The organism is Arthrobacter sp. MA-N2, from assembly GCF_000517125.1.
GTDB classification, from domain to species: Bacteria; Actinomycetota; Actinomycetes; order Actinomycetales; family Micrococcaceae; genus Arthrobacter; species Arthrobacter methylotrophus.
In genome coordinates this window covers 173,142-229,763 of sequence record NZ_KI912155.1, presented here as the reverse complement: position 1 = coordinate 229,763, position 56,622 = coordinate 173,142, and the positions used below count along the sequence as shown (strand labels likewise).

The 56,622-nt window shown below is 62.0% G+C and carries 54 protein-coding genes, 1 other RNA gene and 1 riboswitch (2 of these 56 running past the window's edge); of the genes, 28 read left to right on the top strand and 27 right to left on the bottom strand.

The window, feature by feature from the left end; translation table 11 throughout:
* Together rfbB and A3M3_RS0101415 are read left to right on the top strand one after the other, a co-directional pair.
* On the top strand, positions 1–343 hold the final stretch of the coding sequence (gene rfbB / locus A3M3_RS0101420) for a dTDP-glucose 4,6-dehydratase (RefSeq protein WP_028264824.1). Its footprint begins 656 nt before the window's first position; 343 of the gene's 999 nt are visible here — the last part of the coding sequence; its start codon lies beyond the left edge, outside the window; its stop codon occupies positions 341–343.
* Between the two features lie 3 nt (positions 344–346).
* The gene (locus A3M3_RS0101415; RefSeq protein ID WP_028264823.1) at positions 347–1,756 is read left to right on the top strand and encodes a sugar nucleotide-binding protein; all 1,410 of its coding nucleotides are present in this window, start codon (positions 347–349) and stop codon (positions 1,754–1,756) included.
* Positions 1,757–1,854: 98 nt separating this feature from the next.
* On the opposite strand, the gene A3M3_RS0101410 is transcribed toward A3M3_RS0101415, so the two are convergent.
* From A3M3_RS0101410 to A3M3_RS26800, 5 genes are all read right to left on the bottom strand, one after another.
* Complete coding sequence (locus A3M3_RS0101410; protein ID WP_028264822.1) at positions 1,855–3,531, bottom strand: DUF2142 domain-containing protein; 1,677 nt, start codon at positions 3,529–3,531, stop codon at positions 1,855–1,857.
* Positions 3,528–4,592, bottom strand: a complete 1,065-nt coding sequence (locus A3M3_RS0101405; RefSeq protein WP_028264821.1) for a substrate-binding domain-containing protein — start codon at positions 4,590–4,592, stop codon at positions 3,528–3,530. The genes A3M3_RS0101410 and A3M3_RS0101405 overlap by 4 nt, the downstream gene beginning before the upstream one ends.
* A gap of 88 nt (positions 4,593–4,680) precedes the next feature.
* Positions 4,681–6,747 (bottom strand): lysozyme, encoded by a 2,067-nt coding sequence (locus tag A3M3_RS0101400; RefSeq protein ID WP_051423275.1) that lies wholly within the window; start codon positions 6,745–6,747, stop codon positions 4,681–4,683.
* Between the two features lie 52 nt (positions 6,748–6,799).
* Positions 6,800–7,033 (bottom strand): hypothetical protein, encoded by a 234-nt coding sequence (locus tag A3M3_RS28665; protein ID WP_035741196.1) that lies wholly within the window; start codon positions 7,031–7,033, stop codon positions 6,800–6,802.
* 356 nt (positions 7,034–7,389) lie between these two features.
* Positions 7,390–9,759, bottom strand: a complete 2,370-nt coding sequence (locus A3M3_RS26800) for a polysaccharide deacetylase family protein (protein WP_197023094.1) — start codon at positions 9,757–9,759, stop codon at positions 7,390–7,392.
* 531 nt (positions 9,760–10,290) lie between these two features.
* On the opposite strand from A3M3_RS26800, the gene A3M3_RS23435 reads away from it, so the two are divergent.
* The 15 genes from A3M3_RS23435 to ssrA all read left to right on the top strand — a co-directional run bounded on the left by A3M3_RS23435 (position 10,291) and on the right by ssrA (position 22,783).
* The gene (locus tag A3M3_RS23435; RefSeq protein WP_231497156.1) at positions 10,291–10,800 is read left to right on the top strand and encodes a GtrA family protein; all 510 of its coding nucleotides are present in this window, start codon (positions 10,291–10,293) and stop codon (positions 10,798–10,800) included.
* Positions 10,793–12,352, top strand: coding sequence for a DUF2142 domain-containing protein (locus A3M3_RS0101385; RefSeq protein WP_197023093.1), 1,560 nt, complete (start codon positions 10,793–10,795; stop codon positions 12,350–12,352). Before A3M3_RS23435 ends, A3M3_RS0101385 begins: the two co-directional genes overlap by 8 nt.
* Before the next feature lie 128 nt (positions 12,353–12,480).
* Positions 12,481–13,704, top strand: a complete 1,224-nt coding sequence (locus tag A3M3_RS0101380) for a CpaF family protein (RefSeq protein WP_028264818.1) — start codon at positions 12,481–12,483, stop codon at positions 13,702–13,704.
* A complete protein-coding gene (locus tag A3M3_RS0101375) occupies positions 13,704–14,558 on the top strand; it encodes a type II secretion system F family protein (RefSeq protein WP_028264817.1) in 855 nt (284 codons plus the stop codon). Before A3M3_RS0101380 ends, A3M3_RS0101375 begins: the two co-directional genes overlap by 1 nt.
* Positions 14,555–15,493, top strand: coding sequence for a type II secretion system F family protein (locus A3M3_RS0101370; protein ID WP_028264816.1), 939 nt, complete (start codon positions 14,555–14,557; stop codon positions 15,491–15,493). Before A3M3_RS0101375 ends, A3M3_RS0101370 begins: the two co-directional genes overlap by 4 nt.
* Before the next feature lie 115 nt (positions 15,494–15,608).
* A complete protein-coding gene (locus tag A3M3_RS23430; RefSeq protein WP_231497155.1) occupies positions 15,609–15,872 on the top strand; it encodes a hypothetical protein in 264 nt (87 codons plus the stop codon).
* Positions 15,873–15,875: 3 nt separating this feature from the next.
* On the top strand, positions 15,876–16,298 hold the full coding sequence (locus A3M3_RS0101360) for a TadE family protein (RefSeq protein ID WP_051422874.1): 423 nt from the start codon (positions 15,876–15,878) through the stop codon (positions 16,296–16,298).
* The gene (locus A3M3_RS0101355) at positions 16,279–16,797 is read left to right on the top strand and encodes a hypothetical protein (RefSeq protein ID WP_028264814.1); all 519 of its coding nucleotides are present in this window, start codon (positions 16,279–16,281) and stop codon (positions 16,795–16,797) included. The genes A3M3_RS0101360 and A3M3_RS0101355 overlap by 20 nt, the downstream gene beginning before the upstream one ends.
* A 65-nt stretch (positions 16,798–16,862) precedes the next feature.
* Positions 16,863–17,273 carry a pilus assembly protein TadG-related protein gene (locus tag A3M3_RS0101350; protein WP_051422873.1) on the top strand — a complete coding sequence of 137 codons (411 nt, stop codon included), beginning with the start codon at positions 16,863–16,865 and terminating at the stop codon, positions 17,271–17,273.
* 63 nt (positions 17,274–17,336) lie between these two features.
* Positions 17,337–18,452: a peptide chain release factor 2 gene (prfB, locus tag A3M3_RS0101345; protein WP_028264812.1), complete on the top strand. Its 1,116-nt coding sequence runs from the start codon at positions 17,337–17,339 to the stop codon at positions 18,450–18,452.
* A gap of 163 nt (positions 18,453–18,615) precedes the next feature.
* A complete protein-coding gene (gene ftsE, locus A3M3_RS0101340) occupies positions 18,616–19,380 on the top strand; it encodes a cell division ATP-binding protein FtsE (RefSeq protein WP_028264811.1) in 765 nt (254 codons plus the stop codon).
* Entirely contained in the window at positions 19,377–20,291 is a 915-nt protein-coding gene (ftsX, locus tag A3M3_RS0101335; protein ID WP_028264810.1) for a permease-like cell division protein FtsX, read from the top strand. Before ftsE ends, ftsX begins: the two co-directional genes overlap by 4 nt.
* A gap of 74 nt (positions 20,292–20,365) precedes the next feature.
* Positions 20,366–21,730, top strand: a complete 1,365-nt coding sequence (locus A3M3_RS0101330; RefSeq protein ID WP_231497303.1) for a M23 family metallopeptidase — start codon at positions 20,366–20,368, stop codon at positions 21,728–21,730.
* 64 nt (positions 21,731–21,794) lie between these two features.
* Positions 21,795–22,265 (top strand): SsrA-binding protein SmpB, encoded by a 471-nt coding sequence (gene smpB, locus A3M3_RS0101325; RefSeq protein WP_028264808.1) that lies wholly within the window; start codon positions 21,795–21,797, stop codon positions 22,263–22,265.
* Between the two features lie 149 nt (positions 22,266–22,414).
* Positions 22,415–22,783, top strand: a transfer-messenger RNA (tmRNA) gene (gene ssrA / locus A3M3_RS27195).
* 865 nt (positions 22,784–23,648) lie between these two features.
* Here ssrA and A3M3_RS0101310 read toward each other — a convergent pair.
* The 6 genes from A3M3_RS0101310 to A3M3_RS0101285 are packed head-to-tail and all read right to left on the bottom strand — an operon-like array spanning position 23,649 to position 30,269.
* Positions 23,649–25,217, bottom strand: a complete 1,569-nt coding sequence (locus A3M3_RS0101310; protein ID WP_028264807.1) for an acyl-CoA synthetase — start codon at positions 25,215–25,217, stop codon at positions 23,649–23,651.
* A gap of 40 nt (positions 25,218–25,257) precedes the next feature.
* Positions 25,258–26,607 (bottom strand): MFS transporter, encoded by a 1,350-nt coding sequence (locus A3M3_RS0101305; RefSeq protein WP_028264806.1) that lies wholly within the window; start codon positions 26,605–26,607, stop codon positions 25,258–25,260.
* Between the two features lie 44 nt (positions 26,608–26,651).
* Complete coding sequence (locus A3M3_RS0101300; RefSeq protein WP_028264805.1) at positions 26,652–27,107, bottom strand: MaoC family dehydratase; 456 nt, start codon at positions 27,105–27,107, stop codon at positions 26,652–26,654.
* Between the two features lie 38 nt (positions 27,108–27,145).
* On the bottom strand, positions 27,146–28,390 hold the full coding sequence (locus A3M3_RS0101295) for an acyl-CoA dehydrogenase family protein (RefSeq protein WP_028264804.1): 1,245 nt from the start codon (positions 28,388–28,390) through the stop codon (positions 27,146–27,148).
* A 1-nt stretch (position 28,391) separates the two neighbouring features.
* Positions 28,392–29,276, bottom strand: coding sequence for an amidohydrolase family protein (locus A3M3_RS0101290; RefSeq protein ID WP_035741191.1), 885 nt, complete (start codon positions 29,274–29,276; stop codon positions 28,392–28,394).
* Positions 29,277–29,315: 39 nt separating this feature from the next.
* On the bottom strand, positions 29,316–30,269 hold the full coding sequence (locus tag A3M3_RS0101285; protein WP_028264802.1) for an SDR family NAD(P)-dependent oxidoreductase: 954 nt from the start codon (positions 30,267–30,269) through the stop codon (positions 29,316–29,318).
* Positions 30,270–30,393: 124 nt separating this feature from the next.
* Here A3M3_RS0101285 and A3M3_RS0101280 point away from each other — a divergent pair, with 124 nt between their 5' ends.
* Complete coding sequence (locus A3M3_RS0101280) at positions 30,394–30,864, top strand: MarR family winged helix-turn-helix transcriptional regulator (RefSeq protein WP_028264801.1); 471 nt, start codon at positions 30,394–30,396, stop codon at positions 30,862–30,864.
* A 98-nt stretch (positions 30,865–30,962) separates the two neighbouring features.
* The gene (locus A3M3_RS0101275) at positions 30,963–31,961 is read left to right on the top strand and encodes a S1C family serine protease (RefSeq protein ID WP_155854256.1); all 999 of its coding nucleotides are present in this window, start codon (positions 30,963–30,965) and stop codon (positions 31,959–31,961) included.
* 31 nt (positions 31,962–31,992) lie between these two features.
* Here A3M3_RS0101275 and A3M3_RS29210 read toward each other — a convergent pair whose 3' ends face one another.
* Both A3M3_RS29210 and A3M3_RS0101265 read right to left on the bottom strand, forming a co-directional pair.
* Positions 31,993–32,127 (bottom strand): hypothetical protein, encoded by a 135-nt coding sequence (locus A3M3_RS29210; RefSeq protein WP_269317238.1) that lies wholly within the window; start codon positions 32,125–32,127, stop codon positions 31,993–31,995.
* A 135-nt stretch (positions 32,128–32,262) separates the two neighbouring features.
* A complete protein-coding gene (locus tag A3M3_RS0101265) occupies positions 32,263–32,637 on the bottom strand; it encodes a hypothetical protein (RefSeq protein WP_028264799.1) in 375 nt (124 codons plus the stop codon).
* A gap of 81 nt (positions 32,638–32,718) precedes the next feature.
* Between A3M3_RS0101265 and A3M3_RS0101260 the strand changes: the two genes are divergently transcribed.
* Complete coding sequence (locus A3M3_RS0101260; protein ID WP_035742055.1) at positions 32,719–34,164, top strand: MFS transporter; 1,446 nt, start codon at positions 32,719–32,721, stop codon at positions 34,162–34,164.
* A gap of 27 nt (positions 34,165–34,191) precedes the next feature.
* Here A3M3_RS0101260 and A3M3_RS0101255 read toward each other — a convergent pair whose 3' ends face one another.
* From A3M3_RS0101255 to A3M3_RS0101225, 7 genes are all read right to left on the bottom strand, one after another.
* Positions 34,192–34,905, bottom strand: coding sequence for a metal-dependent transcriptional regulator (locus A3M3_RS0101255; RefSeq protein WP_028264797.1), 714 nt, complete (start codon positions 34,903–34,905; stop codon positions 34,192–34,194).
* A 29-nt stretch (positions 34,906–34,934) separates the two neighbouring features.
* On the bottom strand, positions 34,935–35,690 hold the full coding sequence (locus A3M3_RS0101250; RefSeq protein WP_035741184.1) for a class I SAM-dependent methyltransferase: 756 nt from the start codon (positions 35,688–35,690) through the stop codon (positions 34,935–34,937).
* Between the two features lie 70 nt (positions 35,691–35,760).
* Positions 35,761–37,167 carry an aminotransferase class V-fold PLP-dependent enzyme gene (locus A3M3_RS0101245; protein WP_028264795.1) on the bottom strand — a complete coding sequence of 469 codons (1,407 nt, stop codon included), beginning with the start codon at positions 37,165–37,167 and terminating at the stop codon, positions 35,761–35,763.
* Positions 37,168–37,202: 35 nt separating this feature from the next.
* Positions 37,203–37,315: riboswitch (SAM riboswitch) on the bottom strand.
* Positions 37,316–37,474: 159 nt separating this feature from the next.
* Positions 37,475–38,287 carry a histidinol-phosphatase gene (gene hisN, locus A3M3_RS0101240; protein ID WP_028264794.1) on the bottom strand — a complete coding sequence of 271 codons (813 nt, stop codon included), beginning with the start codon at positions 38,285–38,287 and terminating at the stop codon, positions 37,475–37,477.
* A gap of 78 nt (positions 38,288–38,365) precedes the next feature.
* The gene (rsgA, locus tag A3M3_RS0101235; RefSeq protein WP_028264793.1) at positions 38,366–39,481 is read right to left on the bottom strand and encodes a ribosome small subunit-dependent GTPase A; all 1,116 of its coding nucleotides are present in this window, start codon (positions 39,479–39,481) and stop codon (positions 38,366–38,368) included.
* A gap of 2 nt (positions 39,482–39,483) precedes the next feature.
* Positions 39,484–40,878 carry a 3-phosphoshikimate 1-carboxyvinyltransferase gene (gene aroA, locus A3M3_RS0101230; protein WP_028264792.1) on the bottom strand — a complete coding sequence of 465 codons (1,395 nt, stop codon included), beginning with the start codon at positions 40,876–40,878 and terminating at the stop codon, positions 39,484–39,486.
* Positions 40,879–40,884: 6 nt separating this feature from the next.
* On the bottom strand, positions 40,885–41,400 hold the full coding sequence (locus tag A3M3_RS0101225) for a DoxX family protein (protein WP_028264791.1): 516 nt from the start codon (positions 41,398–41,400) through the stop codon (positions 40,885–40,887).
* Between the two features lie 228 nt (positions 41,401–41,628).
* On the opposite strand from A3M3_RS0101225, the gene A3M3_RS0101220 reads away from it, so the two are divergent.
* The gene (locus A3M3_RS0101220) at positions 41,629–42,468 is read left to right on the top strand and encodes a sigma-70 family RNA polymerase sigma factor (RefSeq protein WP_028264790.1); all 840 of its coding nucleotides are present in this window, start codon (positions 41,629–41,631) and stop codon (positions 42,466–42,468) included.
* Entirely contained in the window at positions 42,465–42,722 is a 258-nt protein-coding gene (rsrA, locus tag A3M3_RS0101215; RefSeq protein ID WP_028264789.1) for a mycothiol system anti-sigma-R factor, read from the top strand. Before A3M3_RS0101220 ends, rsrA begins: the two co-directional genes overlap by 4 nt.
* An 80-nt stretch (positions 42,723–42,802) precedes the next feature.
* On the opposite strand, the gene A3M3_RS29425 is transcribed toward rsrA, so the two are convergent.
* The 5 genes from A3M3_RS29425 to A3M3_RS0101195 form a co-directional block, all read right to left on the bottom strand.
* Entirely contained in the window at positions 42,803–42,877 is a 75-nt protein-coding gene (locus tag A3M3_RS29425) for a 50S ribosomal protein bL37 (protein ID WP_369299106.1), read from the bottom strand.
* 110 nt (positions 42,878–42,987) lie between these two features.
* Entirely contained in the window at positions 42,988–43,602 is a 615-nt protein-coding gene (locus A3M3_RS0101210; RefSeq protein WP_028264788.1) for a PadR family transcriptional regulator, read from the bottom strand.
* Entirely contained in the window at positions 43,602–44,450 is an 849-nt protein-coding gene (locus A3M3_RS0101205) for a DUF4097 family beta strand repeat-containing protein (protein ID WP_028264787.1), read from the bottom strand. The genes A3M3_RS0101210 and A3M3_RS0101205 overlap by 1 nt, the downstream gene beginning before the upstream one ends.
* Positions 44,451–44,551: 101 nt before the next feature.
* Positions 44,552–45,151, bottom strand: coding sequence for a GDSL-type esterase/lipase family protein (locus A3M3_RS0101200; protein ID WP_028264786.1), 600 nt, complete (start codon positions 45,149–45,151; stop codon positions 44,552–44,554).
* 143 nt (positions 45,152–45,294) lie between these two features.
* On the bottom strand, positions 45,295–49,107 hold the full coding sequence (locus tag A3M3_RS0101195) for a multifunctional oxoglutarate decarboxylase/oxoglutarate dehydrogenase thiamine pyrophosphate-binding subunit/dihydrolipoyllysine-residue succinyltransferase subunit (RefSeq protein ID WP_028264785.1): 3,813 nt from the start codon (positions 49,105–49,107) through the stop codon (positions 45,295–45,297).
* A gap of 533 nt (positions 49,108–49,640) precedes the next feature.
* On the opposite strand from A3M3_RS0101195, the gene A3M3_RS23425 reads away from it, so the two are divergent.
* The 5 genes from A3M3_RS23425 to A3M3_RS23420 all read left to right on the top strand — a co-directional run bounded on the left by A3M3_RS23425 (position 49,641) and on the right by A3M3_RS23420 (position 55,176).
* Positions 49,641–51,119, top strand: coding sequence for a hemolysin family protein (locus tag A3M3_RS23425; RefSeq protein ID WP_081736658.1), 1,479 nt, complete (start codon positions 49,641–49,643; stop codon positions 51,117–51,119).
* Positions 51,116–52,186 (top strand): hemolysin family protein, encoded by a 1,071-nt coding sequence (locus A3M3_RS0101185; RefSeq protein WP_028264784.1) that lies wholly within the window; start codon positions 51,116–51,118, stop codon positions 52,184–52,186. The genes A3M3_RS23425 and A3M3_RS0101185 overlap by 4 nt, the downstream gene beginning before the upstream one ends.
* A 146-nt stretch (positions 52,187–52,332) precedes the next feature.
* The gene (locus A3M3_RS0101180) at positions 52,333–53,286 is read left to right on the top strand and encodes a metal ABC transporter solute-binding protein, Zn/Mn family (protein ID WP_028264783.1); all 954 of its coding nucleotides are present in this window, start codon (positions 52,333–52,335) and stop codon (positions 53,284–53,286) included.
* 168 nt (positions 53,287–53,454) lie between these two features.
* Positions 53,455–54,258, top strand: a complete 804-nt coding sequence (locus tag A3M3_RS0101175; protein WP_035741178.1) for an ABC transporter ATP-binding protein — start codon at positions 53,455–53,457, stop codon at positions 54,256–54,258.
* Positions 54,259–55,176 carry a metal ABC transporter permease gene (locus tag A3M3_RS23420; RefSeq protein ID WP_051422871.1) on the top strand — a complete coding sequence of 306 codons (918 nt, stop codon included), beginning with the start codon at positions 54,259–54,261 and terminating at the stop codon, positions 55,174–55,176. It begins immediately after the preceding gene.
* Here A3M3_RS23420 and A3M3_RS0101165 read toward each other — a convergent pair.
* On the bottom strand, positions 55,173–55,655 hold the full coding sequence (locus A3M3_RS0101165) for a Fur family transcriptional regulator (protein WP_028264781.1): 483 nt from the start codon (positions 55,653–55,655) through the stop codon (positions 55,173–55,175). The genes A3M3_RS23420 and A3M3_RS0101165 overlap by 4 nt on opposite strands.
* Positions 55,656–55,763: 108 nt before the next feature.
* On the opposite strand from A3M3_RS0101165, the gene A3M3_RS0101160 reads away from it, so the two are divergent.
* A complete protein-coding gene (locus A3M3_RS0101160; protein ID WP_028264780.1) occupies positions 55,764–56,420 on the top strand; it encodes an MBL fold metallo-hydrolase in 657 nt (218 codons plus the stop codon).
* A gap of 18 nt (positions 56,421–56,438) precedes the next feature.
* Here the strand turns inward: A3M3_RS0101160 and A3M3_RS0101155 are convergent, their stop codons facing one another.
* On the bottom strand, positions 56,439–56,622 hold the 3' end of the coding sequence (locus A3M3_RS0101155) for a PLP-dependent cysteine synthase family protein (protein WP_028264779.1). The gene runs 905 nt beyond the window's last position; the window shows 184 of its 1,089 coding nt (coding positions 906–1,089); the start codon falls outside the window, past its right edge; its stop codon occupies positions 56,439–56,441.

Here is a 56,622-nt window from a genome sequence, read left to right as displayed (position 1 = left end):
CCACTCCTCGGCCGTGCTGGCCATCATCGACAGAGGCCGGATCGGCGAGACATACCTGATCGGGGCCGACGGCGAGAAGAACAACAAGGAAGTTGTCGAGCTCATCCTCGAGCATGCCGGCCAGCCCCGAGATGCCTACGACCATGTGGTGGATCGCCCTGGGCACGACCTGCGCTATGCGATCGACTCCAGCAAACTGCGTGACGAACTCGGTTGGGAGCCGCAGTTCTCGAATTTTGACGCCGGTATCGAGGACACGATCAAGTGGTACCGCGACAACGAGTCGTGGTGGCGTCCTCAAAAGGCCGCAACCGAAGCGCGCTACAAGGAACAGGGCCAGTAAGCGATGACGCTCGAATTCTCGAAACCACTTGCCGCGCACCAAACTCCGATTCCCGGCGTCGTGCTCTACGACCTGCCTGTCCACGGCGACAACCGCGGCTGGTTCAAGGAAAACTGGCAGCGTGAAAAGATGGTGGCACTCGGCTTGCCGGATTTCCGTCCGGTGCAGAACAACATCTCGTTTAATGAGAAGGCCGGAACAACGCGGGGCATCCACGCCGAGCCTTGGGACAAGTTTATCTCGGTAGCCACAGGCCGGATTTTCGGCGCTTGGGTCGACCTCAGGGAGGGGCCGTCATTCGGTGCGGTCTTTACCGCGGAACTCGATCCCAGTCAGGCAATCTTCATTCCCCGCGGCGTGGGCAACGCGTTCCAAACGCTTGAGGACAACACGGCTTACACTTACCTCGTCAACGACCATTGGTCGGCCGACGCCCAGAGCCAATACACCTTCTTGAACCTCGCCGACGAAACTGCGGCCATTGCCTGGCCGGTGCCGTTGGACCAAGCGGAGCTCTCGGACAAGGACAAGGCGCATCCGCGCCTGGCTGATGTGGCACCGATGCCGGCCAAGAAGATCCTCGTGGTTGGGGCCAACGGCCAGCTTGGCAAGGCCTTGCGGGAACTGTACGACGGCGACGCTACCGCGGAGTTTGTCGGGCGTGCCGACTTTGACCTGTCCAAGGAAGAATCATTCGGGGGACGCAACTGGAGGAACTACTCGACGATCATCAACGCGGCCGCCTACACAGCCGTCGATGCAGCTGAAAGCGCCGACGGCAGGAAAGCTGCGTGGGAAGCGAACGTCGCTGCAGTCACCCGGCTGGCAAGGACAGCTGTCGAGTTTGATGTGACCTTGGTCCACATTTCTTCGGACTACGTCTTTGACGGCACCAACGAGACGCACAGTGAGGACGAACCGTTCACTCCGTTGGGAGTTTACGGCCAGACCAAGGCCGCCGGTGACGCGGTCGCCAGCGTGGTTCCTCGGCATTACATCGTACGTACTAGTTGGGTGATCGGCGAAGGGAATAACTTCGTCCGGACCATGGCCGCCCTCGCGAACCGCGGAGTCAAGCCGAGCGTCGTCAACGACCAGATCGGGCGGCTTACCTTCACGGAAGATATTGCGGCAGGAATCAAGCACCTCCTGGATTCGAACGCTCCCTATGGCATATACAACATCAGCAACGATGGCGAACCGCAGTCGTGGGCGGAGATCGCCGGAGAGGTCTACGCGCTGTGCGGCGCATCGGCGGCCGACGTCACAGGAGTAAGCACCGAAGAGTACTTCTCCGGCAAAGCCGCGGCGCCGCGTCCGCTGAGGAGCACTCTCGATTTGGGCAAGATCAAGGATGCCGGATTCGTTCCGGCCAGCAGCGCGGACAGACTAGCTGCGTACCTTAGGGGTTAGTTGATACGACCAAACAATAAAGGTCTGGCCAGGCGTTGCCTGGCCAGACCTTTATTGTTTGGCTTTTCCGTACCGGTTGGCGTTTCCCGATGGCCTGCTTACTTGGCTGCGTCGCTTGACTGGCGGCGTGCCGCCCAGTGCAGCGCGCGGCTGACGGGGGCCGGGAGGAAAGGCAGCCCAGGGTACAGGAAGTGATAAAGCTTGGAAGCCGCAAACACCAGCGCAATTGCGAAAAGCAACGTGAGAACCTCCCAAGAGAGAGGCGGCTGCCAATCCGGCTTTGTGAACATCACCAGCCAGTTCGCGAAATCCGGTATGCCCACGACGTAGCGTCGCAAGATGTACACGAAACCGTAAACGTGGGCGGCACACGCAGCCCAAAGCAGGATCTTCGTCAGCGTCCGACTGGTGAGATTGGCCTGGAATTTGCGGAAGCGCAACGCCAGCCCGGCCGAAATGACCGCGATGGCGAACAACGGCAGGCTGTACCGACCCTGCCAAATAAACCCGCTGCTCGTGACTAGGGCGGCCTGAACCAAAGCCGGAACTACGGCTAGCATCCCAATGGCCGCCCAGAAACCTAATTGCAATCGCGCGGGGCGCATCAGGAATACCATCAACAGGAGGGCGAGGAGCAGCATATTCCAGAACATCAGGACGGCTTGGGGCACGGGAGCGTCAAGCCATCCCGCAACGCCGATGTACTGGTTCACGAAATCGAAGGACCGGTCCAGCATCGTCACAAAGGCGTTGGAGGGACGGAGACCCTCGACAGCGTTGGATATGCCGGCAGGTGCTTCGCCGGCAGACGGGGGTGCCGCCAACATGACGAAGTTCCAAATAACCCCCAGAGCCACTCCGATTGCGGACAGTCCGGCAACGATGAGCAAGAGGCGGTTGCGGAAAATTGCGACGATGTCGGCTCCCCGGAAGAAGAGGCAAGCCACAATCGCTCCGCAAAGGAGCCACAACAAGGAGACATTCCTTGTATTGGCCAACGTCGCGGCTGAAACTCCGACTGCCAGGATGCCGGGACGAGCAAGGTGGAGCTTCCTTGAGTTCTCAAGGACAGAGACCAAGCCGCAGAACGCCGCCATCGATGCTGCGACTTCGAGCGAGTTTGGATTGACTCCGGTGGCCAGAAAGAAGACCATGGGCGTCGTGGCCACTGCGGCTGCGACCATGGGCCACTTGGGATGGCGGAGCCTGGACAACGCGGTGAAACCGGCGGCGTAGAAAGCTGCGGACATGAGTCCACTGACGATCCGCATGGCAAAGATTGCTGGAGCTCCGGACATGAACAGGCTGGGGAGTCCGACGAACCAATAGTAGAGGGGGTTGTACAAGCCCGCTGATGTCACGCCGATGGTGGTGTAAGTGTCATCGACCGGGATAGCAGGTGCGCAACCCGCGGGTTGCGCCTTGAGAAATGCAAAGCAGCGTTGGGAATCAATGTTGGCAATATACGACGGAACCTGGACGTGGATGCCGTTGCCAAAAGATTCGCCGGGCGCCGGGAAGAACTGGCCCCGCGCCACGGCTGCCGCCTTGATCGTGTGAGCCGGCTCATCGGGATAGGCCATCAGGGGTGTGGCGAGGATCCATAAGGAAATCAGCGCGGCCAACAGTGCAAAGACCCGGATGAAGAATCCGAAGCCAGCCTTGGTAGCAGGCGATACATTTCGACCGCGGGACCGGAACCGTCCCGAAGGCCGGAGCTCTTGTTCCGAATCCCCGAGACGAGCGGGACCCTTGGTCGCTGGTTGATTGATCATTTGTCGCTCCCGATCTTGTCAATCAGGAGTGAAGCATCCTGTAAAGATTGTTCGCTGGGAGAGGCCACTCCGGCGAAATACGTTGAGGAAACCTGACCGTCCGCGCCCACCACAAAGTGCGCCCACGACTTCACAAGGGACGCAATTTGCTCGTTCTTGTAGCTGCTACAAAATGCCTGGTAGTTCACGTTCCCCAATGCATACCCGTTGTCGGTGTTGTCTGGAAGACGGAATTCGACCCCCGTCTCTCCCGTTGAAGTCATACCGTCTTGGACGGCTGCTGCCACGGAGTCTTTCGACATCCTGACGAAACTGCCGCCGAAGGACAACAATGCTGTATCGAACCGGGACCCAATCGAAGCTGAATCCATGAAGGCGATTCCGCCGGCGGTATCGTCAACCATCTTCCCGAGGTCGCTGAAGTTCTTGACCTCTTGGCCGGCCGGGACCTTGGTCCACTTGCTGGTCACTCCTGTGGACCAGTTGGCGGAACGGGAGAGATAACGCGTGCTGGCGGAGGTCAAAGCTGAAGGAGCGCTTGCCGTCACGGGCACAATGGGTGCGTCCGGAAGCGTGGTTCCCGGGTTGATCGCCGCGATTGCCCCATCATTCCAGCGATTGATATTGCCGGAAAAAATCTTCGCGAGTACGTCCGGGTTGAGCTTGAGGCTTCGGATGCTTGGCATGTTGAAGACGACGCCGATTGAGGTCACCGAGGTGGGGATGCTGAATGCGCCGCCGGGGCCGCATTCGGCTTTCGTTGAGCCCTGCTGCTGTGCCGTCAACGGGGCGTCCAGTGCAGCGTAGTAGGCCTGGCCGTTTGCCAACGCGTTAAGTCCGACGTCGGAGCCGTCCGGTGAGTAGCTCAACGACGTCGCTGGGTTGGTCTTCCGCCAGGCACTTGCCCAAGCACCGATCGGATCGCTTTGAATGGGACTTCCAATGGCGGTAAGCGCGCCGCGGATGTCTTGCTGCTTAGCGGGGGGACTGGCACAAGCGGCCAAACTGATGCCGAGGAACAGGAGGCATCCTGTCGCTCGGCGAATCGACCGATGATGCACCGGGGGTCCTTTCGATTACGGGTATAGCTGAGACTTGCGTCTTGATAACCCTAACGTCTCAACCTCCTCGCAATGAACCAAACCCCGCCTAGTACGTGAGCCCCTGGCAACCGAGTAAGGCGTTCCCGGAACTGAACTGCGCTATTCCGATGCCGTACGTGCACACCGTGTATCTGCCCCGCTGGGTGATGGGAACCTGTGTGGAGTAGCCATGGTTTCCGGTGATCTTGAAGGCGCTGTTGACATCTGGCCGGGCAAGATTGGCAGTGAAGGCGTAGCCCAGGCGGGTTCCGTCAGGATAAGTGATGTAGACGTGCACCGGAGTGGATGAGCCCGGCACTGCCGGATCGTAGGTCCATCCGGTGGCCTTGATATTTGCTTGTGTTGACACCGTGGCAACGCCCACGGAATCAAGGTAGCCGTTAGGAATCGGCGTGTTGGTGACTTGGATGGTCATGCAGCCCAACGACGTGTTGCCGGACGCGAGCGGGGCCACGGGAATGGCGTAGGCGCAGGCGGTATACGTGCCGGTCGTGGTGACCGGGAGCGATGCGCTGAAGCCATGGTCACCCGCAATCCCGAAAACATTGTTCAGGTCCGGCCTGGCTTGGTTTGCCGTGAATGCCGTTCCCACGTTGCTGCCGTCCGGAGCTCGGAGATAGACGTGCACAGGAATGCTGGCCGCGGGGTTGCTCGGGTCGAATGCCCAGCCCGTTGCAACTACGTTTGCGGACCCCGGGGTCTGGTCGACTCGGATCGAGTCGTAGTAGCCCATGGGTGGCGGGTTGGAACCGACGGTGATGTCTTTGCAGCCGAGCCCGGTGTTGTAGTACTGCCCGATCGCGTACATGCATACGTGGTAATTGCCGGCTTTGCTAAGACTGATCGACTTGTCGAAGCCATGGTTGGAGCCGTATCCGGTGGCGGTTCCCACATCCGGTCTCGGGATGTTGGCCGTAATGCGGTACCCCGTGGTCTGACCGCTGGGATCAGTCACGTACGCATCAGCGAAGGAAGCGGTCGTGGAGTTGGCGCGATCGATTGCCCAGCCGGACAAACGAAGGGAAACATCGGTTGGGGTCCGGATTTGCGTCAGCGAATCAAATGAACCGATCGGCGGTTCGACGCCCGCTGCCTGGTAGCTCTTGCAACCCAGATCGACATTGCCGTTGACGCTGACCGCGGTGGCGCACACCTTGTATGTCCCGGATTTGGTGATCTGGATACTGTTGTCGAAGCCGTGGGCTGGTCCGTAGCCAAAGGCGTTGTCAACATCAGGCCTATAGGTGTTGGCCGTGAAGGAATATGCAGCGGTCGCGTTGCTCGGATCTGTCACGGAGATATTGACTGGAGTCGAAACCCAGGGCTGCGAGAGGTCGACCGACCAGCCGGTGACCTTGAGATAGGCGGATGTAGTGTCTCGGACCAGCGAGAGCGAATCAAAGGAACCCCTTGCCGGGTTGCCCGCAAACCGTTGGAGTGAGGCGTAGTCGCCGTTCCAGACGTTCGAGTCGCCATTGAGCGGCCCGGTGCTGCTGTATTGCCAGACGCTGTAGCTTGGCCAGTTCGATGGCGTTCCGATTGCCGTGTTGGTGGTGTACGCGGCGATCCAGAGGGGGTAGTCGCTGAACCCTGTTGCGTCGCCGGTGCACGTTTGCCACCAGTCGGTCGTGGAATAGATCATGGGGTATCGGCCGGTGAGGGAGCGGACGGTATCGCCGAAGTTGTGGATCCATGTGATGAGTGCCGAAGGCGACATTCCGTAGCAGCTGTTGGTGCCTACGTAGGAAGGTGCGTATTCGATGTCGAGGACTGGTGGCATGGTGGCGCCGTCCGAGGTCCAGCCGCCGCCGTTTTGCACGAAGTAGTTTGCTTGGTCCGCGCCGGAGGACCAGCTTGGGATCGCGAAATGGTATGCGCCACGGATCATCCCGACGCTGCGCGAGCCGTTGTACTGCGAGGCGTAGCTCGGGCTTGTGTAGTAGTTCCCCTCGGTCGCTTTGACGTAGGCGAAGCGCGCGCCCATGTTCCATTGCTGCTGCCAGTCGACTGATGGTTGGTAGGAACTGACGTCAAGGCCCTGGATGCCGAAGGGCGGCGTCCAGCTACTCTGCGCCGTGAGCAGGCCTTGCACGCGCGCGGAGCGTTGTCCCATTTGCGCGCCACCGGGACCCGCGGCTTTCCGCATTGCGGCGCGCCGCTCTTCATCACTTTGGCTCGTCGCGGAAGGCGAGGTTGCGGGCATCACGCTTTGGGAGGAGGACGACGTCGGAGGGACGGTTCCCGGCTTGGTAGCGGTGGGGGTGGTGGTCGCCCCGGGCGAAGGGGACGACGCCGGCGCGGAAGTCGCCGTGGGGGATGATGCGGAAGGAGAGGGTGCCGGAGTTGCCGTAGCCGCGAGCGCCGTCGTCGCAGAAAGCAGCAGGGTGGCCGCGGTACACAGCACCGCCAAAGCAACATCCTGGGCTCGGCGTCCCCGGAACGTGGAGTTGGCTGCTCTTTGTTGAGTGGTCTTCATTGCTTCGCTCCACACGAGATTACCGGCCCCCGATAGGGCGGTACCGGATCATTTCCGCCGTGCGACATCCGGCGGCTGGCAGTTGTAAGGCTGAATTTGAAGCCCACCATAACACCGATGTGCAAGATGATGCTAATGTGGCCAATGGGATTTTTGTGGCTTGATGGCTTTGCCCGCAGTTGAACGGGTTGCTGCAGTCGGACGTGAAAACATTTCCGCCCTGGTCCGCGAGTGCGGACCAGGGCGGAAATGTTTCTGCCTCGGGAAAGCTTCAGGCGATCACGGGACGAAGTATCCCGACACGTCTGCGATGAGTTGTGCCGTCCCGTTCGAGGTGTTGTGGAGACTGACCTGGCCGCCTGTCCCCACCGGTATCGTTGCTAGGTTCGGGACGATCTGCCCGGGCGCGTAATTCAGGTTCGAGGCATTTGGCACCACGGTGCCGGCGGGGAAGGCCGTGACGAACCCGTTCGACGTCGGGTTGGCGACCGTGAGGTTGAACGTCAATCCACCAACCGTTGCGGGAACCCCGCTGACGCCGCCGACCTGAAAGGACATCGTACCGTTGGCCGCGACCGGGGTGCCGTTGCGGGTATCGAGGAACCTGGTGGGCGTTATGGGCTGGAACGCTCCCGAAACCGTTGCCGACCCGCCGCCCAAGTAATAGCCGGAGACATCCGCGATAAATTGCGCAGTCCCTGTCGGTGAGCCGTTGTAGAGCGTGACCTTACCGTCTGTGCCTACAGGCACGGTGACGCTATTGGGCACGATCTGGCCCTGGGCGAAGTTCAGGTTGGAGGCGTTTGGCCGTGTTGTGCCGGAGGCGTATGCCGTGGCGAAGCCGAACGAGCTCGCCCCGGCGACGGTGAAGTTGAAGCTCACCGCTGAGACCGTTGCCGGGATGCCGCTGACGCCGCCCACTTGGAAGGAGACTGATCCACCCGGTGGCACCGCTGCACTGTTCCGGGTATCCAGGAACCTGCTCGGCGTCATCGCTTGGAATTCGCCGGGCGAGCTTGTTGCGGCCGGGACGTAGTACCCGGAAACGTCGGCTATGAGTTGAGCCGTCCCGTTCGAGGTGTTGTGGAGGCTGACCTGTCCGCTTGTCCCGACCGGTACTGTCACGAGGTTTGGAACGATCTGTCCGGGAGCGTAGTTCAGGTTTGAGGCATTAGGCGCGGTGCTTCCGGACGGGTAGGCCGTGACGAACCCGTTGGACGTAGGACCGGCGACCGTGAGGTTGAAGGTCACTGCCGTGACGTTCGCCGGAATGCCGTTGACGCCTCCGACTTGGAAGGAGATGGTGCCGTTAGGTCCGACAGGCGTGGGATTGTTGCGGGTGTCGAGCATCCTGGTCGGCGTCATCGATTTGAAGACACCGGGAACTGCGCTGGAGTCGTATAAGCCATAGTCGTCGGTCACCAGGGTTCCGTTGCTCAGCAGGTTGAGGCCCAAGCTGATGGCACTGGCTCCTGCCGGGACGGCTGGCGACGTCCAGGTTGCCTGGGTCCACGCTGTGGCGGCCACGAAGTTCGGACTGGCCGTCCAGTACGTCCACGTACCCAGCCCGGTTCGGTAGTACAACTCGAATTGCGTGGGGGCCGTGGACTTGTACCAAGCGGACATCTGATATGTGTGGCCAGAGGTGGCGCTGGGAGCGCATTGGCCGAGGTCAAGGGTAGGTAGCAGCTTGGCATCCCCGTCAACGTAGCCGCTGGTCACCATCTGTTCGGCAATGTTTCCTGTGTGACCGGGAGAGACGCTTGTGAAGGTGGAGGTTTGCGTGCCGTAGGAGCCGATCGCCCAGCAGTAGGGCAGCCCGGATGCTACCGGCCCGGCTGTCTCCAAGCTTGGATTCTGGAGCAGGTTTCCAACTGTGATCGGTGGCGGTGCAGCCGGTCCATTGACGAGCGGCTTGTTCACGTCCAGTGCGGAATTGCTTGGGTCAGGGAACTGCGCCGCCATGACTTGGCGCACAGTCTTGACGACGATCCTGCCGGCCGTTTGTTCAGTCGCCAGCCAATCGACGTAAGAATGGAAATTCGCCGTAGTGACACTCAGCGGATCAGTGGTCGAGTCGAAGTGGTGGAAAGTCAATTGCACCCATCCGCCACCGGCCTCTGCCTGGGTCACAACAGCCTGCATGTCAGCGACGGCCCAAGTGTTGTCCACCTCATCAGGTGCCTTGGTGAAATAGAGGTCCGCGGCAGGAACGGGCAGCGGTTCAGCCACTTCGGTCAGAGTTGGAGCAGCCTTGCTCTTCAGATCACCGAGGCCACGTGCGCTGTTGTAGCCGCAGTTGGCGACTGTTTGCTCGACGGCTGGAGTGGCAGACGCAAACGGGTAGGCAAAGTTCGTGACCCGGAAGCCCATGTTGGTCAGGTTGACGCGGTCATTGCACACCTGGCGTGCCACCTCATTCGCGTCCATCTGGGCCAGGTCAGGGTGCGTCACTGTATGCCCGGCAATCTCATTGCCTGCCGATTGGAGGGCGAGTGCCTGGGCAGTCGTCATATATGGGGGCGGCCCACCATTGGGATCGGTAGCATTGAGGTAGCCGGAGGGAAGGAAGAACGTCCCCATCATTCCTTTGGAATTCAGATAGTTGGCCGCGGCTACCTGATCAGCGTTGGCGTCATCAAATGTCAATGTGACTACTAGCGGACCGGCAGCTTGTGCTGGCTGGGCCAAAACAGCCGTATTAAATAGCGTTGCCAAAAGAAGCATGGCGGCCCCTATGGCAGCCGCTTTCCGATGGGTCTGTTGGTCTTCATATGGGAGCCCCCGCCCATTGCAGGAGGCCACCATCCACCTGTTTTGCATCTCAAGTCCGTTCGTCGCGCTTGCGACCTGACTGGTGGGACCTTCATTGCCATATCTGATTCAGCGTGCACAGTTCGGAGGCGCCAGTGCTCATCGTAAGCATTCATTCGTTTGAAACGGCAGCGCATCAATCGCGATAAACAAAGTCATCTGGCCCGTTTCCCGCCAGTGACGCACAGCTGATGTAACGACGCTACGAGCGGCCACATAGGACGTCAACACTCGTTTTCGGGCCCCGGAATCCAAGTAGGAACACTCGCCTCGGGCGTCTGGGAGGTTCCTGAAAGAGCCATGACATCGACTGGTCTATACTTTGTAGGTCTTGGGCAACAACGCCCCTGATCATTGAGCTGCAGGGTGGTAATTCGCATCGTGGGGGAAGCCTTCGCCAAGTGGGCTCGCGGCCTTTTCGGTTTTGCCCGGAACGGGTACCTGATCAAATTCCTTGCCGTCGGGGCCGCTTCGTTCGCGATTGACCTGGGCACCCTGACCCTCCTGCACGAGCCTGGCCGCGTGGATCTCTGGATTGCAACTCCAATTGCGTTCCTTGCGAGCTTGGTTTTCAATTTTTTTGCCCAAAGAAAGTTCACGTTCCAGTCCGGCACCCGGGCCCATGTGAGCTTCCTCAAGTATGGAGTACTGGTTGTCGTCAACCTCCTGGCGACCGATTTCATTGTTAATGGGATCGCCGCTGTTGGAGTGTCTTACGCCATTGGGAAAGTAATCGCCACTGTGGCAACTACGGTCTGGAACTTCCTGCTTTATAAGCACTGGATTTTCAAGACAGGCACGGTTGAAGGTTACAGCGGGCCCGGCTCGGCCCCGTCAGATGTGCTTGTTTCCTCGGAAGAGTCTGCAAATGACTAGTGCTCGCGGTTCAACACTGAGGTATTCACTAATTGCGATCCCACTCCTCGCCGCGCTGTCCCTTCTCTGGGCATTTGCATCGCCGCTCATGTCGGTTCCGGATGAACCGGCCCACACCATCAAGGCCGCAGCCGTTGCACGGGGTGAACTTACGGGAATATCAGGTGGCAAACAGGGTGACCTGACCAGTGTCACGGTTCCGCGCTACATCGCGATGATTGGTGTGCAAGCTTGCTTCGGCACCAATCCCGGGTCAACGCCCGCCTGCGCTCCGCCAATTGACGCGAGCGCACGAGACCTTGTCCAAGCGCAAACGAGTGCTGGCAACTACAACCCGATGTACTACGCAATGATCGGATTGCCATCCCGTCTCATGGGAGGGGCCCCGGCGATTTATCTGATGCGTGCGCTCAGCGCCCTGATATGTAGCGCGTTCCTTGCAGTAGCCATCGGTGCCGCAGCATCCCTGCGTCGACGGTTTTGGCCAGTGGCAACCTGCCTTGTAGCAGTGACGCCTATGGTGCTTTTCCTGAACGGTGCGATTAATCCAAATGCCCTTGAAATCGCTACCACCGCCGCAGTGTTTACGAATCTCTGCGTTGTCTTGGAGAACAGGCGCAGGCTCAAGAACGTCCGACTTAATATCGTTCTTGTCGGTGTCTCCGGCGCGGTATTGGCCAACACTCGCGCTCTTTCCTTACTGTGGCTCGCGCTTGCCTTCGCGGCAGCCGTTTTGATTTATGGGATCAAGCCCTTCGGTGCCGTTTTAAAGAACCGTCTTGGATTGGCGATGGCCGGGCTGGTCGGTGTCGGTTGTGCTGCGAGCCTCGCTTGGCTAAAGGTGGCCAACAGTTTCGACAGTCTAGGTGGCACGCCGAGCAACGTTACTCCAGACGCTGCATTTGTCACGATGTTGGACCGCACCTTCGACTATTCCTCCGGGTACATCGGCGTAATGGGATGGCTGGACACCCCGGCCCCCGCGGCGGTGTTCAGTTTCTGGCATTTCGGTTTCGCCGCAGTCATCCTAGGCGGCCTGACTGCGCGGCCGTTTCGAAGGCGACCGGCTGTCTGGGTCTTGCTTGTCGCGGTGCTTATCTTGCCGCCGATACTTCAAGCCCAAGTGATCCAGCAGCTCGGCTACATTTGGCAAGGACGCTATCTCTTGGCAGCGTTTGTATTGCTGCTATTGGCATGCGGAGCAGTCATGGTCTGGCGTCCAATTCCCAGGTCCCCATGGGCGCACTCCTTGGCGCGATGGGTCTTGGCCGGTGCGGTGGGAGTTCACCTTTACACCTTCGTCTCGACACTTCGACGCTTCACGGTCGGACAAGAACGGACGAACTGGACCGAGATGTTCGACCCGCTCTGGCAACCTCCGATGACGTGGCAGGTACTGACAATTTCATACTTGCTCGTTCTGGTTCTCGGCGCGGTCGTGAGCTACCGGTGCCTCTTCCCGCGGTCGTTTGTATTGACGTCCGAAAGCGTTGTGGGCGCGAAGGAAGACACCGTCCTGACGCTGTCGATTGGACAATCGGAGCAGGGCTGAGGAAAGGCCCTTTTCGCAGTTTTCCACAGGCCGACCGGGCTTATTGGATCCATGTAGGTATCTCGCCTAGCCTTGACTTCATTGACGCTTCCGCTGCGACGCGGAATTCATTCTTCATTGGGGGGAAGATGGATGCCTTAAGCATCGTCGAGGATGAGGTCCGCGAACTGATTCGCCGGAGGGGGCTGGACCCTTTCAACCAGACGGTCGAAGTACGTCGACTCGTCGAGGCCGCCGTGAGTGACTATGACGAGCGCGCCCTTCTCGGTCCGTTGCCTCCGTTGGGACAGCTGGACAGCGCGCGCAAGTACGTCTTCGACGCCGTTGCCGGCTTCGGACAACTCCAGCCACTTCTGGATGACCCCACTGTTGAAGAAATCTGGCTCAACGCGCCCAATGAGGTCTTCATTGCCCGAAATGGCGAGTCCGAGCTGACCTCGCTAAGCCTCAACGAACAGCAGGTTCGCGACCTCGTGGAGCGGATGCTCAAGAGTTCCGGGCGGCGGCTGGACCTCTCTTCGCCATTTGTGGATGCTGCCTTACCCGATGGTTCGAGGCTCCACGTGGTCATTCCGGATGTCACTCGCCGGCATTGGGCGGTCAACATCCGCAAGTTCGTGGTGAAGGCTACCCGGCTCGAACACTTGGCGGAGCTGGGCACTTTGACCCCTCAGTCGGCGCGATTTCTGGGAGCGGCGGTGGCAAGCGGGCTGAATATTCTCGTCTCCGGCGCCACCCAGGCAGGAAAGACAACCCTGCTCAACTGCCTGGCGGCCAACATCGGCTCGAGGGAACGGGTCGTCACAGTAGAAGAGATTTTTGAACTCCAATTCCCGCTCCGTGACGTTGTCGGTCTGCAGTGCCGACAGCCGAACCTGGAGGGACAAGGTGAAATACCCCTCCGTCGACTCGTCAAAGAGGCTCTTCGAATGCGGCCAGATCGCCTCGTCGTTGGCGAAGTCCGTGAAGCCGAAAGCCTGGACATGCTTATTGCCTTGAATTCGGGCCTTCCCGGGATGTGCACGGTCCATGCCAACTCTGCCCATGACGCCGTGACCAAGATTTGCACGCTGCCCCTGCTTGCGGGCGAGAACATTTCGAGTGCGTTCGTCGTTCCAACCGTCGCATCCTGCATCGACCTCGTCATCCATTGCAGCCGCCACCCGGACGGGCGCCGGCAAGTCACGGAAATACTTTCGTTGGGCCGGCGCGTGGAGAACGGCATTGTCGAGTCGTCCATGGTGTTCGCGATGCAGGACGGAAGGCTCCAACCCACGTCAAATTCCATGCCCGCGGCGGAGAAGTTCTCCCGGGCAGGCTTTAACGTTGCTGCTCTTCTGGAACATTACTGATGGCGCCGCTGCTTGGTGTTCTCTGCGGGCTGGGCATATTTCTTATCTGGTGGTCTGCTTGGGAGCAACCACCGCTTGCCGTCAAGGAGTCCAAAGCCAAACGTCTTGAGGGTTTGCTGCTCGCGTCCGGGATCGAAAAGGTGAGCGGTGGAGCATTCGTCGCCTCCTGCCTGGGGTTCGGCCTTTTCACCACGCTGGTGATCTCAATCATGACAACCTCGGTTTCGATCGCGGCGTGCTTCGGCCTATTCGGTGCGTGGCTTCCTCTAGGGGTTGTCAGCTGGCGGGCGCGTAGGCGGACAGCCATGCTCCGGGAACTGTGGCCGGACGTCGTAGATCATCTGCGCTCAGCGATCCGAGCGGGGCTTTCGCTGCCTGAAGCACTTATCCAACTCGGTGACAAAGGTCCCGAAGAGCTGAGGGGCCTCTTCCGTGAGTTTGGTGTGGATTACCGTTCGGGCGGCCATTTCGATTCGGCGTTGAGCAAGCTAAAGGCGCGCCTGGCCGACCCCGTTGCCGACCGGATCATTGAGGCGCTCCGATTGACCCGTGAGGTGGGTGGATCCGATCTCGGGCGCCTTCTGGGAACTCTCGCCGAGTTCCTCCGTGAGAGCGCCAGGACCCGCAGTGAGCTGGAAGCGCGACAATCTTGGACTATCAACGGAGCGCGCCTGGCGGTTGCCGCCCCATGGATTGTCCTGATGCTGCTGGCCAGCAGGCCGGAAGCTGTTGCGGCTTATAACTCCGCGGCCGGAGTCAGTGTGCTGGGGGCCGGTCTGTTGGTCTCGGGAGTCTGCTATTGGGCCATGCTGCGCATTGGCGCCCTTCCCCAGGACGAAAGGGTACTTCGGTGACGGCGTTCACAGCCATGACTGTGTTCTGCGGGCTTCTCCTGGGAGCCGGGTTGTGGCTTGTTCTTGTCCGACTCCCGTTCATGCGGACCACATCCTTCGCTGAGCGGATCGAGCCCCAACTCAAATCCCATAACGTTGAATCCCGGTTGCTGGCTATTCCCACCGACATCGCCCCCTTCGGCCCCTTGGAGCGCATTCTCCGGCCCGTGTTCCAGGACGCACTGCGTTCCCTAGCTCGATTCAACTTCGGCACCAGATCGCTCAACGACAGGCTGGCAAAAGCCGGCTCGGGAAAGTCTGCCGTGGACTTCCGTGCGGAGCAGTTGCTGTGGGCGGCCATGGGGTTTGTCGGGGCAATCGCGGCAGCGGGGCTGAACGCGACCCTCGGCCGTTTCAACCCGATGTTTGCAGTCGGTTCGGTCTTGCTTTGCGCATTTGGCGGTTTTCTCCTCCGCGACTACATGCTGGGGATGCAGATCAAACGGAGGGAGAGGCGCATGCTTGCGGAATTCCCCAGCCTCGCCGAACTGATGGCCCTCGCTGTGGGCGCAGGGGAGAGCGCCACCGCTGCCTTCGACCGTGTATGCCGGACCGCCCGCGGTGAATTGACCAAGGAGTTTGCCCTGGTGCTGGCTGCTACGCGGGCCGGCATGCCCCTCGTCGAAGCGCTGCATGGTTTTTCGGGACGAACCGATCTGGGCCCGCTGCTCCGGTTCGTAGACGGGGTAGTAGTTGCCGTCGAACGCGGAACCCCTTTGGCCGATGTATTGCGAGCGCAGGCCTCGGACGTCCGCGACTCGGCGAAGCGGGAGCTGATGGAAGCGGCAGGTCGCAAAGAGATTGCCATGATGGTGCCGCTGGTTTTCGGCGTCTTACCCCTCACCGTGATTTTCGCAGTCTATCCCGGCCTGGCCGCATTACATTTTGGCTTCTGATGCGCTTACGAACAAACCTCTTTGAATCCATCACATGGGTATTCGGCTGAATGTCCAAAAACAATGAAACTGCATGGAACTCCGCGCGGGTTTCTGCAAACGGAAATGGGGAAAAATGAAGAAATACGGACGTCGTGGACTTCCCGCTTCAGCGCTCTTGTTGTGGCATCTGTGGACTTTCTTGCCGTCTGGATCACGACTCGGGAAAAGACCGGGGAGAAGCTTGGCGCCGGGCGATGATCGTGCCGAGCGGGGCGATGTGCCCGGATGGGTGATGATCACACTCATGTCCGCGGCCCTCGTCGCAGGCCTGTTGGCGCTTGCCGGGCCCGCCCTTGAAGGTCTCTTCAACCAGGCCATGAGCAAGGTCGGAAAGTAGCCCATGCCGCCACCCATCAGCGGAGTGGAAGATTGCTGTGGGTCCGTCCGCTGCCGCTGTGAGGAGCGAGGATCCGCCGTCGTGGATTTTGCCTTGGTCGGCGGTCTCCTGACGGTGTTCTTTCTCGCCATCATTCAATTGACCCTCGTGCTGCACGTGCGCAACACCCTCATTGATGCGGCGTCCTCCGGAGCCCGTTACGGCACTCTCGCGGACCGGACACCGGCCGATGCGCGTGAACGCGCCGCTGAGTTGATCGGCACTGCGCTGAATGAAGAGTTCTCACGGGACATCTCAACGCAGGAGGCTAGTTTCCAAGGAGTCCGCACCTTGGAAGTGACAGTCCGGGCGCCCTTGCCTGTCATCGGGTTGATCGGCCCCGCTGCTGCGCTGGAGGTGAAGGGGCATGCAGCCGTTCCTGGCTGATCTCGGCCATGCCGTCCTCACACGACTCCGAGATGCCCTCTGTTTGCCTCTCCCGGAGGGCCTGGAAACCAACCGCGCGCGGTGTGCCTCTGAGCGGGGAAATGCCCTCGTGGAGTTCATCCTCTTCTCCCTCCTGCTTTTGGTTCCTGTGGTCTATTTCATCGTCACCATTGGACAAATTCAGGGAGGTTCTTTCGCTGTGGTGGGGGCGGCGGACCAAGCTGCCAAGGTCTACGTCATGCAGAAGGACCCATCCCGCGGGCGCGACATGGCTGAGCGGGCTGCCCTGCTGGCCCTTGCCGACCATGGGCATTCCGCGCAGCAGGCATCGGTGGAAGTCGCGTGCGACCGCAGGGACTGCCTTTCCGCCGGGACTGCTGTGACGGTAACTGTGAAGCTCACAATACCGTTGCCGATGCTGCCCTTTGGAGACCGGCTGCGGCTGGATGCCGCGCATTTGAATGCGTCAGCAACGCAAATCGTCGGACGATTCCGGTGACAGACGTTCTCACGGAGAGGGAGCTGCAGGGGTGTCGCGACCCAAATAGCGAAGCTGGCCAATTGATGGTGATGGTCATCGGTTACGTTGTGATCGCACTCTTGCTGGCAACCGTCGTTGCCGCGGCTTCCGCTGTCTACATAGAACACAAGAAGCTCCTCTCTGTGGCCGACGGAGCTTCGGTGGCGGCCGCGGACGGCTACTCGCTAGGCCAAGTAGACGGCGATGCCGAAAAGCCGTCGGCCATCCTCAAGAGTGAGCGGGTACGCAACATTACCGAGTCGTTCCTTAGTCAAAACCACGCCTATTCACGGTTCGATCAACTTGCCATCGGAGGGGATACGGGAAGTCCGGACAACACCACCGCTGAAGTGGTGCTCATCGCCGTTGCCCATCCTCCCGTCGTCAGCTTTCTTCTGCCTGAGGGCGTTCCGATCGAAGCGCGATCGACGGCGCGTTCGCGACTGACGCGTTAATGCCAGCCGTCACATCCGGACACGCGCCATACCGGCCAACGGATGGCGTACTCTGGAACAACCATGGCTGAGATTGATTTTCCCGCAGAAATCCGCGCGCTTCGCTCCACTTACCGCTCCATCGAACAGGTTTCCGATGTCGAGAAGCTCAAGGAAGAGATTGAAGAACTGAGCGAGCAAGCTGGTGAGCCGAACCTTTGGGATGATCCGGCTTCTGCGCAGGTGATTACGTCAAAGTTGTCCCACCGGCAGTCGGAACTTGAGCGTTTGAACAAGCTGATGGGCCGCATCGACGACCTCGAAGTCCTGGTCGAGCTCGGCCAGGACGAGGGGGATGACGCCTCCATGGTCGAGGCCGCCGCGGAACTTGACTCAATCCGCAAGGCCCTCAAGGAACTTGAAGTGGTCACGCTGCTCTCAGGCGAATACGACGAACGCGAAGCCGTTGTCACGATTCGTGCGGGCGCCGGCGGGGTTGATGCTGCGGACTTTGCCGAGATGCTCATGCGCATGTACTTGCGCTGGGCGGAGCGCCACGGCTACCCAACCACCGTCATGGACACCTCGTACGCCGAAGAGGCGGGACTCAAATCAGCTACTTTCGAGGTCAAGGCGCCCTACGCGTTCGGGACACTCAGCGTCGAAGCCGGTACCCACCGGCTCGTCCGTATCAGTCCCTTTGACAACCAGGGCCGGCGGCAGACCTCCTTTGCCGCGGTTGAAGTTATCCCGCTCATTGAACAGACGGACTCGATCGACATCCCGGACAACGAGATCCGCGTAGATGTCTTCCGCTCTTCCGGTCCTGGCGGGCAGTCCGTCAACACGACGGACTCAGCTGTGCGGTTGACCCACATTCCGAGCGGGATTGTAGTGTCCATGCAGAACGAAAAGTCCCAGCTGCAGAACCGCGCAGCCGCGATGCGTGTGCTGCAGTCAAGGCTCCTCCTCCTGAAAAAAGAGCAAGAAGATGCCGAGAAGAAGGCTTTCGCCGGCGACGTGAAGGCATCATGGGGGGACCAGATGCGTTCCTACGTGCTCAATCCGTACCAAATGGTCAAGGACTTGCGCACTGAACATGAAGTGGGCAACACGTCGGCAGTGCTCGACGGCGACATCGACGACTTTATCGACGCCGGCATTCGCTGGCGCACCGGCAACCGCAACGCCGAAGACTAGCGGTGACCGCCTGATTGGGCGACACACCGCGCCAAGCCCGCGATTCCATCATGGGGCGTGCGTATAGTCGAAGAGCTGGCGCTCAACTTCCCCCATCGAAAGCCCGTGCGCTGGCGGTTGGACTGGCCGAAATATGGCATGTCCGGCGGGGTTCTGAAGAGTCATGATCCGATTTGAGAATGTCACCAAGGTCTACGACCCCAATGCCCGTCCGGCGCTGGATGCTGTCACCCTTGAGATTGACCGTGGAGAATTCACCTTCCTTGTCGGGGCCTCGGGCTCTGGCAAGTCGACGTTTCTGCGACTCATTCTGAAGGAAGACCGGGCAACCGCCGGTTCCGTTTATGTCGCCGGTCAGAACGTAGCCAACATTTCAAGTTGGCGCGTCCCCAAACTTCGTCGTGGCATCGGCGTCGTCTTCCAGGACTTCCGGTTGCTGCCCCAGAAGAACGTCTTCGCCAATGTGGCATTCGCCATGCAAGTGATCGGCAAGAGCCGAGGTATTATCCGGGAGACCGTTCCGGAAGTGCTGAAGACTGTTGGTCTTGAAGGCAAGGAACGCCGCATGCCCCACGAGCTCTCCGGCGGTGAACAACAGCGAGTCGCCATAGCCCGCGCCGTCGTCAACCAACCCGGCATCCTGCTGGCGGACGAGCCTACCGGAAACTTGGACCCCATCACCTCCATGGGCATCATGGGCGTACTCGACAAGATCAACCAGAACGGTACCACCGTGGTCATGGCCACCCATGACGACGACATTGTGAACGAGATGCGCAAGCGGGTGGTGGAACTCCGGAACGGTGTGGTGGTCCGCGACGAAGCCAAAGCGCTGTACACATCGATGATTCCGGTGGTGGGGGAGTCCCGTCGGCTCAAGGACGCCAGCGGCGCCGAACTCGACCGTGCCCAGGGGGTTCAGCAGTGAGGCTCGCATTTATTCTGGGGGAGATCGGCAGCGGTCTGCGCCGAAACCTGTCCATGGTGATTTCTGTGGTCTTGGTGACTTTCGTGTCCCTCACCTTTGTCGGCGCGGCCGGCATGCTGCAGATGCAGATCAACCAGATGAAGGGCTACTGGTATGACAAAGTCCAGGTTGCCATCTTCCTCTGCAATGACTCCTCGACGGCGGCCGGATGTGCTTCGGGGGCGGTGACCAAGGAGCAGCAGGACAATTTGGCTAAGTTGCTCGAATCCCCGGCGGTGAAGCAATACATCAATGACTACCAGTTCGAATCGCAGGCCGATGCGTTCAAACACTTCAAGGAACAGTTCTCCAATTCCCCGATTGTTGACTCGGTCACCCAGGATCAGCTTCCTTCGTCGTTTCGGATCAACATGAAGGACCCCCAGAAGTACCAGATCATCAGCGAGACGTTCTCTTCCCAAGCCGGCGTGGAGACAGTGAGTGATCAGCGTCAGGTTCTGGAGCGGATCTTTGAGTGGATGAATGGCGCATCGGTGGCGGCAATGGTGGTTGCGGGCGTCATGATTTTCTGTGCTGTCCTGCTCATCACTACAACTATCAGGCTTTCCGCATTCAGCAGGCGACGGGAAACCGGCATCATGCGGCTGGTGGGAGCATCCAAGACCGTGATCCAACTCCCGTTCATTCTTGAAGGGGTTATCGCCGCCGTCGTGGGCGCCGTCCTGGCTTCCGGCACACTGTGGCTCGTGGCCCAGTTCTGGCTCAATGGAGATTTGTCGAAACAGTTCCTGAACACTCCGTTTATTTCCTCGACCCAGGTACTGGTGATAGCGCCTGTCCTGATAGCGTTGGGCGGCGGCTTGGCCGGGATTTCTTCCCTCCTGACCCTTCGCCGGTATCTCAAGGTGTAGCCATGAAAAGCAATGATCGCGAGCGAACAGGACAGCTGATGAATCGGAAAGAGAAGGCTGTCCTGCAGCTGCGCATGGCCAGCAGCCGCGCAAAGATTGCCGGGTCTGTGCTGATCCTCGCGCTGGCCGCGAGCCTTGGCACCGCTCCCATGGCACGCGCGGACAGTCTCGATGACCAGCAGGCAGCCCTCAACGCTGAGTCGGCTCGAGTACAGCAGTCGCTGGAATTCGTCGATGCCAACATCGCTAAGGCGGCTGGCGACCTCGTGGTCTACCAAGGCAGGCTCCCAGGGGCGCAACAGGCACTTCTCGAAGCGCAGGGCAGGGTTGCTTCCGCGGTCAAGGAAGCTGATGCCCTCGCGGCCCGAGTGGACCTTGCCCAGCAGAGCAAGGCCCAGATCACGGCCCAGCTGGAAAACGACAAGCAAAAGATCACTGACACCAAGAAGCTCATCGGCCAGATCGCGGCCCAGGCCTACAAATCCGGAGGCGTTCCCACAAACGTCGCTTTGCTGTTTGGATCGAACGACGGCGGCAATCTCACGGAAACCATGGACCTCGCCAATCAGGCAATGCGCAGCCAGAACGCCACGATGACCAAGTTGACCCAGCAGAGTGCCACCAACGTGAACTCCCAGGCCAGGCTTGACGCCGTCGAACAGGAAATCCGCGATCTCAAGGCAAAAGCGGACGCGGCACTCGCACGCGAAAAGGCCGCCCGCGATGATGCCGCCACCAAGAAGGACGAGGTGGACAAGCTGATCGCCGACACCACACGTCTCGACAGCCAGCTTCAGGCAGCCAAGCCCGGGATCCAAGCCCAGATCCAACAAGTCAAGGCGATGCAGGATGCCGTGGCCGCGGATATCGCTGAGCGGGACCGCAAGCTGCGTGAAGCATGGTTGGCCGAACAGCAGCGAGTAGCCGCGGCCGCGGCGGCCGCCGCCCGGGCTCAGGGGCAGGCCCAGGGCCAGGCCCCGCAGCCGTTTGTGCCGCCCGCGAGCAATCCGCGCGGGAACTTCGGCCTGATCCACCCGGTACCGGCGAGCATCCCCATCACTTCGGGTTTCGGTTGGCGCGCGACGCCGCCCGGAACCATCGATTTTTACGGCCAGGGCGGCTACATGCACACTGGCATCGACTTCGGTGCCCCGTGCGGCACTCCCGTGTACGCCGCCGCGGCAGGCACCGTCTTTTCAGCGGGTTGGGGCAACGACGGCGGTGGCAACCGGGTCAAGATATCGCACGGCGTCATCAACGGAGATTCCTTGACCACGGTCTATTACCACAACACCACCGTGGTGGTTTCTTCCGGACAGCAGGTGAGTCAAGGTCAGCTCATTGCCTACTCAGGCACCACCGGCAACTCCACCGGTTGCCACGTCCATTTTGAAACCTGGGTGAATGGTCAGGCTGTTGACCCGATGAACCTGCTGTAGCCCACACGACAGGGTTCTGCTGGCGTAGACTAGTGTGATTCTTCGACAACCAAGGAGTTCTACCGTGCCCAAGGAAAGTGGCCGTAAGGTAGTGGCCACCAATCGCAAGGCTCGGCATGACTACCACATATTGGATACCTACGAGGCTGGCATCGCCCTCATGGGAACCGAAGTAAAGTCCCTGCGTGAGGGCCATGCCTCCATGGTCGATGGCTTCTGCACCTTCTACAACGATGAGTTGTGGATGGAGGGTATCCACATCCCCGAGTACAACCAAGGGAGCTGGACCAACCACGCTGCCCGCCGTCGCCGGAAGCTGTTGCTGCACCGCGAAGAACTCAACAAGATCTCCGGCAAGATCCGGGAGACCGGGCTGACGGTAGTGCCGCTCCAGCTTTACTTCCTGGATGGACGCGCCAAAGTCGAGATTGCCTTGGCTCGAGGCAAGAAGGACTATGACAAGCGGCAGACACTACGCGAGCAGCAGGACAAGCGCGAATCGCTGCGCGAACTGCGCGAGCGCAACCGCCGCTAGTTCGTTAAGGATCTCCTTGGCTGGAGACAGCTGAGGCGTGTCCCGGAATGTTCCGGCGCTGTAGTGCGTTATGATGGTTAACCCGGCAGGGATCAACACGTGGCCGCTCCTGAGCGATCGCGATCCTGCAGGGATTGATAACAAAATACGGGGATGATCGGTTTCGACGATGTTAGTCGCGACAGGTGAAGCGGGCCGAGGATGCAGAATTATCTCGTAAACGCTGTCTGCAAACCAATAAGTGCCAATTCTAAGCGCACTGACTTCGCTCTTGCTGCCTAAGCAGTAAGACAGTCCGTCAGCCCGAGGTTGCTATTGCCCCGGATCCTGGCGTCATTTAGATAGCCACTGCTGCTTGCCTTCGTCATCGAGGCACGCGGGACTCTTAGATGACTGGGCCCGGATCAGCTACTTGTTCGCAAGATAGCTGGGGCCGAGAAAATCCGACGCGAACTGCGCCCGGAGAAGCCCTGACAACACGACATCGGACGGGGGTTCAATTCCCCCCATCTCCACCTTGTTTGATGAGTCGAGACATCCTTCACGGATGAGTCGGGTCATCGGTTACACCCCGGTCTTCGGACCGGGGTGTTTTTCTTTGTAGGGCTCGCTCGTCCCGGACAAAGGTTCCCGGTTCGATTTTTCGGGCGCTCTCAGTACTTCGGACTCTGAGCTGCGGGTTCGTCTTCCGCGCGGTCGTCGCCGTTCGGGGGGTTCTTGAGCTCGCGTTCACGACGTTTGATAGCGCGTTTGCGATCATCCTGTGTGCGTCGCTGGTGTCCAAAGACCATCACGCCTGCTAACAGTGCCGCTCCCACAAGCACCATCACGACCCATATCCATTGTTGCCCATCCACGTTGGGCCCCCAATCTCAGCTTGTCGGCGGGTCCCGCATTGTGCTGCTAAAGGCGTTGCTCCCTCGGTCCGGGCCGTGAGGACATGCCTAGTACGGAGTCAGTCCTTCTCCTGATGGTTTGCGTAGGCGATGTGCCGATCCCGGCTTGTGAAATGTGGGTAGTTCATTCGCCAAGCCTCCATGCATGGTTCGTGACTGTGGCCCCTCGCCAGTCTGAGCCCAGTCTCGGCAATCCGCCCATCTGTCTTGGGATGGGTGCTGTCCCACACAGTAGGACCGCGGGCACTCACTGTCGCGAGTGGTACCTACTTGTGGACGAGGCCGGTGCCGTTGGGTGTGCCTGTTAACCAGTCACTCGGGCAACCCCGTTTGCGCCAGGCTCAGGGGAGCGCAGGCCGTCACATCCGAGTACCAGGACCGTTCTCCCGCCGGCCTCGGGAGTTCTTCGCAGCCGCGCCAATGCTTCTCGCCCATGGGCCACAAATAAGCGGGGTGCGGGGCCGCCCTGCTACCGGCAACCAATGCCTTAGGAAACGGTGCTCCCCCGGAGCTCGCTCTTGCGGATCTTGCCGCTGGCAGTTCGAGGCATGTCGTCCACGAACACCACGGTTTTCGGGATTTTGTAGCGAGCTAGTCTACCGGCCAGGTGCTCCTTGAGTTCGTCCTCTGTCAAGAAGGCACCCTCGCGGAGCATCACCACGGCGCGCGGCACCTCTCCCCACTTGGCATCCGGCACGCCGATGACTGCCACGCTGCCCACGGAATCCAGTTCACTGATGGCCTGTTCCACCTCGGCAGGGTAGATGTTCTCGCCTCCCGAAATGATCATGTCCTTGAGCCTGTCCGAGACAAAGACGAATCCATCAGCGTCCTTGTAGCCTAGGTCTCCGGACTTGAACCAGCCGCCGTCTTCATACGATTCAGCCGTTGCAGCGGGCCGCTTCCAGTATTCGTGAATGACGTTGGGGCCCTTGATCTGGATTTCTCCGACCGCGCCCTGCGCAGCGCGTCCTCCCGCGACGTCGGCGATCCGGACATCGGTGAAGAAGTGCGGGAGCCCGGAAGAACCTGCCTTGTCCCGGGACCTGGCGGCGGGCAGCGTGGTTGCGCCCGGCGCGGTCTCGGTCATTCCATAGCCGTTCGAGAAGCGGAGGCCGCGCGCCTCGTACGCTTCCAGGACGCGCATCGGAACGGCCGATCCGCCGCAGGTCAGCTTATTGAGGGAGCTAAGGTCCGACGTCGGCCAAGCCGGATGCTCGCAGAGCATCTGGTAGGTGGTGGGCACCCCGCTGATGGTGGTGGCCCGGTGCCTTTCGACGAGCTCCAAGATGCGTTGGGGATCGAACCTCGACTCGAGGACCACGGTCCCTCCCTTGAGAAGTGTTGGCAGCACTCCCATGTCGAGCGAGGCGACGTGGAACATCGGGGAGATCATGAGGGCCACGTCGGTGGAGGAGAAATCGAAATCGACGATCACGTTGATGCAGTTCCAGGTGATGTTGCCGTGGGTCAGTAGCGCACCCTTGGGGCGTCCCGTGGTTCCGGACGTGTAGAGGATCATGGCCCCATCATCGAGCCCCACCTCTTCGTCCAGATGGAGGGGAGCCCCCGAGGCGACAACGGCCTCATAGTCTTCGGCCGCCGTCGGGCCTTCACATACCTCATCACCCAAAGGAGGGCTGCCGTCGCCTGGGATGGAATCGCCGACGACGACGCGCCGGGTCACTTGGGTGCCCTTTGCGCCGCTGGCCGCAAGGCCGCTGAGGCTCGCGGCGTGGATCAGTGCGACGGCACCGCTGTCCGCAAGTTGGAAAGCGATCTCCCGCGGCGCCAACCGGGTATTGAGCGGTACGAAGATAGCTCCAAGCTGCCCGCAAGCAAAAAGCGTTTCCAGGAAGGCGGGATCGTTTTCGCCGAGATAGGCTACCCTGTCGCCTTTGGCAACGCCCCCGGCACTGAGGGCGTTCGCGAGCCTGTCCGTTCGTTCGGAAAATTCCTCGTAACTGATGTAGCGGTCTCCGGAGACCAGCGCGATCTTGCTTCCGGACTTCGGGCGGCGACGCTGCAACCACGAACCGATGCCAAAATTCTCCATGACGGTCCTTTCCTCTTTCCAAGCTAAACCTTCTCCGGGCTCAAAGCCGGACGGCCTGCAAATCGTTGTTCTTGGGTTCCCGGGTCAACAGGATGAAGATGATCGAGACGACGGACATCACGGCCAAGTAGAAAACCACCGAGCCCGTATTCTGCCCCGAGTCCTTGAAGATCTGGGCTACGATCCCCGGGGTGAAACCCGCACCCAGGAGCGTCGCGAGCTGGTAACCGAGCGAGGCTCCCGTATAGCGGGACGTGGTGCCGAACTGCTCGGACACGAAGGCGGCCAATGGCCCGAAGAGGGTGGAGTGGATCATCAGGCCCACGGTGAAGGCAACGAAGATCAGGAAGATGTTGTTCGAGGACAACAGCTGGAACATCGGGATCAGATATGCAATGAAGAGCACGAGCCCGCCGATCATCACAGGCCTCCGGCCCAGCTTGTCGGAGAGCCTGCCGCCAAGGATCACGAAGGCGATCGAGATGAAGGAAGCCGCGGCGAAGGCGTACAGCACGCCCTGGCGATCGGCGCCCTTGGAGACGGCGAAGGTGACCGCGAACGTTGCCAGGACCACTTGGAGGGCGAATCCCGCGGCCCCTGCGAGCATGGTGAAGATGAGGGTTTTCGGCCGGCGAAGTACCTGAAGGAGCGGAATAACGGCCTTCTCGGTGGCCCGGGCATCTGCGTTCCGGGCCACCCTTTCCTGCTCAATGGCGGCTTTGAAGATCGGGCTCTCGGAAACCTTCAACCGGACGAACATGCCCACTGCAAGCAAGACAAACGAAAGCAGGAAGGGAACGCGCCAGCCCCAAGCAAGAAACTGGGAGTTTGGCAGGGCTGAGAAGGCGCCCATGATGAGTGTGCCCAGCACGGCGCCCGACGGCGCACCCGCATTGACGAACGAGGCAGCGAAGCCGCGTTTCCCCGATTCGGAATGCTCCAATGCCATTAAGGCGGCTCCGCCCCACTCGCCGCCCACCGCGATGCCCTGGAAAACCCGGAGCACAACGAGCATCACGGCGCCCCACGGACCGGCCACGGAAGCACCCGGGACCAGTCCGATCAGTGCGGATGCCAAGCCCATGACCAACATGGACACAATGAGCATCCCCTTGCGTCCCAGCTTGTCGCCGAAGTGCCCGAAGATGACTCCACCAAGCGGGCGCGCTACGTATCCTGCGGCGAAAGTTCCGTAGGCGGCCACGACGCCCACCCAGTCGTCCATTCCCGTGAAGAAGACCTTGGGGAAGACCACGGCCGCGGCTGTGGCATAGAGCAGGAAGTCGTAGTACTCGATGGTGCTGCCCAGGTAGCTGGAAGCAATGACGGTGCGTGCTTCCTTGCGCCTGGTGGCCACATCCATGGATTGAAGCTGCGATATTTGGGACATCGTTGTTCCTTAAAGCAGGGGGGAGGGGCTATGTGAAGAACGGTCTATTTGTAGAAGCGGGCGAGGAATTCGGCGACGACGGCGGGGCGTTCCTGGTCTTCGATGTTGATGGTGGCGTTGACTTTGATCTGGGCGCCGCCTTTGACTTCGGTGACGTCGGTGATGGTGGCTTGCATGCGGACTTTGGACCCGGCCTTGACTGGTGAGGTGAAGCGGACTTTGTCCAGGCCGTAGTTGACTTTGGTGGTGACGCCGTCGACGTCGAAGAGCTCGCCCCAGAAGGGGATGATGAGGGAGAGGGTGAGGAAGCCGTGGGCGATGGGGGCTCCGAAGGGGCCGTCCTTGGCGCGTTCGGGGTCGGTGTGGATCCATTGTTGGTCGTCGGTGGCGTCGGCGAAGAGGTTGATTTGTTCCTGGGTGATTTGGCGGTAGTCGGTGGTGCCGAGGTCCTTGCCGGTCAGGGTGAGCAGGGTGTCGAAGTCGACGACGAGACGGGGCATGGGGGTCTCCTGTGGTTGGTGGTGGGTGAAGGGGGGGGTTAGCGGGTGAAGGCGCTGTTGCCGGTGAGGGCGCGGCCGATGATGAGGGCGTTGATGTCGTGGGTTCCTTCGTAGGAGTAGACGGCTTCGGCGTCGGCGTGGAAGCGGGCGACGTCGGTGGCCAGGGTGATGCCGTTGCCGCCGGCCACTTCGCGGGCGAGGGCGACGGTTTCGCGCATCAGCAGGGACGTCTGCATTTTGGCCAGGGCGGAGTCCTGGTCGCGGTAGGTGCCGCTGGCTTGCTGTTCGGTCAGCCGGATTACGAGGGAGAGGGAGGCGGTGAGGTTGCCGAGCATGCGGGCGAGTTTTTCCTGGACGAGCTGGAAGGATCCCAGCGGGCGGCCGAATTGCTGACGCTCGGTGACATAGGACAGGGCGGCTTCGAAGGCGCCGGCCTGGATGCCGGTGGCGATCCAGGCGACGTCCGAGCGCATGGCCCGCAGCATCGCGGCGACGTCTTTGAAGGAGTTCACGTTGTGCAGGCGCATGGATTCGGGGACGCGGACGCCGGTGAGGGTGATGTGCGCGTTCTGCATCATCCGCAGGGCGGTTTTGCCGTGGATCTTCTCCAGGCTCACCCCGGCCGCCTGACGGTCCACGAGGAATGCTTTGACCTGGCCGTCGGCGGTGTCGCGGGCGAACACGGCCAGCACGTCGGCGGTGGAGGCGCCGCCGATCCAGCGTTTGGCGCCGTCCAGGACCCAGGTGCCGCCGTCGGGGTCTGCTTCGAAGCGTGCTGTCGTGGAGAGGCCGCCGGCGATGTCCGAGCCGTGTTCGGGTTCGGTCAGGGAGAAGACGCCTTTGAGGGAGAAATCGATGACGCGCGGCATCCACCGGGCCTGCTGTTCGGCCGAGGCACCGACGCGGATGGCGGTGCGGAAGAGGCCTGCCTGGGCGGTGTACCAGGTGGCCAGGGAGGCGTCCGTGCGGGCGAGTTCGAAGACCCGGAAGCCCTGGTAGATCCCGCGGGCCGGGGTACGTTCTGCACCTTCGGCGCCGGGTCCGGTGAGTTCGGCCGGTTCCATGAGGTCCAGGTCGATCAGGGGCCGGGCGAGTTGTTCGGGGAATTCGCCCCGTTCCCAGTACTCGGCCAGCAGCGGCTTGGCCTCGGCGTCCAGGAAGTCCCGGAGCCGGGCCAGGACCCGGCGCTCGTCCGTGGTGAGGAGGGACTCGGCGTCGTACCAGTCCGCAACGGAGTAGAGCCGCTCCTGGACGGTGGTTTCCCTGGCGGTGTCCGTGCCCATTTCAGGCTCCCAGTCCGAGGAGGCGGACGGCGTTGTGCTTGAGGATCTTGGGCCGGACCTCGTCCTTCAGGGGCAGCTCGGCGAAGGCTCCGAGCCATTTCTGCGGGGTGATGAGCGGGAAGTCCGTGCCGAACAGGACTTTGTCCTGCAGGACCGAGTTGGACATGCGCACCAGGGACTCGGGGAAGTATTTCGGGGACCAGCCGGAGAGGTCGATGAACACGTTGGCTTTGTGGGTCGCGATGGAGTTCGCTTCGTCCTGCCAGGGCACCGAGGGGTGGGCCATGATGATCTGCAGGCCCGGGAAGTCCGCGGCCACCGCGTCCAGCAGCAGCGGGTTGGAGTAGCCCAGCTTGATCCCGTACCCGCCGGGCAGCCCGGCGCCCATGCCGTTTTGGCCGGTGTGGAAGATCGCGGGGAGTCCGAGTTCCTGCAGGGTGTCCCAGAGCGGGTAGAACGCCTCGTTGGAGGGATCGAAGCCCTGCAGGGAGGGGTGGAACTTGAAACCGCGGGCACCGAGTTCGACGGCCTGGTGCTTGGCGCCCGCGATGGCCTCTTCCCCGGTGCGGGGGTCCACGCTGCCGAAGGGGATCAACACGTCGTTGTTCCTCGCGGCTCCGGCGATCAGCTCCGGGATGCTGTTGGGTTCGTGCTTGAGCTGGGTGCGGGCGTCCACGGTGAAGACGACCGCGGCCATGTTCAGCCCGCGGTAGATCTCGGCGATCCGGTCCAGCGAGGGTGTGCGGTCCCCGGCTTTGAAGTACTTCGCCGAGGCTTCCGTGAGGGCCTCCGGGAGGGATCCGTGGCCGTGGCCGTCCACTTCGAGGTGGACGTGCATGTCGATCGCATCGAGTTTGGCGGCATCGATGCCCGGTTCATAACGCATATCGATTTCCTTAGCAGTCAGTGGCCAGAGCGCGGTGGGCTAGCGGGCGGGCGTTGCCGAGGCGCCGGCAGCTTCGGGCTTGAGCTCGGCCGGCAGCGGCAGGAATTCCTCGCCGTAGCCCTGGAGTGTGTCCTGGTTGAACAGTTCACCGGCGTTCCCGCGCAGGGCCTCGTAGTCCCAGCCTCCCTCGCGGTATTCGGTGGTGGCCGGTTCCGGGTGCGTCCAGACCTGCAGGCGGTCCCCGCCCGCGCCGATCGCCTGGCCGGTAATGTTCGCGGCTTCGTCGGAGGCGAGGAACGCGACCAGGCCCGCGACGTCCTCTGCCGTGCCGAATCCGAGCTCGTGGCGGAAGAAGGACGGCATGGCCTCCCCGCGCTCCTCGGCTTCCACGGCCTTCTGGAAGTACGGGACGGTCTTGGTCATTGCCGTGGCCGCCACCGGGATCACGGCATTGACGGTGACCCCGGCCTTCTTCATCTCCAGGGCCCAGGTCCGGACCATGCCCACGATTCCGGCCTTGGCCGCGGCGTAGTTGCTCTGGCCGAAGTTCCCGCGCTGGCCCGTCGGGGAACCGATCGTGATGATCCGGCCCGGGATGCTGTTTTCCTTGAAGTACCCGAACACCTCCCGGACGCAGGTGAAGGTGCCCTTCAGGTGCACGTTGATCACCAGGTCGAAATCCTCATCAGTCATCTTCAACAGCGACTTATCGCGCAGGATCCCGGCGTTGGTCACCAGGATATCCAAACGGCCGAACGCCTCGAGGGCACCGGACACGAGCGCCTTCGCGGCCTCCGTGGTGCCCACCGGAACCACGACGGCGGTGGCCTTGCCGCCGTCAGCCTCGATCCGCGCGACGGCCTGCGCCGCGGTCCCGGCGTTCACGTCATTGATCACGACGGCGGCACCCCGGCGGGCGAGTTCCCTCGCGTAAGCCAGGCCCAGACCCTGCCCGCTGCCGGTGACGATTGCTACTTTGCCGTTCAAGCTCATGCCGCGCTCCTTTGCCCGTTCCCTGTGCATCCGGCCGCTCGGCATGGGATGCTGTTCTTCTTCCATGAGAATACGTATAGTTGAAAATGTCAACGATTGATTTTGAGGATTATTGGAGTTTGTTATGACGATCGAAGCGAAGGCCGAGCAGCACCCGGCCGCGAAGGACCGGCTGGCAGACGCTCCGATCAGCCAGGACGCGGGTTTCCTGCTGGCCAAACTCCACGCGGGCGGCTCGGTCGTGAACAACCGGGCGCTTGCGGAGTTCGACCTCAAGGAACGCTCGTACTCGGTGCTGATCCTTGCCGACAGCGGACTGGAGCCCACCCAGCGGGAGCTCGCGGACTTCCTCAGCCTCGATCCCAGCCAGATCGTTGCCCTGGTGGACGAACTGGAAAAACGCAAGCTCGTGACCAGGGCGCCGGGCAAACAGGACCGCCGCGCCAAGACCGTGACAGCCACCGCCAAAGGCAACCAGCTCCTGACCCAAGCCGCCATCGCTGCCCGCCACGCCGAGTCCGAAGTCCTCTCCGCACTGGACACCAACGAAACCGCGCAACTCAAAGCCCTCCTGCGAAAAGCACTATGGGGCTAGGTGGGTAGCCCTCAGTTCACCCACGGCGTAGGGCGGAACGGACTAAGGCCGGCAGTGTTTTCGTTGATATAGACACCACCGGTTACAGGAGGTGCACGATGAGTACGTTGCCGGAACAGAATTTTCCCGAGGACATGCCTGATGCCCTGTCGGACGAGGAAGCCTTGGATGCCTACTCGCGGACGGTCATGCGCGTCGCAGAGTCGGTCACGCCGCATGTTGCGGCTTTGGAAATGAGTAGCCCGCGAAGGAACGGCCAAGTCAGGATCGGAGGCGGATCGGCCGTGGTGTTCACGGGGGACGGCTATATGCTCACCAACGCCCACGTGATCTCGGGACTCCGTTCAGGGCGGGCGATATTCGCGGACGGCACGCACACCGACGTTGAACTCGTCGGTGCCGATCCTTTGTCCGACCTCGCTATTGTCCGTGGGCATCGTGCCCCGCCGCCTGCCATTCTGGGCAACGCGGAATCTTTGCGCGTGGGCCAATTGGTGATTGCCGTGGGCACCCCACTGGGCCTGGCAGGATCAGTGACTGCCGGCGTCGTCAGCGGCCTCGGACGGTCCATCCCGGTGAGGTCTGGACGTCACAGCAGGGTCATCGAGGACGTCATCCAAACGGACGCCGCATTGAACCCAGGAAATTCCGGGGGTGCCCTGGCTGATACAAAGGGGCGGATCATCGGAATCAATACCGCCGTGGCCGGCCTGGGGCTCGGGCTCGCGGTTCCCATCAACACCACGACTCAACGGATCATCGCTGCCCTGCTCAAAGACGGCCGTGTGCGCCGCGCCTACCTTGGCTTGGTGAGCACCCCTATTCCGTTGGATGCGAGCGCGGTCATCCGGACAGGCCAGAAAGAAGCGCTCCGGGTGGTGGAAGTCATCGCAGGATCCCCGGCGGAGCGGGCCGGGCTGCTTGCGGGCGATCTGGTCCTGAGCGCCCAATCGCGTGCGGTATCCAGTGCTGAAAGCCTTCAGAAACTCCTGTTCTCCCAGGCAATAGGGGAGCCGTTCCCCCTGACCGTCCTGCGAGAGGGCGTCATCCACGGATTGGTGGCGGTGCCAAGCGAAATGACCGACACTGACTCATGAGAACAGCCGGGGCCATCATGCCCCGGCCGCTTTACTTCTTCCTCAAGTGGGCCACAGGGTCCACGCCGGTGTCGGAATCGTGCTTTGCACGCTTCGCTGCGCGTTTCTCCTTGATGGACTTGATACTCTTCTTCGTCTCGTGCTGGTGAGGCGCTTTGTCAGGCATGTCATGCTCCCTAACTACGGGTCCTCTATGGAGACCCTGCAAAGAGGGTCCTGAAGGGCCCTCTCCTTGTAAGTTACGCCTGTTTCAGGCGAAAGCAACCAGGCGCCGGAGGCGCCAGAAGCAACGCCCAAGTAACTAGCCTTCGGACGCCGGGAGGTCCACGAGGCCCACGAACCGCGAGCCGATTCCTTCGTACTCGCTGCGGACCTCGCCAGGCAGGATTCCGGGAACCTCGCTGTTGCGATGATGCCCGCAGAAGACGTAGGTGAACTCCGGCCACCATTTCTTGGGACGCACGGCCTCGGTGTAACCGCACACGACACAGCTCAAGTGCACCCAGACGGGTCGTTTGCCGGTGCGGTTGGCTCGCGATTGGACGAGCCATTGCGGGGGGTTGTCCTGCAACTCGTCCAGCTCGGCCTGGGTAAGCCTGGGCGGGATGCCGTGGCGCTGGGCCATTTCCATCGGAATATCAAGGGCCAGTGCGGCGTCACGTCTGCTAATCACCATTCAACGATACGGGACTGTGGCCGTGGCGGGGTCGCGCAGGAATCCGGGCGGTGGACGGTCCAGCCGGGGTAGGCTGTGCTCATGACTGATGCAGCCGCGCTGCTGCCAAGTTCACCGCTGCAAAAGCGGGTCCTTGTTGTGGCCATTGTGGCGTCCTTCATTGCCATATTGGACGGCTTCGTGGTGAACCTGGCCCTCCCTGCGATTGGTCGCGAGCTCGGCGGCGGACTCGTCATCCAGCAATGGGTGGTGGATGCCTACCTTTTGACCTTGGGTGCGCTGATCCTCGTGGCCGGGTCCTTGTCCGACCATTTCGGCCGGGCGCGCATCCTGGAATGGGGACTGGCAGGTTTCACCCTGACCTCCGTCACATGCGGCCTCGCCTGGAACGGCGAGGTGCTGGTGGTATCTCGGGCCCTGCAGGGGATCGCCGGGGCGCTGTTGGTTCCGAGTTCCCTCGCCATGATTGTCACGTTCTTTTCGGGACCGGCGCAGTCCAAAGCAATCGGCCAATGGTCCGGTTGGACCAGCGCGGCAGCCATCGTGGCTCCGCTCATCGGCGGCGCCTCCGTCGACCTGTTGTCCTGGCGGGTCATCTTCTTCATCAATGTCGTCCCGGCCGTCGCTGTCTGGCCGATCCTCGCGGGACTGCGGAAGTCCGATGCCGCCACGGATACGAGCAAGAAGATTGACTACCTGGGCGCGTTTTTGGCCATGGTGGGACTTGGCGGCCCGGTCTACGCATTCATCGAGCAAGGGCGCATGGGCTGGGGAAACATGGTGGTCTGGATGCCCCTCGCGGTGGGTGCCGTTGCCTTGACCCTGTTCCTGATCCACGAATCCAGGACCCAGGAACCCATGCTGCCCCTGCGGCTCTTCGGTATCCGCAACTTCGGCTGGGGGAACATCGCCACCTTGGCTATTTATGGCGCCCTCTCGCTGGGTTTCTTCGCCGTGGGCATTTATTTACAGCAAGTGGGGGGAATGAAGGCGACGACTGCGGGAATTGCGTTGCTTCCCGCGACTGTCCTCCTGATGCTGACGGCCTCGTTTTTCGGCGGACTGGCTGGCAAATACGGTCCGCGATGGTTCATGACCGCCGGGCCATTCATTTGCGGAATCGGTTTCCTCATGACGCTGGCCGTCCAAGAGCCGTTGAACTACTGGACCCAGGTGCTACCCGGGCAGATCGTCTTCGGCATCGGGCTCAGCACCCTGGTGGCCCCCCTCACCGCGGCCATCCTGGGGGCCGTGCCCACCGAGGAGGCAGGAATCGGTTCAGCCGTGAACAATGCGGTGGCCCGCATTGCGGGCTTGATCTGCATCGCCTTCGCCGGGCTCATCATCGGTCCGGTCTTCACCCGCCAAGGTCTGATGAACGCTGTGGTCGTCACGGCCGTCCTGTTCTTCATCGGGGCGGCGGCATCCGCCGTCGGGATCCGGAACCCCGTCTCGGGAGCTGCACCGACAAGGCCCCCGCAAGGCCCAGCCCCCGACGACGGCGGGACGGCGACCCAGCGGGCCTAGGACCGGGCGGTCCAAGACACCGATTGCTCAGCGGTCCGCGAGGATGCAACCTTCGTGGGAGGTGTCTGTAGCTACCCACAGGGCGGAGGCGACCTCGTCCGCGAGGTCGTAATCCCGGCTGCCGGGGCCCTTTCCGATCCGGACCACGAGCGCACCGCCGAACGGTTTGCGGCCAATGACCTGGATAGTGGCATCCAGATCGATTTCTTCGGCGGACAGGTACCGCAGCAGCTCGGGGTTTTCGTCGCTGATCCGGGTGATTTTCCCGGAATGGCCGTCGTCTAGCTCGATCATCCGGTGTGCGTGCGGCAACGCTATGGACCCTTCGGCTGTGGGGATGGGGTCACCGTGCGGATCGCGCGCGGGATTGCCCAGCTTGGCAGCCATGCGATCGATGAAGGTGTCCGAGACGGCGTGCTCGAGCAATTCGGCCTCGTCATGGACTTCGTCCCAGCTGTAACCAAGTTCCCGCACGAGGTACGTCTCGATGAGGCGGTGCCTGCGGACCATGCCCAAGGCAAGCTGAATTCCCCTGGGCGTCAAAGTAATGGCGCTGTAGGGCTGGTGGTCCACCAGACCTTGGTCCTTGAGCTTGCGGACCATCTCCGAAACGGAGGAATTGGCCACGCCAAGCCGCTGCGCCAACTGGGTGGACGTGATGGGTTTGTCCTGCCACTCCGTAAAGGAGTAGATGACCTTGACGTAGTCCTCGATCGAGGAGGAGAGCGCACTGGTCTTCACGGTTCCAAGCCTATCGCGAACCAGCGGGCTCAGGCTTTCCAGGCGCGCCAGCTCTGCGTGAGATACGGCAGGGGGATGAGCTCGCGCTCAGCGTGGCCCAGATGTTCGAAGAGATACCAGTGAAGATTCCCCATGACCTTGGCCCGGGTGGCATCATTTGCCCTCAGGTAGTAGCTGCGCGACTTCGCCAGTTCCAGGATATCGGCCGGGGTCACGGGATCCTCCCAATGCGTCAGGTGACTTTCGAGGCCGGCGAACTCCGGCCCCACCACAGGCCGGAAGCCCGGCTTGTGGACATCACCGGCATGCATGATGCGGGACAAACGGTGGACCCAGGGCGCTGAAGTGTCCAACTGGTTCCAGATCAAGCCGATCACCCCGGCGGGGCGCAGGATCCGGGCGATCTCGGTGCTGGCCGCGAGGGGATCGCACCAGTGCCAGGCCTGGGCAACGCAGACGACGTCGAATGCTGAATCGGCCAGTCCAGTTGCTTCGGCCGTTCCCTCCAGAGCGAGCACTTGTGGAAACGTTTTGCGTAGTTGCGTGAGCATGTCAGTGGACGGGTCCACTGCGGAGACGGCCAGCCCGCGCTCGAGGAGCAGCGCCGTGAACTTTCCGGTGCCGGCGCCCAGATCGGCTGCGTCCCGTGCGCCTTCCGGCAGGAGCCAGTCGGCCGAATCCGCAGGGTAGCCGGGCCGGACCCGGTCATAGTGTTCTCCGCCGTCCTGGAAACTCTGACCGAGTTCAAGGCGCCGTTCGTCATGGAGCTTGGGGCCGGCTGACATGCCTTTGGGTCGCGGGGCCACGCAGGGACTCCTTCTGAGGGCGTGAAAATACCCTACGAATCTACCGCAATCAGTCGGTGCTGCAGGGCGCTGCCCCTGCGGTCCCAGGAGTGTTGGGGGCCCACTCCGGGTAGCTGCGGTGGTCGTTTGCGGGGACCCAGCGGCCGGCGTCCACGACGTAGTCCCAGCCGAGGCCGTTGGACTTGAGGGACTGGATGCCTGCGATAAGCCGGGTTGCGTCTTCCAGCCGAGAACCCACGCCGAAACTCGCCCGCAGCGAACCGGAGGGAAGCCCGAGACGCTTGAGCAGCGGATGCGCGCAAAAACGACCGTCCCGCAGGCCGATCCCGTGCTCGGCAGCAAGATAGGCGGCCACCAGGCCGGCGTCGTAACCCTGAAGCGAGAAGTTCACCACGCCGATGGTGTCCTGGGGAGGAGTGTCTTTGAAGATTTGGTGCACGGTCACGCCGTCGATTTCCCTGAGGCCCTCAACAAGGTGCGAGCGGATGGCCGCTTCATGGGCGTGCCATTCGTCGTGGTCGAGGCCGGCAATGACCTGCGTGGCCCGGGCAAGCGTGGCAGCGCCGAGCACGTTCGGCGAACCGCCCTCGTGCCTGGCCGGCCCCGTGGCCCAGCTGACGGAATCAAGGCGCGCTTCGCGGACGGCCCCGCCTCCAGCCAGGTGTGGCGTTCCGGCGTCGAGCCAATCAGGACGGCCAACCAAGACCCCTGCACCGAACGGTGCGTAGAGTTTGTGCCCCGAGAATGCCAGGTAGTCAACATCCGCGGCAGCGATGTCGATTCGGCGGTGGGGGGCGAGCTGCGCCGCGTCTACCACGATCCTGGCGCCGAATTCGTGGGCGAGGGCAGCGAGAGTCTTGATGGGGAGGATTTCGCCGGTCACATTCGAGGCACCGGTGACCGCCAAGAGGCTGACTCCACCCTGGGAAAGGGCCGTTCGGACATTGGCTACAGTCTCGGTCAAAGTTCCGGCCGCAACGATGCTGCGGTGGGGGACTCTTTGCCACGGCAGCAGATTGGCGTGGTGTTCGATGTCCAGGTAGAGGACCTCGCCGGCGTGCCGGCCGTCCTCGAGGGGCAGGCAACCGGCCAGGAGATTGAGGGAATCGGTGGTGTTGCGGGTGAAGATCACGGAATCGTCCGCGCGCCCGCCAACGAAGTCACGGACGATGTTGCGGGCGTTCTCGTAGACCGACGTGCTGATCTGGGAGGCGTAGCCTGCGCCGCGGTGGACACTCGCGTAGTACGGGAGGATTTCGTTGAGGTAGGCGGAAACCACGGTCAGGGCAGGTGTCGAGGCGCCGTAGTCGAGGTTGGCGTAGCGGATGTGTCCGCCTTGGATCAGGGGGGCCTGCAGTTCCGCGCCGGTAACGGCGGCCAACGGGCGCGACGCTGGATGCGGGGATACGCCATGCTGCTGTGGGATGGCGGGAGATGTAAACGTGGCTGTGCTCATGGGACCTCACTCAAGAGGGACCCCTGCGTGCAGGGGGTCCGCGCTTGCCGTATCCGTTCCGGACCGGCCGGGTCGTCACCCGGGGCACCCCGCCGCGATGGAGGGTTGCCGGCCAGCAAACCGGGGTTTCGCGCTGGCACTCGTGACCTGTAAAGAGAGTAGGACACCTGCGGAGCCGGTTCCAATGTGACCCGGATTGTTAAGCCGATTGTTACAAAGCCGGAAAGAGTGCCTTTTTTCGAAGAAAAAGCGGCGGACGCCCCGAAAAGGTGGCGTCCGCCGTCGTTTGTTCAGTGAGAAGACTATTTCAGAAGAGGTCGTCGAGTTCCGGGTTGAGCCTCTTGAGGACCTCTGAGTGCAGGATCGAGTTGGTGGCAACGGCGTTTCCGCCGAACGGTCCGTCCGCCCCGTCCAGGGACGTGAAGCGCCCGCCGGCTTCGGTCACGATCGGGACCAGTGCCGCCATATCGTAGATCTGAAGTTCCGGCTCGGCGGCGATATCCACGGCGCCCTCCGCCACCAGGCAGTAGGACCAGAAGTCGCCGTACGCGCGGCTGCGCCAGACGTCGTTCTCAAGGCCGAGGAAGTTGTCCAGCGAACCGTGCTCCTTCCATTCGGAGAGCTCCGAATAGGATAGCGAAGCGTCTTCAAGCCGCGACACGTTGGAAACCTTCAGTCGGGTGGCCGCGGCAAGCGACCGGCCCATGTAGGCGCCGGAGCCCTTGGCTGCCCACCAACGCTTGCCGAGTGCGGGAGCGCTGACAAGCCCCACAACGACCTCTCCCTCATCCACGAGGGCGATCAACGTTGCCCAGACGGGAACGCCACGCACAAAGTTCTTGGTCCCATCGATAGGATCGATGATCCAACGCCGCGAGCCGTGGCCGGTGCTGCCGAATTCTTCCCCAAGAACGGCGTCGCGGGGGCGGGAACGGGAGAGCTGCCCGCGGATTGCTTCCTCGGCGGCTTTGTCGGCATCGGTGACCGGGCTCAGGTCGGGTTTGGTCTCCACCTTGAGGTCCAGTGCCTTGAACCGTTCCATGGTCAGGGAATCGACGGAGTCGGCCAGGACATGGGCCAGCCGCAGGTCGTCGTTGTAGCTCGAATCGGGTTGGGTCATGGTTCCAAACTACCGTCTATTTGCAGGTGAAACGGGGAGGTAGGACGGCAGGGGGCGTGCAGTCAGTCGACCCCACTGTTAATTGACCGTGCCGAGTTCCTTCGCCTCCTGGGCTTCCATGCGCGGGTCCGCACCGAGGAGCCGACGCAACGACGCGAGGCGCGCGGCGCCCGACTCGCCGGCATGGCCATCAGCCACCCAGGAATCCAGGCCGCAACGAACGGCGGCGGCATCGTGTTTACAACCTCGCTCGCACATTTCCGTTCCGGGTTCCAGGTCCGGGAAGGCATGCAGGATGCGGTCCGGGTTCACATGGGCCAGGCCGAAGGAGCGGATGCCGGGCGTATCGATGATCCAACTGCCGCCAGGGGCGTCGCTGAGCTTCAGTGCAAGCGCAGAGGACGAGGTGTGCCGTCCGCGACCCGTCACGGCGTTGACCCCGCCCGTGGCGCGCTCGGCCCCGGTGAGGGCATTCACCATAGTGGACTTCCCGACGCCGGAATGGCCGAGCAGTACGGTGACCTTCCCGTCGAGGTAGTCCCGCAACTGGCCGACGGCATCGCTATCGAGGCGGGCGGACAAACCGTCGTCGGATCGTGCATCGATGCCGGAGGCGCCTGCGTCCGCCGTCCGGCTGATGATGATGGGGAAACCCAGGCTCACGTAGTTGGAGAGCAGTTCTGTCGGATCCTTTACATCCGCTTTGGTGACGAGCAGCAGCGGATCGATTCCGGCGTCGTACGCCGCCACCAGGGCGCGGTCGATAAATCCGGTCCGCGGTTCCGGGTTGGCGGACGCAACCACCACTACGAGCTGGTCTGCATTCGCGACCACTGCCCGTTCGATCGGGTCCGTGTCATCGGCGCTTCGCCGCAGGAGGGTTTTTCGCTCTTCGACGCGCACGAGGCGGGCGAGAGTGTCCGGTGCCCCGGACACGTCGCCGACGAGTGCCACGAAGTCTCCGGGAACCACCGGGGAGCGCCGGAGTTCCCGGGCACGGGCCGCAATGACGATGCGCTCATTGTCCGAGCTTTCGCCTACTATCGCGGTGTAACGGCCGCGGTCGACCGTAACGATGCGTCCGATCACGGCGTCGTCGTGGCTGGGGCGATCCTTCGTGCGGGGGCGTGAGCCCTTCTTGTTGGGGCGGATCCGTACATCGGACTCATCCCAGGAGCTTGCGTCGCGAGCCATCGTCAGTTGCTTGTCTCCGTTGAACCAGTGTCCGCGGCCGCTTGGCCACCACTGAGCATCGATGCCCAGATTTGCGGAAATTCGGGCATGGTCTTGGACGTGGTCGCGATGTCTTCAACCTGGACACCATCGACTGCGAGCCCCAGGATGGCGCCGGCCGTCGCCATCCTGTGGTCGGCGTAGCTGTGCACGACGCCGGCATGCAGTGTTGCGGGACGGATCACCAAGCCGTCGCTGGTTTCCTCGGCGTCACCGCCCAACCGGTTGATTTCGGCAACGAGTGCGGCGAGCCTGTCCGTTTCGTGTCCGCGCAGATGCGCGATGCCGGTGAGCCGGGAGGGGCCTGAGGCGAGAGCGCACAATGCCGCAACGGTGGGGGCAAGCTCACTGGTTTCGTCGAAGTCCCCGCCCAGGATGTCGGAACCGCCCCTGACTGTCAGCGTGCCGTTATCCAACGTGACAACGGCGCCCATAGCGGCAAGAATGTTCCGCCAGAGATCGCCGACCTGAGTGGTGTTCGTTGGCCAGTTGGGGATGCGGATGGTCCCCTTGGTGGCCAACGCCGCAGCCAGAAACGGACCGGCATTGGAGAGATCCTGCTCGATCCTTTGATCGAAGGCTTGAATGGTGCCCGGGGACACCCGCCAATGGTTCGGCACGGAGTCGTCGACCTGCACACCCACGCCGCGCAGGACCGACACTGTCATGCTGATGTGGTCGAGGCTGGGTACGGGCTTGCCGACATGCTCAAGGTGAAGGCCCTCGTCGAAGCGGGCACCCACCAGCAGTAGTGCGGAGACGAACTGCGAAGAGGCGCTCGCATCGATCACCAAGTGGCCACCACGAACAGAGCCAGTACCGGAGACCTTGAATGGCAGGGAGCTAGCCGTTTGCCCGTCCACACCGCTGACTCCCACTCCGAGGGTTCGCAGGGCTTCGATGATGGTGCCCATGGGACGGTTCCGGGCGTGCGGATCGCCGTCGAATACCGTAGCGCCGTTGCGGAGCGCAGCAAGGGGCGGCACGAAGCGCATGACCGTGCCGGCAAGGCCGCAGTCGATGGCCGTCTCTGACGCTGCGATCGCCGGGTCGACGGGAGTTACTTCAATATCCGGGCCGTACTGGCCATCGCCGGGAACCTCCGTAACGGTGGCGCCCAGCTGGCGCAGGGCTTCGACCATGAGCGCCGAGTCCCTGGAGTGCAGGGGAGCCCGCAGCCTGGATGGCCCGTTGGCCAAGGCCGCCAAGACGAGATAGCGGTTAGTCAGCGACTTCGAACCAGGAACCGTGACCGTGGCATCTACCGGGCGGTTCGCGAAAGGCGCGGGCCACAGAGGGGGCGAGGAGGCCGGGCTGCTGCCTGAATCGTCTGTCTGCGTGGCGGGGGTTCCTGGCATGCTTCCTTATGCTCCAACTGCGTTGTCTACGGCCTTGCGGACGGCCCGGTCTGTTTTCTTGATCTGCTTTCCCGTGGCCTTCTTGGCGTCCATGGCGAGGTGCTCGGCGCGCCATGCGAGGCTGGGTTTGCCCGCAGTGTCGACGGCGGCAAGAAGAACGCCGCCTGTCAAGGAAATGTTCTTGAGCAACTGGGCGCGGCGGCCGAGGCGGCCTTCCTTGGTGCTGATGTCCGCGGAACGCCATTCAACAAAGGCGTTGAGGACCGAGATTCCGGCAAGCAGCGTGGCCGAGAACCGGGAGCACTTGCCGAGGGCCAGCATCGCACCGGCGCCTACCTGCGTGCCGCCGATGACCCGCGCAAGCAACTTTTCGTCAGCAGGGAAAGGCAGCGACTTAGCGGCGCGGCGCAGCAGCGGAGAAAGCTGCTGGGCAGTGTCATCCGCATTCTTGAGCTTGTCCAGCCCGGCGACGACAAAGCTGGACGCCAACATTGGCCTGGCGAGAAAACGGACGAGGGACATATTTGCCTCCTGGGGGGCTTGCCACAATGGTCAGGTGGTGCTGCGTTCAAGTGGTGCTGCGTTCAAGTGGTGCGGGGTTCACGGGGTGCAGTCGGTTCTAGTCTTGCATCTTTGCGGAATATTTGCCCGGAGCCTGCGGTTGTGAAAAGAGGGTGCGGTAAGGGCTGGACCTTCGGTTGAGGTGTGTGTTGGGCGCGCCTGTGACACAAGTGGAGCGGAGTTGGTTTTTTGACCCTGGTTAAGGACCGCGAGGAACAGCTTGCGCCCGGGCGGGGGCTGCCGATGAACTCCCGGCGCGTGACAGTAGACTTGGATGCAATGAGCACCATGGATCCGGCCGCAGCGGCCACGTATAAAGCAGCGACGGACGTCGCGGACACGACGTCCGTGGACGACGCAGCCGTTGAGGCCGACGTCGAGATTGCCGTTGACTTTGCAAACGAGACCCCCGAGCAGCGGAGGGCGCGCTTCGAGCGCGACGCCATGCAGTATGTCGACCAGCTGTATTCGGCCGCCATGCGCATGGCCAGGAATCCGTCCGACGCGGAGGACCTGGTCCAGGAAGCCTATACCAAGGCTTTTTCGGCATTCCACCAGTACAAGCCGGGTACCAATCTCAAGGCGTGGCTGTACCGCATTCTGACGAACACCTACATCAACCTTTACCGGAAGCGGCAACGCGAACCGCTGCAATCGAACTCGGACACGATCGAGGACTGGCAGTTGGCGCGGGCCGAATCCCATACGTCCGCGGGGCTCCGCTCTGCCGAGGCGGAGGCGCTCGATCATCTGCCGGACTCGGACGTGAAGAGCGCCCTGCAGTCCATACCGGAAGAATTCCGGCTCGCGGTGTACTTCGCCGACGTTGAGGGCTTCGCATACAAAGAGATATCAGACATTATGAACACCCCGATCGGGACGGTCATGTCCCGGCTTCACCGCGGCAGGAAAATGTTGCGCGATCTGCTGGCGGACTACGCTGCAGAACGGGGAATCAGCGCCGGCGCCGATGAAAAGGCTTTGGCCGTGGGCGCGGCCGCAAGCAAAAAACAGGAGAAAAGGAAATGAGCTGCCAAGGATTGGGCGACTGCGACGATGCTCGGATGCAGCGTATCTATGAGTACCTCGATGGTGCGTTGACGCGCGAGGACATCGCAGAAATCAAAGTGCATCTGGAAGACTGCCCGGAGTGTACCGAGCAATACGACCTTGAGTGCGTCATCCGCACTGTGGTCAAGCGCTCCTGCACGGAGGCTGCTCCCGAGAATCTCAAGAACTCGATCCTTGACAGGATCCACGCGATGAAGTCCGTGGACGTCTAAAGATTCTGGAACGGCAAGGGCCCCGGAAACCTGATGGTTTCCGGGGCCCTCCGCATTAAGTCTTACGCTAAGCCGCTGGCTTAGGTGTTGGGACGCTTGCCGTGGTTTGCGCCGCCGCGCTTACGGTCACGACGCTTACGTGCACGCTTGCTCATAGCTGGCCTCCTTAGATTCTTGATACTCAATAAAGCTGCCCTCCAGTCTCCCACATCCGGGGGCCGCCCCGCGAACCGCGCGGGACCCGGGCTCGCGCGGAAATTCGTGCTCAGTCCCTGAGGGAATTCAGGATGGAGATCCTGGCTTGGTCCAGGACGGTGCGTACGGTTTCAAGGGCGACCGGAGTCAAGGCCTTGGAGACCGCGTGCTGCCGCAGCTCGATGCGGAGGTCGTCACGGAAGGATTGGACCATCAGCTCGGCCTCCTTGAGGATGCGTTGGCCCTCTGGCGAGTAGCTTCGCGCCCACGACTGGAATTCCGAGGTCTTCGCATTGGCGCGCGCAGCCTCCGCGGTTGCGGCCAGGTCCGCGCGTAGGCCACGCATGTTGCTGCGGATGTCCTCGCGGAGATTGTCGGCTAACCGCCGGACGGAGGCAGAAATGTTGTCTTCGACGTCGGCCAGTTCCTGCCGCCGGCTGTTGAGCTCGGCCAGCCCTGCCGCAGTGATGGAGTAGTTGGTGCGTCGTCCATCGCTGCTGGTGGCAACCAGCCCTTCCTCCTCAAGTTTGCCGAGGCGCGGATAGATGGTTCCGGCACTGGGGGAGTACGTCCCGCCGAAGCGTTCGCCAAGGGCTTTGATGAGCTCGTAGCCGTGCTTGGGCCCCGATTCCAGGAGTGCCAGCAAATAGAGCCGGAGGGCGCCGTGGGCAAAGACGGGCGGCATCAGAATGCCTTCTCTCCGGGGACTGAGCGCGCTGGCCCGGGCGCCGGTGCGCTCCCGTGGATGATGCAGATCTTGCCCGAGACGGAATTTGCGCGCACCACCATCAGCTGCTCGTCCGGACCCGCGATGGTCTGGACCTTGCCGCCTGGCTGTGCGAATAGCTGATCATCGATCATCACGGTGCCGCTGGCCGATTTGGCCACGATATCCACGCCGACGTCGTGGGGCAGACGGATGGTGAGGTCGCCCGAAACCGAATTGGCTCCGAAGTCCTGCGTGTAGCCGTGGAGGTCGAAACTCAGGTCGCCGCTCACGGTGTTGGCCCGGATGTTCCTGAAGCGGCCCGAAGCCGTGACCTCGCCCGAGACGCTCTTGGCGGTCATGACGCCGTCGTGGTTCCGGGCGATCACCTCGCCGCTGACGGTATTGACGTGAAGCTCGCCGTGCGTGCCGTCCGCAAGCACGGACCCGGATACCGTGTTGAGGCGGATGTGTCCATTGACGCCCGACACCATGCCGTCGCCACTCACGGTTCCCGCTTCGACGTCGACGCCGGCCGGCAAGGCAATGCTGATGACGATCGTGTTGGCGCTGGTGTTGTTGACGGTCCCCATCAGGTTGCGGAACCAGCCCTGTGCGCCGTGCAGTTGGTGGCGCACCTCGAGACGGCCGTCAACGAGGGTGACGCTCAGCGGATCACCGTCGAGTTCGGAGACTTCGATCCTGGTGATCGGCTCGTCATGGGTGACGACGTCGAAGCGGCCCTTGACGATGCCCAGCTTGAGCGAGCGGACGCCGTCGACCTCGATCGTCTGCGGGCCGGTGACGGTCCAGTTTTCTTCTGACATGACCCCTCCAAATATTGCGATATATCGCGTTTATGAACTGACGATATATCGTGACTTGCGGTTTGGCAAGCCCTTCTGCGCGGGGAGCTGTTTGTTTGGGCCTATTCCGGCTGGGCGATCCTCAGCCACTGGAACCAACCGCGGTGCAACACAAGCCACGCCATGAGTCCGTAGCCCGCCTGCCCAGGGGTGCCGCCGTTCGCTGCAAGATCGGTGCGCCACTGCTCGTGGTTGAGCAGGGGCGAGAACGTATCCACGTACTGGTGGTTGCGGCGGGTGGTCACGTCGGCGAATGCGGCATTAAGCTCGGCGATCCGGCGGTTCTGGGCCGGGTCCAACCTAGGTGGCGGACCGACGACGAACACTTCGATGTTGCTTTGGGAAGCCCCGTCCAGGATATTGGCCAGATTGAGGCGGCTCCGCGCGGTGGATACGCCGAATTCGACGTCCCGGCCGGACAAACCGATGACGAGGCGGTTCTCGTGGAGATTGCTGAAACGACGTCCGGCTTCGTCGAGCCAACGCCCTGCCAGGCCCTCGGTGCCCTCCATCGGGCAGGGAAGAGAGTAGCACTCCACCAGAACGGCGTCTTGGGGAGTACGGGCGAGAACCCTTCCGAGCCAACCCAGTGCCCTGGGGTCACCGAGCCCGGCGAGCAGTTCATCACCAACGGCTGCGATGCGCAGCTTCCTGTCTTCCACAGTTACCTCTTCACCAAACGTTGCGGTTCTTGCACTGTGCCCGGTCGGCGGCAGGATTGCCGGACACCTGTTCCATTAAACAGAACTGCCCGGCTGGAAACGGGTATTGAACCTCCAGCCGGACAGCCTTCTTATATGAGGGTTTACTTGCGCTCGAATGCTTGCTTGAGCAAGGCAGCCTGCTCGGCGCTGTGACGCTTCATGGAACCGGCCGCCGTGGAGGCCGATGCTGGACGTGAAACGAGACGGACCTTGCGGTCCAATGCCTGCGGCAGGTTCAGGCCGATGAACGGCCACGGACCCTGGTTGGCGGGTTCGTCCTGCGCCCAGACGATGTCGGCATTCGGGTACTTGGCCAGTTCCGCCTCGATCTGGGCCTGGGGCAAGGGGTACAGCTGCTCCAGGCGGATGATCGCCGTCGAAGCGTCGCCGGTCTTCTGGCGGTTCGACAGCAGGTCGTAGTAGAGGCGCCCGGAAACCAGGATCACGCGATCCACGTTCTGGCCCTGAAGGGGCTCGTGCTCGCCGATGACCGGCTTGAACCCACCCGTGGTGAAGTCCTCCACCGCCGAAGCTGCAGCCTTGAGGCGCAGAAGCTGCTTCGGGGTGAAGACGATGAGCGGCTTGCGGGGACGGCTGTAGGCCTGGCGGCGCAGCAAGTGGAAGTGCGAGGCAGCCGTGGTCGGGTTGGCCACGATCATGTTGTCTTCGGCACAAAGCTGCAGGAAACGCTCGATGCGGGCGGACGAGTGGTCCGGTCCCTGACCTTCGTAGCCGTGCGGAAGCATGAGCACGAGCGAGGAACGCTGGCCCCACTTCTGCTCGGCCGAGGAAATGAATTCGTCGATGATGGTCTGTGCTCCGTTGACGAAGTCACCGAACTGGGCTTCCCACAAGACCAAGGCATCCGGGCGTTCCACGGAATAGCCGTATTCGAAGCCCATGGCTGCGTATTCGGACAGCAAGGAGTCGTAGATCCACAGCTTGGCCTGCTTGTCGCTCAGGTTGCCCAGCGGCATCCATTCGCTGCCGTTCGCGCGGTCGTGGAAGACGGCGTGGCGCTGCACGAAGGTGCCACGGCGGGAATCCTGGCCGGCGAGGCGGACAGGGACGCCCTCCATGACGAGCGAACCGAAGGCCGCGATCTCGCCGAAGCCCCAATCAATACCGCCTTCGCGGGACATCTGCTCGCGCTTTTCAAGGAGCTGCTTGAGCTTGGAGTGGACCGTGAAACCTTCCGGAATATCGAGGTGTGCCTGGCCGATCTTCTGAAGCATTTCTGCCGAAATGGCCGTAGTGGCCGGGGCGTTGGTGCCGACGTCCGCCTGCTGGGCAATGGGACGCTCGATGTCCGAGACCGCAGCAGAGTCTGCCGTGATGATCGGGATGGGCGACGTCTGAGCGGCGTGGGTCTCCGCGAATACCCGCTCCAGGCGTTCCTGGTAGTCGCGCAACAACTGCTCGGCTTCGTCCTCGGTGATGTCGCCACGGCCGATGAGGGATTCCGTGTAGAGCTTGCGGACGGAGCGTTTTGCTTCGATCAGGTTGTACATGAGGGGCTGCGTCATCGAAGGGTCGTCGCCCTCGTTGTGTCCACGGCGGCGGTAGCACACCATATCGACAATGACGTCCTTGTGGAAGCGCTGACGGAACTCGTAGGCCAACTGCGCGATGCGCACTACGGCCTCGGGGTCGTCACCGTTCACATGGAAGATGGGGGCCTGGATCATCTTGGCTACGTCGGTGGAGTATGTCGAAGAGCGCGAGGACGACGGTGCGGTGGTGAAGCCGACCTGGTTGTTCACGATGATGTGGATGGTTCCACCGGTGCGGTAACCGCGCAGCTGGGACAAGTTGAGCGTTTCGGCCACCACGCCCTGGCCGGCAAAGGCAGCGTCGCCGTGAACCATGATGGGCAACACGGGGAACGCTTCGCCCTGGTCCAGCCGATCCTGCTTGGCACGGACGATGCCTTCAAGGACGGAGTCCACCGCTTCAAGGTGGGACGGGTTTGCGGCGAGGTAGACCTTGGTCTCGTTGCCGTTGTCCGAGGTGAACGTGCCCTCGGTGCCGAGGTGGTACTTGACATCGCCCGAGCCCTGCACGGAGCGGGGGTCCTGGGTGCCTTCGAACTCCCGGAACACCTGGGCGTATGTCTTGCCAGCGATGTTCGTGAGCACGTTGAGGCGGCCACGGTGGGCCATGCCGATCGCGACTTCGTCGAGTCCGTCGTCGGCCGCGTCGGAAATGATGGTGTCCAGCAGCGGAATCAGGGATTCGCCGCCTTCGAGGGAGAAGCGTTTCTGGCCTACGAACTTCGTCTGCAGGAAGGTTTCGAAGGCCTCCGCAGCGTTGAGCTTGGAAACGATGCGAAGCTGCTCTTCGCGGCTCGGCTTCGAGTAGGGGTGCTCCACTTGGTCCTGGAACCACTTGCGTTCTTCGGGCTCTTGGATGTGCATGTACTCAATGCCCGTGGTGCGGCAGTAGGCATCGCGAAGAACGCCCAGGATGTCGCGGAACTTGAGCATCGGCTTTCCGCCGAAACCGCCGGTGGGCCACTCGCGGTCCAAGTCCCACAGGGTGAGGCCATACGTCAGGACGTCGAGGTCCGGGTGCTTGCGCTGCACGTACTCAAGGGGGTTCGTATCTGCCATGAGGTGGCCGCGGACCCGGTACGAGTGGATCAACTGCTGGATGCGGGCAACCTTGTTGATCTCGTCGGCTGGGTCGACCTGGAGGTCCGGGCTCCAACGGACGGGCTCGTAGGGAATGCGGAGCGCTTCGAAGATCTCATCATAGAAGTTCTGGGCGCCGAGGAGGAGCTGGTGGACGAGCTTGAGGAACTCGCCGCTTCCGGCGCCCTGGATGACACGGTGATCATAAGTGGACGTCAGCGTGAGGATCTTGCTGATGGCGTTCTGGGCGATGATCTTCTCGCTCGCGCCTTGCCATTCGGCCGGGTAGTCGAGCGCGCCGACGCCGATGATGGCGGCCTGGCCCTTGGAAAGGCGGGGCACGGAATGCACGGTGCCGATGCCGCCCGGGTTCGTCAGCGAGACGGTGGTGCCAGCGTGGTCGTCCGCCGTGAGCTTGCCGTTGCGTGCGCGCTTGATGAGGTCTTCGTAGGTGTGCCAGAACTCGGCGAAGTTCATGGTTTCGGCCTTCTTGATGTTGGGGACCATCAGGAGGCGGGTGCCATCGGGCTTGGGCATGTCAATGGCGATGCCGAAGTTGACGTGCGCGGGCTGAACGGCAACGGGCTTGCCATCCACTTCGTCGTAGTACACGTTCATCGACGGGAACTGGGAGAGAGCGCGGACCACAGCATAGCCAATGAGGTGGGTGAAGGAGACCTTGCCGCCACGGGCGCGGGCAAGGTTGGAGTTGATGACGACGCGGTTGTCGATCAGGAGCTTGGCGGGAACGGCCCTGACGCTGGTGGCGGTGGGAACTTCGAGGCTCATGACCATGTTGGAAGCGATGGCCTTGGCGGGACCGCGGAGGACCGAGACAACGTCCTCTTCCGGAGGAGTGGGTGCCTTGGTGCTCTTGGGGAGCTGTGCCGGGATCGGCTGTGACTGGCTGCCGTCGGACGGCTTCTGTGCGCCGTCCTTGGCGACAGTGGCCGGAGCCTTCTTGACCGGTGCTGCGGGAGCAGCCGGAACAGTGGTGGCCGGGGCGGGAGCGGCTGCCGGTGCAACCACGGGCGCAACCGGCGTCATTGCCGTTGCTGCGGCCTGTGCCACGACAGGAAGTTCACGAGTGGGAGGGTTTGCAGGGGTTGCGGATGTTCCGTTGGAAGAAGTGCCGTCAGCGGTGTCGAAGGACTCGAAAAGCGGCCACCACTTGGCGTCGACCGAATTCTTGTCCTGCTGGTACCGCTCGTACAGTTCGTCAACGAGCCACTCGTTTCCGCCAAATTCCTCGGGTAGACGGTGGCTTGGCTGCTCTGGCACTTGAAATACGCCTCTTCCATGAGTGTTGATTTCCAGCTGGCCCGAGAAAATGCAGGGTGCAAGGCGAGCCAGAGTCTGGGTCCCGCGAACTCAGACCCTAGCCAGTCTAGTGACGGGCGGCAGCTATCTGCCAATAGTGGTGACCTAAATCATGCCAATCCCGACGCCTGTCGGCTTCAGGATCATGGCGGGATCCTCCTTCCTTGGTTTCATACCCCGGTTTAAGCGGATGCAGGCCTTGTTGCGGGCGGGTGAAGCCGGGTGGCAGCCGGACTGTAGACTGGGATTCTTATGGACAGTAATTCTAGGTGCCGGCCTGGGAGCTGCAGGGGGAGCCGTCTGGCGATCCCTTCGCAGCGCACCCGTCGAGCCGGCAACACCCGTACACATGCCCATCAAACCCCGGAGCTCCAGGCCGACAGTTCAGCGGAGCGTTCAGCCGCTGCGTCCGACCAGCCCCCGCCGGGTCAATCAGCCCCTGGCCTTCCGGGGCTGCTTCCCAAGTTCTCCCCGCCATCCGCCGGTGGTCTCTAGTGGAGTGGCTTCTCCTTCTCTCCGGCGTGCTCCTGATTCTTGGCACGGGCTTCTTTGTCGCCGTCGAGTTTTCCCTCGTGGCACTCGACCAGGCAACAGTCCAAAGAGCCGTCGACGGCGGGGATCCCGCCGCTGCGGCGCTGCTCAAATGCTTGAAGTCCCTTTCCACGCAGCTATCAAGCTGCCAATTGGGGATCACTCTCACTACGTTATTGACCGGCTTCGTGATGGAGCCCTCCGTTGGCAGTTTGCTGCACGGGCCGCTGCTTTGGGCCGGACTGCCCGAGGCTGCCGCGCAGTCCTTGTCGCTCATCCTCGCCATGACATTCGCAACCGTGTTGTCGATGCTGATTGGCGAGCTCGTCCCCAAGAACATGGCCATAGCCTTGGCGTTTCCGTTGGGCAGGGCGTTGGCACGCCCGCAGTTGGTCTTCACGGCCGTCTTCAAACCGGCGATCATGGTGCTCAACGGCTTCTCCAACAGGATGCTCAACCTCGTGGGACTTGAAGCAAAAGAAGAGATCTCGGGCGCCCGCTCGCCATCCGAGCTTGCCTCCCTGGTGCGCCGTTCCGCGGAGCTCGGAACCCTTGATGCCGGTACGGCCAACTTTGTGGCCCGGACCCTGAAATTTTCGGCCCGTACGGCGGCCGATGTCATGACACCGCGTATCCGCGTGGAAACCATCGACGCCGAGCAGCCCGTCTCGGACATTATCGAGGCTGCCCGGCGTACCGGGTATTCACGCTTCCCGATCATCGGCGATTCCGCGGACGACATCCGCGGCGTGGTCCATATCAAAAAGGCCGTATCCGTCCCGTCGGAACGTCGGAGCAGGCTCCAGGCCGGTGCCATCATGTCCGAGGTCCTGAGGGTTCCCGAAACCATCCACCTTGACTCCCTGCTCCTTGAACTTCGCGAGGGCAACCTGCAACTCGCCGTCGTGCTTGATGAATACGGCGGAACCGCCGGGATCGCAACCCTTGAGGACTTGGTGGAGGAAATCGTCGGCGAAGTGGCGGATGAGCACGACAAAGTCCGGCCGGGATTGCTGCAAAGCGCCTCGGGTGACTGGTACTTCCCAGGACTCTTGCGCCCGGACGAGGTGAGCGAGCAGATCCCCGGCCTGACCGTCCCTGATGACCCCGCCTACGAGACCGTGGGTGGTTTTGTCATGAGCCAATTGGGTCGGATCGCGGTCGTGGGCGACATCGTCGAGGCCGGCGGTGGCACCCTTGCCGTCACCCGGATGGACGGCCGTCGGATCGACCGCATTTGCTTCCACCCCACGGCGCCGGAGCCCGACGACGATGCGGATCACGAAAGTGCTGATCCTGGGGGAACTGCGGAGCGCGCATCGACCGGTTGGCAAAGCCGCAAGCAAGCCAGCAAACGGTTAGGCAAGGGCGCCGGCAACTCGGCAGGCGACGCCGTCGGCAACCCGGTAGCCAAAACCGCCCGCAGAGGACGTGCAGCATGAGCGACTGGGCAGGAATCTTGTGGCTCGTGGTGCTGTTGATCGGCAATGCCTTCTTTGTCGGTGCCGAGTTTGCCGTGATGTCCGCGCGCCGCAGCCAGATTGAGCCCTTGGCCCAAGATGGTTCAAAGCGCGCCCAGACCACGTTGCATGCTATGGAAAATGTCTCTTTGATGCTGGCGTGCGCCCAGCTTGGCATTACCGTTTGTTCGCTGCTGATCCTCCTCGTGGCCGAACCTGCGATCCACCATTTGCTGGGTGCGCCGTTGGAAACGCTCGGTGTCCCCGGTAAATTGGCGGACGTCATCGCTTTTGCGGTTGCATTGTTGGCGGTCACGTTCCTCCACGTGACGTTTGGCGAAATGGTCCCCAAGAACATCTCGGTTTCCGTGGCGGACAAGGCGGCATTGCTGCTGGCGCCTCCGCTGGTCCACATCGCGAGGTTCGTGAAGCCGGTTATCTGGACGCTGAACTGGTTGGCCAACCACATTCTGCGCCTAATGAAGATCGAGCCGAAGGATGAGGTGACCTCCTCCTTCACGCTTGAGGAAGTGCAATCGATCGTCCAGGAATCGAGGCGTCACGGACTGGTGGACGACGACGCCGGCCTGCTGAGCGGGGCCTTGGAGTTTTCCGAGCACACCGCGGCGCACGTCATGGTGCCGCTGGACAAGCTCGTGATGATGAAGCCCGGATCCACGCCGCGCGAATTGGAGAAGGCAGTGAGCCGTACGGGCTACTCCCGTTTCCCGGTGTTGGACGACGACGGCGAGTTGACGGGTTATCTGCACATCAAGGACGTGCTTTCCATCCCGGAGGAAGGACGCCGCTATCCGATTGCGGAAAGCCGGATCCGTTCCCTCGTGAACCTTGCGCCGGAGGACGAGATTGAAGATGCCATGTCCGTCATGCAGCGGACCGGCTCGCATCTTGGCCGGGTTGTGGGCCCGGGTGGCGCGACCCTCGGGGTGTTGTTCCTGGAGGACGTCATCGAGCAGCTCGTTGGCGAGATCCGGGATGCCACCCAAGCCAGGGGGATCCGGCGCTTTGGCGGATCGGGATCCGCGTAGCTGACTGCCCGCCCGGGTAGCTGACTGCCGGCCCTCGAAAGGGGCCGGCAGGAGGCCCCCAGAATCCTAAATAGGAATCATTCCCATTTAGGGATACACTCGTTGAGTTCCCTGTTGTGTTTGATTCGGTAGATCCGAGGTTTCCCGTGCGTCACGCTGCCGCCCGCTTTTCCCTTGCCACAGTGCCTTCCGCATGCGCGGCAGTTGCCGTCCTGCTAGCCGGCTGCGCCGCACCTGCCGGGACGGCGCCGTCGTCGCCCTCCGGGGTGATTGACGTGGTCGCCTCCACCAGCGTTTACGGCGATATCGCCAAGAGCGTCGGCGGAGACAAGGTGTCCGTGACGTCCATCATCAGCAAGACGAGCCAGGATCCGCACTCCTACGAGGCAAGCACCCAGGACAAGCTGGCCATATCCAAGGCCGGACTGGTGATTGACAACGGCGCAGGTTACGACGATTTCTTCAGCAAGCTGAGTGAAGACAGCAAGCTCTCCGCTGACAAAATCATCACTGCCGTCAACGTGTCCGGACTCCTTCCGACGGCTGGCTCGGGCGCTTCCGCCAAGGTGCCCGAAGGGTTCAACGAGCATGTCTGGTATGACTTCGACGCCATGGGCAAGGTAGCCGATACTGTGGCTGCGAAGCTCGGGAGCCTGGACTCCGCCGAGGCGAAGACCTTCACTGCCAACGCGGACAAGTTCAAGTCTTCCCTGACCGCGCTCAAGACCAAGTTGGCTCAGATCAAGTCTTCCAAGGGCTCCGCTCCAGTAGCTGTCACCGAACCGGTACCGGGCTATCTGCTCGACGCTGCCGGCCTGGAAAACAAAACTCCTGAAGCTTTTAGTCATGCCATCGAGGTCGGCTCGGACGTTCCACCGGCGGCAGTCAAGGAAACGAGTGACTTGCTGACTTCGAAGTCCGTTCGGTTCTTGGCCTACAACGAGCAGACGTCCAGTCCGGAGACGGAAAAGCTGAAGGCTGCGGCAGCCACGGCCGGAGTTCCGGTGGTCGCTTTCACCGAAACGCTTCCGGAAGGCAAGGACTACCTCGCCTGGATGACGGACAACGTCAACAACGTTGCCGCCGCACTCAACAAGTAAACGGCATTTGGCAAGATTGTCAGCTGGTGGGCCCCGCAGTCGTCCTAAGATGTACAGGGCGGCTGGGGGGCCTTATGCGTTCCAAGTGCAGGGTGCTATTCATGTGCAAGTCAACAGCAACACAGCTTTGCAAAACCCACGGATCGAGGATTCTTTTTGACACCGGTAGTGAGCCTTCGCGGTGCGGGCCTTCAATTTGGCCAGCGGGCCCTCTGGAAGGACCTCGATGTGGACATCCAGGCGGGTGAGTTCTTTGCCGTGCTCGGTCCCAACGGCAGTGGCAAGACCAGTTTCCTCAAGGTCCTCCTCGGTTTGCAGCGGCTCCACTCGGGGACAGTGACTGTGGGCGGGCAGCCCGTGCAACGAGGCAGCCGAAAGATCGGTTACATTCCGCAGCAGAAGTCGTTTTCTTCGGACATACCCCTGCGGGCCAGGGACCTGGTAGCCCTCGGCGTCGACGGCCACCGCTGGGGCCTGCGGATCAATGCCAAAGCCGTCAATGACCGCGTCGATGCTCTCCTGGAGCTGGTGGGGGCGAGCGACTACGCCCGCGTGCCGCTTGGCCAGTTGTCCGGCGGAGAGCAACAGCGGCTCCGTGTTGCCCAGGCGTTGGCCGCCGAACCCGAACTCTTGCTATGTGACGAACCGCTGCTGTCTTTGGACCTGCGCCACCAGCAGGCGGTCAGCTCCCTCATCAATCAGCAATGCCACGAGCGGAACAGCGCAGTGGTGTTCGTGACCCATGAAATCAACCCCGTCATCGACTACGTGGACCGTGTCCTCTATCTCGCAGGCGGTAGGTTCCGGGTTGGAACACCACAGGAGGTCATGACGACCGAAGTCCTCTCGGAGCTGTACAACAGCAATGTGGAAGTCATCCGCGCGAACGGCAGGATCGTCGTCGTAGGGCTTCCCGACGCCACTACCCACTATCACGATGACGCGTACGCCGGCGTGGAGGAGGGCCACTAAATGGATCTCGGCAGCATCCTGCACACCATCTTCAACTTTGAAAACTACGGCGAACTGCTGGCTCTTGTGCAGAATTCCCTGTGGGCCGGAGCCGTCCTTGGCCTCCTCGGCGGGCTCGTCGGCACCTTTGTCATGAAAAGGGATCTCGCTTTCGCGGTGCACGGCATCTCGGAGCTGTCCTTCGCCGGTGCCTCTTTCGCCTTGCTGATCGGCGCGGACATCATTTTCGGTTCGCTCGCAGGATCCGTTGCGGCCGCATTGCTGCTCGGACTCATGGGTGCCAAGGCGCGGGAAAAGAACTCAATCATTGGCGTCATCATGCCGTTCGGGCTGGGCCTTGGCATCTTGTTCCTGGCCCTCTACCAAGGCCGGGCGGCCAACAAGTTCGGTCTCCTGACCGGTCAGATCGTGTCCGTTGACACGGTGCAGCTCCAAGCCCTCGTGGGCACAGCCGTGGTGGTCATGATCGCCTTGGCCGCCATGTGGCGTCCGCTCAGCTTTGCCAGCGTCGACCCGGAGATGGCGGAGGCCAGGGGAGTTCCTGTCCGTGGCTTGGCCATTGCCTTCATGGTGTTGCTTGGCGTGAGCGTCGCCTTGTCCATCCAGATCGTTGGCGCACTCCTGGTGCTGGCGCTCCTGATCACCCCGGCCGCGGCCGCCCTGCGGGTGACCACGTCGCCGCGGCTCGTGGTCTTGTTGAGCGTGCTTTTTGCCATCACGGCGACGGTGGGTGGCATCCTCCTGGCGCTCGGCAGCAGGATTCCCATCAGCCCGTACGTCACCACGTTGTCATTCCTGATCTATGTGGTGTGCCGGATCATCGGCAACATACGCGCCAAACAGGGAATCAACGGCAGGGTGGTCCGTCCCCACGCCGCCACCGGTCAAGCAATGGAAGACCGGACGGTAGCCGGCTAGAGCTCGCCCGCAGCTTTCTTTGCAGTGCACTCGGGACAGAGTCCGAAAATTTCCACGGTGTGCGCCACCTCGGTGTAGCCGTTTTCGGCCGCTACCCGAGCGGCCCACGTCTCGACCGCCGGGGCCTCCACCTCGACGGCTTTGCCGCAATTGCGGCACAGCAAGTGATGGTGGTGGCCGGTCACCGCACAGCGGCGGTAGACGGCTTCACCGTCGGAATTGCGAAGGACGTCGATGAGCCCGTCGTCGGCAAGCGACTGCAGAATGCGGTAGGCAGTCGCCAGGGACACCGAAACGCCCTTGTTCTGGAGCAGCCTGTACAACTCCTGGGTACTCACGAAATCGTCCAGTTCATCCAAGGCCGCGCTGACGGCCAGGCGCTGCTTGGTGACCCGCTGCTCCTTGATCGCAGGATCCTTCGCGGCCGGGAGCGGCTGGGGTGCGGGCCCGGACGTGGCGGCAGTGGCGCCGTGTGACATTCGTGGCCTCATTTCGATGTGGATGTTCGCAAGCACCAAGATTACCAGCCGGGACGCTTAACGACCGGTTCGTGGACACCGCAGGAGGCTCGGTCCTAGGCTGGCTGCATGAAGCTCACCAAGTTCACCCATGCGTGCGTCCGCCTGCAAAAGGACAACCGGGTCCTCGTGATCGACCCCGGCACTTTTTCCGAGTCCGGAGAAGCCCTGGCAGGCGCCCACGCGGTCCTGATCACCCACGAGCACGCAGACCACGTGGACGTAGACGCCGTCATCGAAGCGTTGCGGGGAAACCCAGGACTGCAGGTGCACGCACCCGCGGGCGTCGCGGCCCAGCTGGCCGCGAAGGCGGGCGACGACGGCAGCCGGGTGCACGCCGTCGAACCCGGCATTTCCTTTGAAGCGGGCGGCTTCGCGATACGGTCTTTCGGAGGGCAGCATGCCCTCATCCACGCGCAGATTCCAGTGGTGGCCAACATCGGCTACCTCGTGGACGAAAATGTTTTCCACCCCGGGGATTCCTTTGTTGTCCCGGATGGCATTGACGTCAAGACCCTCCTCGTTCCGATTCACGCGCCGTGGTCGAAGGTGGGTGAGGTGGTTGACTTCGTGATCGCGGTCCGGGCACCCAAGGCCTATCCGGTGCACGATGGCTTGCTCAACGAATTCGGACGCGGTTTGGTGGAAGGCCACGTGACCCGGATTGGTGCGAAGTACGGGACGAGCTATGCGCGGTTGTCGCCACGGGAATCCGTGGAGGTCTAGCTCAGTCCGCCCGGTCTTCTACCTGTTGCTTGGCCACGTGCCTGTCTCGAAGAAATCGGCCAGGATGGCCTCGTAAGGGGCAGGGTCCAAGCCACGCTCGGCAATCCAGTCCGGGTTGTAGTAGCTTCCCGCGTAGCGATCGCCGGCGTCGCACATGAGCGACACAATGCTGCCGCGCTTTCCTTGGGCCATCATGTCTGAA

Excerpts from the sequence above, each read along its gene's own strand:
- A3M3_RS0101290 (WP_035741191.1), bottom strand. The coding sequence starts at position 29,276 with ATGCGTTATGAACCGGGCATCGATGCCGCCAAACTCGATGCGATCGAC.
- A3M3_RS0101225 (WP_028264791.1), bottom strand. The coding sequence starts at position 41,400 with ATGTCCCTCGTCCGTTTTCTCGCCAGGCCAATGTTGGCGTCCAGCTTT.
- A3M3_RS0101305 (WP_028264806.1), bottom strand. The coding sequence starts at position 26,607 with ATGTCCCAAATATCGCAGCTTCAATCCATGGATGTGGCCACCAGGCGC.
- A3M3_RS0101415 (WP_028264823.1), top strand. The coding sequence starts at position 347 with ATGACGCTCGAATTCTCGAAACCACTTGCCGCGCACCAAACTCCGATT.
- A3M3_RS0101410 (WP_028264822.1), bottom strand. The coding sequence starts at position 3,531 with ATGATCAATCAACCAGCGACCAAGGGTCCCGCTCGTCTCGGGGATTCG.
- A3M3_RS0101165 (WP_028264781.1), bottom strand. The coding sequence starts at position 55,655 with ATGTCACACGGCGCCACTGCCGCCACGTCCGGGCCCGCACCCCAGCCG.
- A3M3_RS0101245 (WP_028264795.1), bottom strand. The coding sequence starts at position 37,167 with ATGAGCACAGCCACGTTTACATCTCCCGCCATCCCACAGCAGCATGGC.
- rsgA (WP_028264793.1), bottom strand. The coding sequence starts at position 39,481 with ATGGCTCGCGACGCAAGCTCCTGGGATGAGTCCGATGTACGGATCCGC.
- A3M3_RS0101355 (WP_028264814.1), top strand. The coding sequence starts at position 16,279 with ATGCAGCCGTTCCTGGCTGATCTCGGCCATGCCGTCCTCACACGACTC.
- aroA (WP_028264792.1), bottom strand. The coding sequence starts at position 40,878 with ATGCCAGGAACCCCCGCCACGCAGACAGACGATTCAGGCAGCAGCCCG.
- A3M3_RS0101265 (WP_028264799.1), bottom strand. The coding sequence starts at position 32,637 with ATGGTGATTAGCAGACGTGACGCCGCACTGGCCCTTGATATTCCGATG.
- A3M3_RS0101360 (WP_051422874.1), top strand. The coding sequence starts at position 15,876 with ATGCCGCCACCCATCAGCGGAGTGGAAGATTGCTGTGGGTCCGTCCGC.
- A3M3_RS0101300 (WP_028264805.1), bottom strand. The coding sequence starts at position 27,107 with ATGCCCCGTCTCGTCGTCGACTTCGACACCCTGCTCACCCTGACCGGC.
- A3M3_RS23420 (WP_051422871.1), top strand. The coding sequence starts at position 54,259 with ATGGATCTCGGCAGCATCCTGCACACCATCTTCAACTTTGAAAACTAC.
- rsrA (WP_028264789.1), top strand. The coding sequence starts at position 42,465 with ATGAGCTGCCAAGGATTGGGCGACTGCGACGATGCTCGGATGCAGCGT.
- A3M3_RS0101385 (WP_197023093.1), top strand. The coding sequence starts at position 10,793 with ATGACTAGTGCTCGCGGTTCAACACTGAGGTATTCACTAATTGCGATC.
- A3M3_RS0101350 (WP_051422873.1), top strand. The coding sequence starts at position 16,863 with ATGGTGATGGTCATCGGTTACGTTGTGATCGCACTCTTGCTGGCAACC.
- A3M3_RS0101375 (WP_028264817.1), top strand. The coding sequence starts at position 13,704 with ATGGCGCCGCTGCTTGGTGTTCTCTGCGGGCTGGGCATATTTCTTATC.
- A3M3_RS0101280 (WP_028264801.1), top strand. The coding sequence starts at position 30,394 with ATGACGATCGAAGCGAAGGCCGAGCAGCACCCGGCCGCGAAGGACCGG.
- A3M3_RS0101260 (WP_035742055.1), top strand. The coding sequence starts at position 32,719 with ATGACTGATGCAGCCGCGCTGCTGCCAAGTTCACCGCTGCAAAAGCGG.
- hisN (WP_028264794.1), bottom strand. The coding sequence starts at position 38,287 with ATGACCCAACCCGATTCGAGCTACAACGACGACCTGCGGCTGGCCCAT.
- A3M3_RS0101310 (WP_028264807.1), bottom strand. The coding sequence starts at position 25,217 with ATGGAGAATTTTGGCATCGGTTCGTGGTTGCAGCGTCGCCGCCCGAAG.
- A3M3_RS0101210 (WP_028264788.1), bottom strand. The coding sequence starts at position 43,602 with ATGCCGCCCGTCTTTGCCCACGGCGCCCTCCGGCTCTATTTGCTGGCA.
- ftsE (WP_028264811.1), top strand. The coding sequence starts at position 18,616 with ATGATCCGATTTGAGAATGTCACCAAGGTCTACGACCCCAATGCCCGT.
- A3M3_RS0101275 (WP_155854256.1), top strand. The coding sequence starts at position 30,963 with ATGAGTACGTTGCCGGAACAGAATTTTCCCGAGGACATGCCTGATGCC.
- A3M3_RS0101185 (WP_028264784.1), top strand. The coding sequence starts at position 51,116 with ATGAGCGACTGGGCAGGAATCTTGTGGCTCGTGGTGCTGTTGATCGGC.
- A3M3_RS0101330 (WP_231497303.1), top strand. The coding sequence starts at position 20,366 with ATGGCCAGCAGCCGCGCAAAGATTGCCGGGTCTGTGCTGATCCTCGCG.
- A3M3_RS23430 (WP_231497155.1), top strand. The coding sequence starts at position 15,609 with ATGAAGAAATACGGACGTCGTGGACTTCCCGCTTCAGCGCTCTTGTTG.
- A3M3_RS0101295 (WP_028264804.1), bottom strand. The coding sequence starts at position 28,390 with ATGGGCACGGACACCGCCAGGGAAACCACCGTCCAGGAGCGGCTCTAC.
- A3M3_RS0101160 (WP_028264780.1), top strand. The coding sequence starts at position 55,764 with ATGAAGCTCACCAAGTTCACCCATGCGTGCGTCCGCCTGCAAAAGGAC.
- prfB (WP_028264812.1), top strand. The coding sequence starts at position 17,337 with ATGGCTGAGATTGATTTTCCCGCAGAAATCCGCGCGCTTCGCTCCACT.
- A3M3_RS0101285 (WP_028264802.1), bottom strand. The coding sequence starts at position 30,269 with ATGAGCTTGAACGGCAAAGTAGCAATCGTCACCGGCAGCGGGCAGGGT.
- A3M3_RS29210 (WP_269317238.1), bottom strand. The coding sequence starts at position 32,127 with ATGCCTGACAAAGCGCCTCACCAGCACGAGACGAAGAAGAGTATCAAG.
- A3M3_RS0101380 (WP_028264818.1), top strand. The coding sequence starts at position 12,481 with ATGGATGCCTTAAGCATCGTCGAGGATGAGGTCCGCGAACTGATTCGC.
- A3M3_RS0101400 (WP_051423275.1), bottom strand. The coding sequence starts at position 6,747 with ATGGGACAACGCTCCGCGCGCGTGCAAGGCCTGCTCACGGCGCAGAGT.
- A3M3_RS0101250 (WP_035741184.1), bottom strand. The coding sequence starts at position 35,690 with ATGTCAGCCGGCCCCAAGCTCCATGACGAACGGCGCCTTGAACTCGGT.
- A3M3_RS0101205 (WP_028264787.1), bottom strand. The coding sequence starts at position 44,450 with ATGTCAGAAGAAAACTGGACCGTCACCGGCCCGCAGACGATCGAGGTC.